The 40,520-nt window shown below is 35.6% G+C and carries 42 protein-coding genes and 1 riboswitch; of the genes, 5 read left to right on the top strand and 37 right to left on the bottom strand.

Going from position 1 to position 40,520, the window contains the following annotated elements; translation table 11 throughout:
* Positions 1–102: 102 nt before the first annotated feature.
* The 4 genes from IV57_RS10035 to parE form a co-directional block, all read right to left on the bottom strand.
* A complete protein-coding gene (locus IV57_RS10035) occupies positions 103–1,041 on the bottom strand; it encodes a manganese-dependent inorganic pyrophosphatase (protein ID WP_057881384.1) in 939 nt (312 codons plus the stop codon).
* Between the two features lie 31 nt (positions 1,042–1,072).
* The gene (locus IV57_RS10030; protein WP_057881383.1) at positions 1,073–2,032 is read right to left on the bottom strand and encodes a LysR family transcriptional regulator; all 960 of its coding nucleotides are present in this window, start codon (positions 2,030–2,032) and stop codon (positions 1,073–1,075) included.
* Between the two features lie 94 nt (positions 2,033–2,126).
* A complete protein-coding gene (gene parC / locus IV57_RS10025) occupies positions 2,127–4,568 on the bottom strand; it encodes a DNA topoisomerase IV subunit A (protein WP_157051947.1) in 2,442 nt (813 codons plus the stop codon).
* Between the two features lie 10 nt (positions 4,569–4,578).
* On the bottom strand, positions 4,579–6,576 hold the full coding sequence (gene parE, locus IV57_RS10020) for a DNA topoisomerase IV subunit B (protein ID WP_057881382.1): 1,998 nt from the start codon (positions 6,574–6,576) through the stop codon (positions 4,579–4,581).
* A 210-nt stretch (positions 6,577–6,786) separates the two neighbouring features.
* On the opposite strand from parE, the gene plsY reads away from it, so the two are divergent.
* Positions 6,787–7,410, top strand: coding sequence for a glycerol-3-phosphate 1-O-acyltransferase PlsY (gene plsY, locus IV57_RS10015; RefSeq protein ID WP_057881381.1), 624 nt, complete (start codon positions 6,787–6,789; stop codon positions 7,408–7,410).
* A 112-nt stretch (positions 7,411–7,522) separates the two neighbouring features.
* Positions 7,523–8,227 (top strand): DUF3862 domain-containing protein, encoded by a 705-nt coding sequence (locus IV57_RS10010; RefSeq protein ID WP_057881380.1) that lies wholly within the window; start codon positions 7,523–7,525, stop codon positions 8,225–8,227.
* A gap of 81 nt (positions 8,228–8,308) precedes the next feature.
* Here IV57_RS10010 and IV57_RS10005 read toward each other — a convergent pair whose 3' ends face one another.
* The 12 genes from IV57_RS10005 to IV57_RS09950 form a co-directional block, all read right to left on the bottom strand.
* On the bottom strand, positions 8,309–9,187 hold the full coding sequence (locus IV57_RS10005) for an aldose 1-epimerase family protein (protein ID WP_057881379.1): 879 nt from the start codon (positions 9,185–9,187) through the stop codon (positions 8,309–8,311).
* A 10-nt stretch (positions 9,188–9,197) separates the two neighbouring features.
* Positions 9,198–10,637, bottom strand: coding sequence for an ATP-dependent protease ATPase subunit HslU (hslU, locus tag IV57_RS10000; protein WP_057881378.1), 1,440 nt, complete (start codon positions 10,635–10,637; stop codon positions 9,198–9,200).
* An 18-nt stretch (positions 10,638–10,655) separates the two neighbouring features.
* Positions 10,656–11,180 carry an HslVU peptidase proteolytic subunit gene (gene hslV, locus IV57_RS09995; RefSeq protein ID WP_057881377.1) on the bottom strand — a complete coding sequence of 175 codons (525 nt, stop codon included), beginning with the start codon at positions 11,178–11,180 and terminating at the stop codon, positions 10,656–10,658.
* Positions 11,181–11,194: 14 nt separating this feature from the next.
* The gene (gene xerC, locus IV57_RS09990; protein ID WP_057881376.1) at positions 11,195–12,094 is read right to left on the bottom strand and encodes a tyrosine recombinase XerC; all 900 of its coding nucleotides are present in this window, start codon (positions 12,092–12,094) and stop codon (positions 11,195–11,197) included.
* Positions 12,095–14,209 (bottom strand): type I DNA topoisomerase, encoded by a 2,115-nt coding sequence (gene topA / locus IV57_RS09985; protein ID WP_057881375.1) that lies wholly within the window; start codon positions 14,207–14,209, stop codon positions 12,095–12,097. It abuts the gene before it with no gap.
* Between the two features lie 82 nt (positions 14,210–14,291).
* Positions 14,292–15,110 carry a DNA-processing protein DprA gene (gene dprA / locus IV57_RS09980; RefSeq protein ID WP_057881374.1) on the bottom strand — a complete coding sequence of 273 codons (819 nt, stop codon included), beginning with the start codon at positions 15,108–15,110 and terminating at the stop codon, positions 14,292–14,294.
* A 50-nt stretch (positions 15,111–15,160) separates the two neighbouring features.
* Positions 15,161–15,934, bottom strand: a complete 774-nt coding sequence (locus IV57_RS09975; RefSeq protein WP_057881373.1) for a ribonuclease HII — start codon at positions 15,932–15,934, stop codon at positions 15,161–15,163.
* Complete coding sequence (gene ylqF / locus IV57_RS09970) at positions 15,924–16,778, bottom strand: ribosome biogenesis GTPase YlqF (RefSeq protein ID WP_057881387.1); 855 nt, start codon at positions 16,776–16,778, stop codon at positions 15,924–15,926. Before ylqF ends, IV57_RS09975 begins: the two co-directional genes overlap by 11 nt.
* A 23-nt stretch (positions 16,779–16,801) precedes the next feature.
* Entirely contained in the window at positions 16,802–17,026 is a 225-nt protein-coding gene (locus tag IV57_RS09965; protein ID WP_057881372.1) for a YozE family protein, read from the bottom strand.
* A 12-nt stretch (positions 17,027–17,038) separates the two neighbouring features.
* Entirely contained in the window at positions 17,039–17,632 is a 594-nt protein-coding gene (locus tag IV57_RS09960) for a YpmS family protein (RefSeq protein ID WP_236704356.1), read from the bottom strand.
* A gap of 2 nt (positions 17,633–17,634) precedes the next feature.
* The gene (locus tag IV57_RS09955) at positions 17,635–18,486 is read right to left on the bottom strand and encodes a GDSL-type esterase/lipase family protein (RefSeq protein ID WP_057881370.1); all 852 of its coding nucleotides are present in this window, start codon (positions 18,484–18,486) and stop codon (positions 17,635–17,637) included.
* A 45-nt stretch (positions 18,487–18,531) separates the two neighbouring features.
* Positions 18,532–19,374 carry a DegV family protein gene (locus IV57_RS09950; RefSeq protein ID WP_057881369.1) on the bottom strand — a complete coding sequence of 281 codons (843 nt, stop codon included), beginning with the start codon at positions 19,372–19,374 and terminating at the stop codon, positions 18,532–18,534.
* Positions 19,375–19,555: 181 nt separating this feature from the next.
* Between IV57_RS09950 and trhA the strand changes: the two genes are divergently transcribed.
* Positions 19,556–20,206 carry a PAQR family membrane homeostasis protein TrhA gene (trhA, locus tag IV57_RS09945; RefSeq protein WP_057881368.1) on the top strand — a complete coding sequence of 217 codons (651 nt, stop codon included), beginning with the start codon at positions 19,556–19,558 and terminating at the stop codon, positions 20,204–20,206.
* On the opposite strand, the gene IV57_RS09940 is transcribed toward trhA, so the two are convergent.
* From IV57_RS09940 to IV57_RS13510, 9 genes are all read right to left on the bottom strand, one after another.
* Positions 20,199–20,690 (bottom strand): dihydrofolate reductase, encoded by a 492-nt coding sequence (locus tag IV57_RS09940; RefSeq protein ID WP_057881367.1) that lies wholly within the window; start codon positions 20,688–20,690, stop codon positions 20,199–20,201. The genes trhA and IV57_RS09940 overlap by 8 nt on opposite strands.
* A 10-nt stretch (positions 20,691–20,700) precedes the next feature.
* The gene (locus IV57_RS09935; protein ID WP_057881366.1) at positions 20,701–21,651 is read right to left on the bottom strand and encodes a thymidylate synthase; all 951 of its coding nucleotides are present in this window, start codon (positions 21,649–21,651) and stop codon (positions 20,701–20,703) included.
* A gap of 9 nt (positions 21,652–21,660) precedes the next feature.
* On the bottom strand, positions 21,661–23,562 hold the full coding sequence (locus IV57_RS09930; RefSeq protein ID WP_057881365.1) for an ABC-F family ATP-binding cassette domain-containing protein: 1,902 nt from the start codon (positions 23,560–23,562) through the stop codon (positions 21,661–21,663).
* A 110-nt stretch (positions 23,563–23,672) separates the two neighbouring features.
* The gene (locus IV57_RS13290) at positions 23,673–23,843 is read right to left on the bottom strand and encodes a hypothetical protein (RefSeq protein WP_169790825.1); all 171 of its coding nucleotides are present in this window, start codon (positions 23,841–23,843) and stop codon (positions 23,673–23,675) included.
* A 71-nt stretch (positions 23,844–23,914) separates the two neighbouring features.
* A complete protein-coding gene (locus IV57_RS09925) occupies positions 23,915–24,379 on the bottom strand; it encodes a hypothetical protein (RefSeq protein ID WP_057881364.1) in 465 nt (154 codons plus the stop codon).
* 53 nt (positions 24,380–24,432) lie between these two features.
* Positions 24,433–25,635 carry a CCA tRNA nucleotidyltransferase gene (locus IV57_RS09920; protein ID WP_057881363.1) on the bottom strand — a complete coding sequence of 401 codons (1,203 nt, stop codon included), beginning with the start codon at positions 25,633–25,635 and terminating at the stop codon, positions 24,433–24,435.
* A gap of 447 nt (positions 25,636–26,082) precedes the next feature.
* A complete protein-coding gene (locus tag IV57_RS09915) occupies positions 26,083–27,504 on the bottom strand; it encodes a Na+/H+ antiporter NhaC family protein (protein ID WP_057881362.1) in 1,422 nt (473 codons plus the stop codon).
* Positions 27,505–28,054: 550 nt separating this feature from the next.
* Positions 28,055–28,378: a DUF4260 family protein gene (locus tag IV57_RS09910; protein ID WP_057881361.1), complete on the bottom strand. Its 324-nt coding sequence runs from the start codon at positions 28,376–28,378 to the stop codon at positions 28,055–28,057.
* 5 nt (positions 28,379–28,383) lie between these two features.
* The gene (locus IV57_RS13510) at positions 28,384–28,596 is read right to left on the bottom strand and encodes a DUF2568 domain-containing protein (protein WP_420806328.1); all 213 of its coding nucleotides are present in this window, start codon (positions 28,594–28,596) and stop codon (positions 28,384–28,386) included.
* A 189-nt stretch (positions 28,597–28,785) separates the two neighbouring features.
* Between IV57_RS13510 and IV57_RS09905 the strand changes: the two genes are divergently transcribed.
* Complete coding sequence (locus IV57_RS09905) at positions 28,786–29,181, top strand: MerR family transcriptional regulator (protein ID WP_057881360.1); 396 nt, start codon at positions 28,786–28,788, stop codon at positions 29,179–29,181.
* Positions 29,182–29,282: 101 nt separating this feature from the next.
* Here IV57_RS09905 and IV57_RS09900 read toward each other — a convergent pair whose 3' ends face one another.
* From IV57_RS09900 to IV57_RS09875, 6 genes are all read right to left on the bottom strand, one after another.
* On the bottom strand, positions 29,283–30,527 hold the full coding sequence (locus tag IV57_RS09900; RefSeq protein WP_057881359.1) for a tetratricopeptide repeat protein: 1,245 nt from the start codon (positions 30,525–30,527) through the stop codon (positions 29,283–29,285).
* A gap of 68 nt (positions 30,528–30,595) precedes the next feature.
* Entirely contained in the window at positions 30,596–30,871 is a 276-nt protein-coding gene (locus IV57_RS09895) for an HU family DNA-binding protein (RefSeq protein WP_010019909.1), read from the bottom strand.
* Positions 30,872–31,058: 187 nt separating this feature from the next.
* The gene (gene der, locus IV57_RS09890; protein ID WP_057881358.1) at positions 31,059–32,372 is read right to left on the bottom strand and encodes a ribosome biogenesis GTPase Der; all 1,314 of its coding nucleotides are present in this window, start codon (positions 32,370–32,372) and stop codon (positions 31,059–31,061) included.
* Between the two features lie 11 nt (positions 32,373–32,383).
* A complete protein-coding gene (gene cmk / locus IV57_RS09885) occupies positions 32,384–33,043 on the bottom strand; it encodes a (d)CMP kinase (RefSeq protein ID WP_057881357.1) in 660 nt (219 codons plus the stop codon).
* Between the two features lie 60 nt (positions 33,044–33,103).
* Positions 33,104–34,246, bottom strand: a complete 1,143-nt coding sequence (locus IV57_RS09880) for a LysM peptidoglycan-binding domain-containing protein (RefSeq protein ID WP_057881356.1) — start codon at positions 34,244–34,246, stop codon at positions 33,104–33,106.
* Between the two features lie 91 nt (positions 34,247–34,337).
* Complete coding sequence (locus IV57_RS09875) at positions 34,338–34,889, bottom strand: ECF transporter S component (protein ID WP_057881355.1); 552 nt, start codon at positions 34,887–34,889, stop codon at positions 34,338–34,340.
* 69 nt (positions 34,890–34,958) lie between these two features.
* Positions 34,959–35,079, bottom strand: a riboswitch (FMN riboswitch).
* Between the two features lie 449 nt (positions 35,080–35,528).
* On the opposite strand from IV57_RS09875, the gene IV57_RS09870 reads away from it, so the two are divergent.
* A complete protein-coding gene (locus IV57_RS09870) occupies positions 35,529–35,930 on the top strand; it encodes a hypothetical protein (protein WP_057881354.1) in 402 nt (133 codons plus the stop codon).
* A gap of 93 nt (positions 35,931–36,023) precedes the next feature.
* Here the strand turns inward: IV57_RS09870 and IV57_RS09865 are convergent, their stop codons facing one another.
* The 6 genes from IV57_RS09865 to IV57_RS09840 are packed head-to-tail and all read right to left on the bottom strand — an operon-like array spanning position 36,024 to position 40,218.
* A complete protein-coding gene (locus IV57_RS09865) occupies positions 36,024–36,758 on the bottom strand; it encodes a pseudouridine synthase (protein WP_057881353.1) in 735 nt (244 codons plus the stop codon).
* Entirely contained in the window at positions 36,745–37,290 is a 546-nt protein-coding gene (scpB, locus tag IV57_RS09860; protein ID WP_201782906.1) for an SMC-Scp complex subunit ScpB, read from the bottom strand. The genes IV57_RS09865 and scpB overlap by 14 nt, the downstream gene beginning before the upstream one ends.
* A 2-nt stretch (positions 37,291–37,292) precedes the next feature.
* Complete coding sequence (locus IV57_RS09855; RefSeq protein WP_057881352.1) at positions 37,293–38,018, bottom strand: segregation and condensation protein A; 726 nt, start codon at positions 38,016–38,018, stop codon at positions 37,293–37,295.
* Positions 38,018–38,404, bottom strand: a complete 387-nt coding sequence (locus IV57_RS09850; RefSeq protein WP_057881351.1) for a TMEM53 family protein — start codon at positions 38,402–38,404, stop codon at positions 38,018–38,020. Before IV57_RS09850 ends, IV57_RS09855 begins: the two co-directional genes overlap by 1 nt.
* A gap of 11 nt (positions 38,405–38,415) precedes the next feature.
* On the bottom strand, positions 38,416–39,336 hold the full coding sequence (gene xerD / locus IV57_RS09845) for a site-specific tyrosine recombinase XerD (protein WP_201782905.1): 921 nt from the start codon (positions 39,334–39,336) through the stop codon (positions 38,416–38,418).
* A 12-nt stretch (positions 39,337–39,348) separates the two neighbouring features.
* Positions 39,349–40,218: a CvfB family protein gene (locus IV57_RS09840; RefSeq protein WP_057881350.1), complete on the bottom strand. Its 870-nt coding sequence runs from the start codon at positions 40,216–40,218 to the stop codon at positions 39,349–39,351.
* Positions 40,219–40,520: the final 302 nt, after the last annotated feature.

Below are 40,520 nucleotides of genomic sequence, written 5' to 3'. Positions count from 1 at the left end.
AGCTCAAGAAACTGTTTTGTCACAGCCTCTTATTTATGCGAATGATTATTCACATCTGAGAAATATAAGAATTCTTTTTAGGAAAACACTTACATAATTATCTTAGTTAAATTGTTCTGTCAATGGAGGAACAACTTGTTTCTTACGTGATACGACACCAGGTAAAGCAGCCTTGTTGTCAGTAACTTTAGTATTAAGAGCAGCTTCAACATTCTTAACTGCAGCATCATCACCAATAATAATACCAGTAGTATCACTTGTTAAGATGTTAGTGATCAAAAGGACAAACAAGTTGTAACCCTTATCAGCATTTTCGGCTTTAATATCTTTAACGAAGTCACTTTCACGTTTCAAAGTATCGTTAACGTCAACAGTATTAACTTGGGCAACACGTACACTGTTACCGTTCATATCAAAACTCTTGGCATCCATGTCGATCAATTCAGCAGTTGTTTTGCTGTCAAGATTTGTACCAGCCTTCAACATTTCAAGACCATATGATTCATAGTCGATACCAGCTGTTTGAGCGAGGCTCTTTAAGGCAGCTTTATCTTCTGAGGTAGTTGTAGGTGATTTCAATAACAATGTATCTGAGATGATTGATGAAGCCATAATAGCAGCAATTTGAGCTGGAACTTCAACATCTTCTTCGTTATACATCTTCCAAATGATCGTACTTACACAACCAACTGGTTCAGCACGGTAATATAAAGGTAAAGTTGTTTCAAAATTAGCAATTCTATGGTGATCAACAACATGAGTGATCTCAACATCAGCGATGTCAGAAACACTTTGTTGTCTTTCATTATGGTCAACTAGCATAACTTTCTTAACTTCACCGTTAATAGCAGAAATGATCCGTGGATATTTAACATTGAAATGATCATAAACAAACTTTGTTTCTAGGTTTGGTTCGCCTAAAGCAACTGCTTCAGTGTTAAAACCTAATTGATTTTGTAAATATGAATAAGCAATAGATGCTGAAACAGCATCTGTATCAGGATTCTTGTGTCCGAAAACTAATTCTTTTTCCTTTGGCATGTGTACTATACCCCTTTATAAAATTAATAAATTATCTGGAAGACTTTAATCGATCAATATAACTCATTTTACTTAAGAAATTATCCCACTCATTCAAGAATTCTTCAATACGTGGAATCTTTTCTTTATCTTCTCGATATACAAATGATAAATCACTTGATATAGCAGGTTCAAGTGGTGTTTGGTAAAGCTTAAACATTGATTGATGTGCAATACAAAAACTCAACGGTAGAACGGTATATATATCATCAGATTCTTGCGTAAACTTCAAAAGTTGATACGGCGAAGAGAATCTAGCTACGACTCTTGGCGAATCAATCAAAGCATCCCTGAAACGTTCAGTCAACAGTTCTGAGAAGTAATACGTCTTCAAGTAAGTTGCCCAAGGCCGACTGATAGCATCCTTATAACAGACTGACTTCTTTTTACCAAGTCGTTCATTATTGTGAATCAACATAATATTGTCACTGATGATTTTCTTGGATTTGTAGACTTTCCAACTCTTAATATTCTTATCTGGTAAATACATGATAGCCAAATCTATTCGGTTGTTTTGGATATTATCCCAAAGTTCTTTACGCGTCAAAAGATTTAAATCAATCACGACATTAGGGTTGATTCGATTGTACTCGACAATGAAATCCTCAATTACGACCGATTCAGCCGTGGAAAGTAAACCAATGCTGATCGTACCGCTTTTTTCGGATGATTCCTGTTGAATATGATCGGTCACACTATTGATCAAGTCAAACATTTGATGTGTGGCTTTTAAAAGTGATATTCCTGCATCGGTCAGATAGATTTTCTTACCAACACTGTAAAATAAGGGTGCCCCAACAACATGTTCTATTTTCTTGATCTGTTGAGTCAAAGCTGGTTGCGTAATGCCTAACAATTGAGCCGTTTTGGTATAGCTCATATTCTTAGTCAGCTCATCAAAATAATTTAAGGCTTTAGAACTAAAGACTCTTCTCGATTTTTCGTCTAACAATAAAAGAATCCTCCTAAGTATTTGTGAAAGTAAAAAATAATGTATTCAATTAGATAATAATACTATATAAAGTTAAACTATGCAGTTTATATCCTTACTTTTCTTCAATTATTTTCACAAATCTAGTTGGATTACCATCTGTCTCTGGATCCATAATAAATGACCCATTCGAATAACGATCCGTACTTTGATGATTGGAACGATCTAGTTCGATAACTTTATTGGTATCGGTCACAATCGAAATATCCATATCGTTAGTAACGTTAGTCACTAAGAGAATTCGGTGCGGTTGACGTTTCAACTCACGTAATGTCAAGACACCACGACGAGCTCGACTAGTTATCGGTATTTCAGAAAGTTTCATTTGCTTATATGAGCCACGTTGCGTTAAAACAGCAATTTTTTCATTATCATCAACTGCCATGAAGTAACCAGCTAAAGCATCATCATTCTTCAAACTAACAAACTTCACTCCAATAGCCTTGCCACTTACAACCGGCACTTCAGTGATTGGGAAAGCCGAAGCATACGAATGCTCAGTAAAGACATAGATCAGATTCTTAGCATCTTTTTCTACGTAATACACATCCATTACTCTGGCGGTATCAGCCTTTAATTTGCAATATTTTGAAGCTCTAGATTTATACGTCCGTCCTGGCAATAAATCACTAAAGGCCACTTGCTTGATATAATTCTCATCGGTTCCAATCAAGAAGTTACCCGTTTCTTTCAAATCTTTAAAGACAAAGGCTTTGAGAATTGATTCATCACTATCCAAGCCAATTACTTGCGATAGATGAGAACCAGTTTCTTTCCAACGACTATCTTCAATTTCAAAAATCTGACGATAAATCATATTACCTTTATCAGTAAAGATAAAGACATGATCCAATGTATTAACGTTTTGATCAATAATAGGATAATCTTCATCCTTTAATCCATTATCATCAGCAGTTGAAGCTTGATAAGAACGTAAACTACTGCGCTTAACGTATCCATCATGACTGACCAACAAACGAACATCCTCACTGGCAACCATAACTCGAGTATCGACCTCAATTTCAGCAACTTTAGCTTCAATCTTAGTTCGACGTTTATCGGCATAAGTATCTCGAACCTCATTGAGTTCTTTTTTGATCAACTTCATTAAAGTTTTAGGTTCTTCAATAATTTTGGTAAAAGTTGCAATTTGATCTTTTAGACCCTTATCTTCTTTTTCCAACTCTGTCACATCAGTATTAGTTAAGCGGTAAAGTTGTAGGGAAACAATGGCTTCAGCCTGTTCATCAGTAAACTTGTAAGAAGTTATTAAATTATTCTTAGCATCGGATTTATTCTTACTGCTACGAATAGTTTTAATAACTTTATCTAAAATTGACAAAGCCTTGATCAAACCTTCAACAATATGCAAGCGTTTTTTAGCTTTATTAAGATCAAATTGACTACGACGTAAGACGACGTCCTTTTGATGTTCAATATATTCCTTCAGGATCTGAACCAAACCGACCTGTTGAGGACGCATGTCAGCAATGGCAACCATGTTAAAGTTATATGAAATTTGTAAATCAGTGTTTTTGAACATGTAATTTAAGATTCCGTTAGCATCAACATCCCGTTTTAATTCAATTACGATCGATAATCCTTGACGATCACTCTCATCACGAACTTCAGCAATTCCGTCGACTTTTTTAAGCACACGGATCTCATCCATCTTCTTAACTAAAACAGCTTTATTCACTTCATAAGGAATCTCAGTAATGACAATTTGCTCTTTATGACCACGAATCTCTTGAATCGAAGTTTTTGAACGAAGGTAAACTTTCCCACGTCCAGTCGTATAGGCATCTTTGATTCCAGACTTACCTTGTAAAATACCACCAGTAGGAAAATCTGGTCCCTTAACGATCGTCATCAACTCGTCCAAAGTAATATCTGGTTTATCGATCATCTTGATAGTCGCATCAATTACTTCACCCAAATTATGAGGTGGAATCTCCGTCGCATAACCGGCTGAAATACCAGTGGCACCATTAACCAACAGATTAGGGAATCTAGCTGGTAAAACTTTAGGTTCTTTTTCAGTATCATCAAAGTTCCATTCTTCATCAACAGTATCCTTGTTGATATCACGAAGCATTTCACCCGATATTTTGCTCAAGCGAGCTTCTGTATAACGCATGGCAGCAGGTGGATCTCCATCCATAGAACCATTATTACCGTGCATTTCAATCAAAGGATTCCGTAATTTCCAATCCTGAGACAAACGCACCATGGCTTCATAAATTGAAGAATCACCATGGGGATGAAAATTACCCATGACGTTACCAACACCTTTGGCCGACTTTCTAAAACCCTTGTCAAAGGTATTACCATCCAAAAACATTGAATATAAAATTCTACGTTGAACTGGTTTTAAACCATCCCGAATGTCTGGTAAAGCTCTTTCTTGAATAATTGATTTTGAATATCTCGCAAATCGATCTCCCATGATTTTTTCAAGCGAGATATCCTGAATTTTAGGAGAATTTTCAGTCACTATATATCACCTATTCCTTATTCAATAAATCGTCAACGATTTTACTATCGATTGGATCAGTCTCATCGACCTTTTCTAAGATATTATCCCCTTCTTCGGTACCATTAAAGCGGACGTTCTCTTCGATCCAATCACGTCTTGGTTTAACTTTGTCACCCATTAGGGTTGTTACCCGACGTTCAGCCACGGCAGCATCATCAATATTGACCCTGATCAAGATCCGATTATCTGGATCCATTGTGGTTTTCCAAAGTTGATCGGCATTCATTTCACCAAGACCCTTGAAACGTTGTAACTCATAACCTTTACCCATGCGTTTGATACCAGCTTGCAATTCATCAGGAGTCCAAGCATATTCGATCTTTGTCTTAGCACCCTTCCCTTTTTGCAATTTGTACAAAGGTGATAAAGCAATGTAGACATGTCCTGCTTCAACAAGTGGTCTCATATAACGATAAAAGAAAGTTAACAATAAAATTTGAATATGTGAACCATCATCATCGGCATCGGTCATAATGATCACTTTATCGTAATTACGATCCTCTAGTTTGAAATCAGCTCCAACACCAGCACCAATCGTATAGATCATGGTATTGATTTCCTCATTCTTGTAAATATCTTCCAACTTAGCCTTTTGAGTATTTAATACTTTCCCACGTAATGGCAAGATAGCTTGGAATTTACGATCACGTCCTTGTTTGGCAGAGCCACCAGCGGAATCACCCTCGACTAGGAACAATTCGTTTCTAGCTGAATTCTTTGATTGTGCCGGAGTCAACTTACCAGACAATAAACCATCAGTTTTCTTCTTTTTACCACTTCTGGTACTTTCACGAGCTTTTCTGGCAGCATCTCGAGCTTCACGAGCCTTGAGAGCCTTTTTAACCAGCATCTGGGCCTGTTCACCATTTTCCATCAAGTAGAAACTCATTTGTTCATACACGAGTTGATCTACTGCTGAACGTGCTTGTGGCGTCCCAAGCTTACCTTTAGTTTGGCCTTCAAATTGAAGGATTTCTTCGGGGATACGGACAGAAATAATGGCAGAAAGTCCTTCACGGACATCGCTACCTTCTAGGTTCTTACTATTCCCCTTCAAAAGTCCGACTTTACGAGCATAGTCGTTGAATGCCTTAGTTAAACCAGATTTCATTCCGGCTTCATGTGTTCCACCATCAGTTGTTCGTACATTATTAACGAAAGAAATAATATTCTCAGAATAACCATCATTATATTGACCAGAAAATTCGATTTCAATATCAGAATTCTCGCCTTCAATATAAAAGATGCCACCAAGAGTATCTTTATCACCATTCAAATATTTAACGAATGATTGAATTCCATCTTCATAGTGGAAAATATCTTGTTTCTCTTCTTCACCACGTTTATCTGTAATAGTGAATTTAACACCCTTTAACAAAAAGGCTGATTCTCTTAATCTTTCAGCTAAAGTATCATAGTTATACTTAGTTGTTTGAAAAATTGTAGCGTCCGGCTTAAAACTAATTGTTGTTCCGTTGCCTTCTTTGGTCGAGCCAGTCTTTTTCAAAGTTCCGACAGGATGACCACCATTTTCAAAGCGCTCTTCATAAACCTTATGATCACGAACAACTCGAACCGTCATCCATTCTGACAGGGCATTAACAACTGATGAACCAACCCCATGCAATCCACCGGAGGTTTTGTAACTATTCTCTGAAAACTTACCACCAGCATGCAATACCGTTAAGATGACTTCAATGGTTGGTTTCCCAGAGGCGTGCATTCCAGTTGGCATCCCACGTCCATGATCAACGACGGTAATACTGCTATCTTTATTGATTGATACGTTGATTTCTTTACCGAATCCAGATAAAGCTTCATCAACCGCATTATCAACTATTTCATAAACCAAGTGATGTAATCCACGTGAATCAGTGGAACCAATGTACATACCTGGACGTTTTCGTACAGCTTCTAATCCTTCAAGGATTTGAATTGACGAATCATCATAAGATGATTTTGGCATTTATATCATTCCTTTTTCATTTACTACTAAATTTAATATTCTAGTATTATAACACTATTCACGATATACGAATATACGTTCGTATTCAAGAGAAATCTTTCAATTTCTAACAAAATAGTAGATAATGTCTAGGTTGGTATTTGTAATTCTTCCAAAACACCATAGAATTACAATATACCAAAAAAATAAAGCTAAGAGAGTGATTTTTTCATGAAACTTCTCATTTGTGCAATTTTAGCCTATCTAATTGGCTCATTTCCAAGTGCCTATATCGTCGGAAAAGTATTCTTTCACAAGAACATTTTTGATTACGGTAGTGGTAACGTTGGAACAACTAATGCCTACCGTGTCCTCGGTAAGGTCGCTGGAACAGCAGTTTTAATTATTGATATTTTAAAGGGTACTTTAGGAGCTTTGATGCCAGTCTTTTTTGGACTAGATCACCACTTGATCCTATTCGTCGGTATTTGTGCCGTTATCGGACACTGTTTTTCAATTTTCTTGAAATTCAGGGGTGGTAAAGCAGTTGCTACCAGTGCTGGTATTTTATTAGCCTACAACCCATTACTTTTTGTGATCTGTTTCATCGTATTGGCTTCAATAGTTTATATCACAAGTATGGTCAGTGTGGCTAGTTTAACCACTGTGTTATTCTTTACAATTGCAACCCTGTTTTTACACGATTGGATCTTAACCACTGTCGCTGCTATCGTAACAGTAATTGTTTATATCCGTCATATCCCTAATATCAAACGTCTTCTCAAGGGGCAGGAAAACTTAGTTCCTATCGGTTTACGATATAAGAAACAACAAGCTGCTAACAAAGAAAAATAATTTAAGAAATAAAACTAATTTTAGTTTTATTTTTTTTGTCATTAAAAGTACACTTAAGGTCTATTACTGATAAAATATTGGTAAAGCGTTATCACTTAAGGGGGATCCGACAATGGATAATAATAATCTACCTACTAGAGCTGAATTACACCGGTCGCAAAAGAAAACTAAAAAACATTTTTACAGACGCTGGTGGTTCTGGTCAATCATCTTCATTCTTCTGCTGATTGGTGGTGGTTTAGGTGGTATGAAAATGACTGCTATGGGTCCTTTTAGTCAGACCTCTTCAACTAAAGTAACTAAGAAAAAAACCGCTTCTAAAAAAACTACTAAAAAGGTAACTGGTATCACACTCAAACAGTACAACGGTATTTATTTAAGTGAATCCGCCGGTTTACCATCCGAAACCCTGAACAAAATTTTTGGTAAGCCTAATACAACTTCGAATAGTACCGTTCAAAACTTACAAACCGATGTTGCCACTTGGACTAAGATTGCAGATGGTCAATTAGGTGCCAATATGACCGTTAACTACGCTAATAACCACGCTGTAAGTAAGGCCATCACTGGTTTGAAAGTCACCCGTTCTCAAAAATTAGATTTAACTGAATTTAATAAAATTCAGAATGATCAATCTGAAGCTCAAGTAATCAATGATCTTGGCAAGCCCAATGGTTATTCTGAAATAACTGTTGGTAATACCACTCAAAAGGATCTAACCTACTCAACTGGCATCAATGGCGAAACTGGTGCTAACTTTATCATCAACTTAACCAATGGTGTAGTCAGTGGTAAGAGTCAAACTGGTTTAAAATAAATTTAAAATCATTACCAAGCAATAATAAAAGCCACAGTGCCCTTATATAGGCATTGTGGCTTATTTTATATTATCTATTATCTACTTAACGGAAATTGAGAAGTAGCCTTCAAATTGTTCCTTAGGAGCCAATTTGTTGATAGCATACTTGTTCTTAAGGTTATTATCAGTATCAGTCTTATCAGCAAGACCCCACCATGGTTCGATACACATGAATTTACCATTGTCATCAGGATATGTTGACCACATACCGAAAAACTTAGCATTACCTGTATCAAGTGTGATCTTATGATCCGACTTGTCACTCTTTATTTGAACCTCAGCTGGTTCATTCAAACGATAAACCACTGCATCATCAACAAAATAATCACGAGTTAGCGAGAAATTCTGGTTTTCAACTTTCTTTTCACCATTTAGATCAACTAAGTGATCAACGATTGGAATGTGAGTACGAGATTCAGCAGGCTCGATTTGAACTTTATAATCTTCATAGTTCAAGCCTTTGTCGAATGGAACTGTGAAACCAGGATGTGCACCAATTGAGAAGTACATATCTTCAGATTCTTCCATACTGTCAACCAAATAAGAAATTTGTAAAGTATCTTTGATAAGTTGGTAAACAATTCTCAACTTAAAATGATATGGATACTTTTCAAGGCTAGCTTCACTAGTAGTCAAGCTCAATACTAATTTAGTATCAGTTTGTGAATCAAGTGCAAAGTCTTGATCACGAGCAAAACCATGTTGGGTCATCTTATATTCCTTACCATCAACAAAGTAATGGTCATCTTGCAAACGACCAACGATTGGGAACAATACTGGCGCATGTCTTCCCCAAACCTTTGGATCAGCTTGCCAGATAAATTCTGAATCTTCAGTATTTTGGATGCTATTCATTTCAGCACCTAATGAATTAATTTTTACAGTTAAAAAGTCGTTCTTCAATTGATAAACTGTCATGTTTTTCCCCCTAAAGAATATAACGTGAAAGATCTTGATCAGCAGCGATATGACCAACTTGCTCGCGTACATATTCACGAGTAATGGTAATATCACCCATTTGCATATCTGGTCCTTCGTAAAGAATATCAGCCAAGATTTTTTCCAAGACAGTAGAAAGACGTCTTGCACCAATATTCTGATTACTATTATTCAATTCAAATGCAATTTTTGCAATCTCTTCAACAGATTCTTTAGTAAAAGTTAAATGTATTCCATCAGCTCTTGTAAGCGCTACATATTGCTTTGTTAAAGCATTATCTGGTTTTGTCAAAATTTGAATGAAATCGTCTTCAGTTAAGTCTTTTAGTTCAACTCTAATTGGGAAACGACCTTGAAGTTCAGCGATTAAATCACTAGGTTTACTTTCGGCAAAAGCACCAGAAGCGATAAAGAGGATGTGATCAGTATCGATTGGACCATACTTAGTATTAATTCGTGAACCTTCAACGATAGGTAAAATATCACGTTGAACACCTTCACGAGAAACTTCACCAGAGGTCTTCTTATCACCAGCAGCAATTTTATCAAACTCATCAATAAAGATAATTCCGTTATTCTGAGTTTTTTCGATTGCGTTTTGGTAAATTTCGTCATGATCAACTCGTTTTTGTGATTCTTGTTGAATCAACAATTCACGGGCCTCTTTAACTGGTAAAGTTCTAGTAATAGTCTTCTTAGGCATTAATGAGTCCATCATGCCACTCATATCAACACCCATTTGGCCCATTTGATCATCCATTGGTCCAACTTTTTTAGACTCTTCTACCTTGATGGTTACTTCTTCATCTTCAAGTAATCCTTTATCCAATTGTTCCTTAACGCTGAGACGTTGATCACGAACTTCATCAGTCACATCAGTATTATTGTCAGGATCATCGTCAACGGTATCAGCATTATTAAAAATGTTACCTAAGCCTTGACCACCGTTGTTTTGCATGTTATTTAACATACTCATAAAGTCGTTGTTATTATTTTGTTTTTGTTCTTTTTTAACACCAGGAGCGAGTAATTTGACCAATTTCTTGTCAACATCACGACGAACTTCTGGTCTAATATCATCAAATTTTTCTTTTTCGACCATTGAAACAGCAACACTAACCAAATCACGAACCATTGATTCGACATCACGACCGACATACCCAACTTCAGTAAACTTAGTTGCCTCAACCTTTACAAACGGTGCATTGACAACCTTGGCTAGTCTTCTGGCAATCTCAGTTTTACCAACACCAGTAGGTCCTATCATCATCAAGTTCTTAGGTGTGATCTCTTGTTGCAATTTCTTTGGTACTTGCATCCGGCGATAACGGTTATACAAAGCAATCGCTACAGCCTTTTTAGCATCTGTTTGGCCAATAATATAATTATCCAATTGAGCAACAATTTCTTTTGGTGTTAATGTGTCCATTGATTAATAATCTCCACTCTAAAATTTATCTGAAATAATATTTTCGTTAGTAAAAATATCAATACTTGATGCAATTTTAATTGCTTCGACAGCGATTTGTTGTGCATCCATATTCTCTGAATGTCTTTGCATAGCGATGGCAGCAGCTTGAGCAAAATTACCACCTGAACCAATTGCAACTACATCTTCATCAGGTTCAATGACTTCTCCACTACCAGAAATAAGTAATAGATTGTCCTTATCCATGGCAATCAACAAAGCTTCAAGTTTTTGAAGAGTGGGATCTTTTCTCCAATCTTGAGCTAGTTCGACAGCAGCACGTTTCAAATTACCTGAATAAGCCTTTAATTTCTTTTCAAGCCAATCTTGTAGGGTAATAGCATCAGCGACACCACCAGCAAAACCGATGATAACTTGATCATCATAAATACGTCTTACTTTGTGAGCAGTACCTTTCATGATGTATTTTTCACCCATTGTAACTTGTCCATCACCAGCGATTGCGGTGTGGTTATTATGCTTAACAGCAACTATTGTAGTCATTTATTTACCTTCCTCTATCTTGGAAAATACTTTTTATAATCTTTTTGTAAATGTTCCATTGTCACATGAGTGTAGATCTGAGTTGTTGAGAGACTAGCATGTCCCAGTAACTCTTGAACCGTCCTCAGATCAGCACCGTGTTCGAGCATATGTGTGGCAAATGTATGACGTATCATATGCGGATGAATGTCAGATGTCAAGCTGGTTTTCTTAATTATCTGATTTAATATGTATTCGATTCCTCGACTTGTTAAACCTTTACCACGATTATTTACAAAAACGAACTGATGATCTTGATGATTTTTGGTCATCAAGATTTTTCTGCTTTGATCAAAATAGGTCTCTAATGCAGTCTGTGCATAGCTTCCAAAGGGAACATAACGATCTTTATCCCCTTTACCATGAATTAAAACGATTCCATTAGAAAAATCCAACTGATCTAATAATAGATTAGCACACTCACTCACTCGCATGCCAGTGGCATAGAGCAATTCTAATAAAGCTGAATTTCTCAATGACAAGGGATCATCCCCCTTGACGGCGTCAAACAGTTGGGTCATTTCTTTTTCATAAAAGAAACGTGGTAACTTACGGCCCTTATGACGTAGTTGAACCAAATCAAATGGATTTGACTTGATAAATTTATTTTTCACTAAAAAATTATAAAAAGAGCGCAGTGCTGAGATTCTTCGAGCAATCGTCTCATCAGCGTAATCTTTTTCATCCAAATAGGTCAAATACGTCTCCACATCAACTCTTCTGATGGGTGTAAAACCATTAAAACCACCATTTTGATGCAAAAAAGAAACAAAATTATCTATATCTTCCAAATAAGATTTTTTTGTTTCTTTTGAGTAGTGATGATTAATCATTAAATTATCAACAAATTTATCGATTAAATCTTCTTCTATCATTTATTTTTGAATATCCTCTTCATAGTCTCCATTAGGACAAAGGATTTGACGACCACCCTTAACCTTCTTTTCAACTAGGTAGTGACCATCTTTAGGACAATCACGCCCAACTGGTTTATCCCATGACACAAAGTCGCAATCAGGATATCTGGAACAACCGTAGAAAATACGATTTTTCTTTGATTTTCTTTCAATAACTTGACCCTTTTTACATACTGGACAAACTACACCGATCTCTTTAACGATTGGTTTAGTATTGCGACAGTCTGGGAAACGAGAACAAGCATAAAACTTACCATAACGTCCCATCTTGATAACCATTGGAGCACCACAGATATCACAATCCATGCCAGCTGGTTCATCTTTGATCTGAACTTTTTCAATTTTATCTTCAGCGGATTCAAGTTCTTTAGCAAAAGGCTTGTAATAACGATCAACAACTTTGACCCAATCCTCTTTACCTTCTTCAATGTGATCCAATTCATCTTCCAAATTGGCAGTGAAGTCGATATTAACGATATCTGGGAAGTAAGCTTGGATCAAATGATCAACGATCTCACCTAATTCAGTTGGTTCAAAACTCTTACCATTCAATTTTACATAATAGCGACGTTGGATCGTATCAATAGTTGGTGCATAAGTTGAGGGACGACCAACACCATTTTCTTCCAAAGCCTTAACTAATGAAGCTTCAGTAAATCTTGCTGGTGGCTGTGTGAAATGTTGTGCCGGATCGTTAGTTTGAAGCTTGGCATTGTCACCTTCAGCTAATTCAGGCAAGATATTATCTTTTTTTGTTGTTTCAGAAGTACTTTGGTAAACCTTACGGTAACCTTCAAACTTCATCTTAGAACCATTAGCTCTGAACATAACACCATTTTGAGACAAATCAACTGTCATCGTATCAAATACTGCTGGTGTCATTTGACTGGCAACAAATCTTGACCAGATTAAGCTGTACAGACGGAACTGATCACGGCTAAGAATATCTTTCAAAGAAGCTGGTGTTCTCATAACTGATGACGGACGAATTGCTTCATGGGCATCTTGAGCACCTTCTTGGTTCTTATCTTGACGTTCTTTGATAGCTGCGAAGGGTTCACCATATTCTTCATGAATGAATTTAGAAGCTTCGGCCTCAGCAACCTTAGAAATACGTTTAGAATCGGTACGCATATAAGTAATTAATCCAACAGTACCTTCTTTACGGCCCAAATTGATTCCTTCATACAATTGTTGAGCAATCATCATGGTCTTTCTAGTCTTGAAGTTTAATTTTTTATTAGCTTCTTGTTGCAATGAACTGGTTGTAAATGGTGCAGCTGGTACTCGTCTACGTTCTTTTTTAGTGACCTTATCAATGGCAAAATCTTTTTTCTTGTCAACTTTACCTAAAACAGCTTGAACCTCATCGTTATTCTTTAGTTCGGCTTTTTTACCATCCAAACCATAAAAATTAGCTTTAAACTTATCTTTACCATGTTTAAAAGTTGATTCGATCGTCCAATATTCTTCGGGAACAAATTTCTTGATATCATTTTCTTTTTCAATAACTAGTTTCAAGGCAATTGATTGCACACGTCCGGCACTCAATCCCTTTTTAACTTTAGCCCAGAGAATTGGAGAAATTGAATATCCCACTAGTCGATCTAAAATACGTCTAGCCTGTTGAGCATCAACTAGATTCATATCAATTGTTCGAGGAGTTTTGAAAGCCTGTTTAACTTTATCTTTAGTAATTTCATTAAAGACGACACGATTTTTATCGTTGTCATCTAATCCAAGTAAATGTGAGACATGCCAAGCAATGGCTTCCCCTTCACGATCCGGATCGGCTGCTAGATAAACTCGTTTGGCCTTTTTAGCTTCCTTCTTTAAATCTTTAATGACCGGGCCTTTACCACGAATAGAGATGTAGCGAGGTTCATAATCGTGTTCAATATCTACACCCATTTGACTCTTTGGTAGATCTCGAACATGACCTAAACTTGCAACAACGTGATAATTACGTCCCAAGTATTTTTCAATTGTTTTTGCTTTTGAAGGTGATTCAACAATCACCAAATTCTTTTGCTTTGTTGATGGCACGTAAAGTGCTCCTTTCCAATGGATCATTTAAACTGTCAATATATTAATCACTGATTTTTATTTTGTCAATCCAAAAGCTATCGATCACTCTCAAATTAACGTCTTAAATTCATACATTATTAAAATTAATTAATGGCGTGGCACCCTCTTCAATCAGATTATTACAACCTGCTGAATGACTGTCATCAATCCGACCAGGAATCGCCAAAACTTCCCGGTTATTCTCTAAAGCCAAATCAGCAGTAATTAAAGCTCCACTGCGTTTCTTAGCTTCAGTCACAATCACCTTTTGACTTAAACCGGCAATAATACGATTACGCTGAGGAAAATGAAATCTTTGAACTCCCGTATGTGGCGGATATTCACTGATTACCAATCCATTATTCATAATTTCTCGCTGTAAAGCAAGATTTTCTTTTGGATAAGCTTCATCTAACCCACAACCGATCACAGCAATAGTCCGACCGTAATTTTTTAAAGTATGGATATGAGCCCATGAATCAACGCCTTTTGCTAAACCGCTCACAATAGTATAACGATTTACCAGACGTGGAACAAGACCACCAATGCAACGAAAACTATAATTTGTCGCTTGCCGTGAACCCACGATTGCCACGCAATCAGTTTTAAGTAAAGCAATATTTCCCACAAAAAACAAGAGTGCGGGTGGATTGTAAATCGTTCTTAATAACTGCGGATATTCTGAATCCAAATAATTTATCGCCTGAATATCAGTTTTTTGTTGGTTATCTAATAATAGAAGAAACTGACTATATTTTTCCAAACCCCATTCATCTTTCAACAAATGAAAAGTTTCACTCTCTAGACTATCACTATTTATCGACATTTTTATAATTTTTAACATTATTTGGTTGGAAACCATCCCGGTCATTCGGCATTTGATCAATAATTCTGTTAATTTTGTCATAATAAAAACACCACTCCCTTAACTAAAATTACGGTAGTGATGTTCATTATTTAATATATTTTATTAGTTTTTTTAACTGGTGAAAAACTTAATCGATGAATTTTGGTTCGACCAACACTATCTAAAGCCTGTAAATGTTCTTTGGTACCATAGCCGTCGTTTCTTTCAAATCCAAATTCAGGATAAAGTTTACTATACATAGTCATCAAACGGTCACGAGCTACTTTCGCAACAATACTGGCCGCTCCGATACTTAATGATTTGGAATCTCCCTTGATCAATTTAGTCTGTGAAATATCAACTGGTATAGTCATTGCATCGACCAAAATATGATCTGGACGAACATACAAATGCGTGATCGAATCACCCATGGTCAACTCAGTTGCATGATAAATATTCTCAGTATCGATCAACTGGGGACTACCCACAGCCACACTGATATCAATTGCCTGATCACAAATCAATTTATATAACTCCGCCCGTTTTGTCCGAGAAAGTTTTTTAGAATCATCAACCTCATAAAGAGTATTGTTAGACGGCAAAATAACCGCTGCTGTAACAACTGGTCCAGCTAGCGGTCCCCTGCCCACTTCATCAACTCCGGCAACAGTTAAACCCTGATCCCAGAATGGCTTTTCGAGAAATTCCTTCTGATGAAATCTTTCGATCAACTCTTGTTGTTTGATTTGTTTTTTATAATATTGCTCTAATAATTTTTTAACACCAGAGCGAGGGTCATTTGACAATTCTGCTAATAGATCTGTATCAAGATCATCGTCAGATAATATTTCCTTAACATTCTTGATAGTGTATCTATTCTTCATAAAATTCCCCAGGCACATCAAATGTTAGACGTCCTAGTTTCAATTTACGAACATCGTCAATAATTCTTCTTGAAGCACGATCATAATCATCTTTATAGCCGAACTTAGTAGTTAAATTCATTAACAATTCCGGTGTCGTATGATTAAAGATATCAGCATTAGTTAAGCCATAGCCTTCTTGTAATTGTTCCATATAATGAGTTTCAAGGAAGTTTAGCGCATAGATAGCAACATCGTCAGGGGCATAAATTTTTTCCTTGATAGCTCCTGATAGAGCTAATTTCATCCCTACCTTTGGATCATCAATTTTAGGCCAAAGGATACCTGGTGTATCCAAAAGGTCAATTCCAATATTAGTTTTCAACCAATTTTGATTTTTGGTTACACCTGGTCTATTACCAGTGACAGCGACATTTTTACCAACCATTCGGTTTAAGATCGTTGATTTACCGACATTAGGAATTCCTACACACATTGTTTTGATCTGATAATTTTTCACGCCATTATTTTCATAACGAGCAATTTTTTCAGAAAGTTCTGATCTAATCAAACTTTTGATCTTACCTAAACCTTTGTTGTGTTTAGCATCAAGTTCGATTGATTTAGTACCTTCTTGTTCAAAGTTGATCTTCCAGTCAGCAGTGACTTTGGGATCAGCTAAATCAGATTTATTCAAAATAATAATATGTTTTTTCTGATCGATTATTTGTTCTAGTACAGGATTTCTAGAGGAAAAAGGTAGTCTTGCATCGACAATTTCAAGTACGATATCAACCAACTTTAGTCGGTCTTGTACTTGGTTTTTTGCCTTGTTCATATGTCCGGGGTACCATTGTAAAACCATTACCATCACCTATTTCTCTTAATTTATTTTTTATCTATTTCTTGATACTTTTGAAATGCTTCATCAAAGATCGTCATACTAGGAAGATATCCAACATTCAATTCTAAATAATTAGATAATTTTTGATAATTTTCCTCTTGTTTTGGAAAAGATGTATCGTGAAAAGCATTGTTAGCAAACTCCGCCTCTGGTTCAACACTTTCCACATTACGAAGAGTCATTAGAAACTCATAAAAACTGCGTCTCATATTTGTTCCTTCCTATTGGTTATCAGTAATTTTACTATTCATTACTTCAAAGGACAATTTGTTATTAGTTAAATCGATATTCTTAGCTCGGATACCATATCCTTCTTTAGTTGTAAATTTAGTAAATCTCAAAAGAATAGTTTTATCCTTGCCATTGATGCTGACCCATTCCGGAGTCTTAAAACTGTTCTTAATATAATTCATAACGAAGGAGATTGGCAACGATAAGCTCCCAATTTTCATTTCTTTAGCTTTTAAAAGAACATCCCCATTAGTTTTTGCGTATGGTTGCATCAGGATCGTGAAGTGGATCTTAGCACCTAAAAAGGCGATTGAGCCTGATAATTCAGCATCCTTTTTCAAAACCAATTGATAATCAGTTTTTCCATCGTTCAACGTATGTTTTAAATAATATTGAGCCATTTTATTGGCCTCATGTTTATCCATATTAACGGTAAAAACTTTACTGTCAGCTCCAGTTATTTTTGATGAAACAGGATAATTATCAGTTGGTGAACTCAAAACTTTGGTACCAATAATTCCTAAACCAACTACAATGATGGTTACTAATGCGATAAATGCATATTTCCAATAATTTCTTTTCATGATTATTTATAAAGCCACTCCTTTGTCGTACCACTTACTTCAGTAAATACTTTGTCTGTCATCATATCATATCCAGTCCCATTAGGGTGAAAGTGATCCTTAGTATAGAGATAGGGATTGACACCAGTTTTTTTAATTTTACGATTGATTTTTTTAGTTTGATAAAGATTATTGATATCAATAAAATGCGTATCATTAAATCCTGCGGCAACCTTAGCTGAACCCTTGTTCCAATTAATGAAAGCTGTCTTAGCATTTTCAACATTAGCCAAATAAATGCTGAACGGATTGTAGATTCCAATCAAATAAATTGGTGCTTTAGCATTATAACTTCTGATATCAGTTAATAATTGTGTCAAGCGCTTATCAAATTGAACCTGTTCATCAGCAATTTGTCCTTCAGTTAAATCCAGACCCTTGCGTTGTAACAAGTGCATGAAATCATTTCCACCAACAGTGATCGTAATGATATCGGCTTTCGGTAAATCCTGATGCATCTTTTGATCCGATTTGATTCGAGCCATGATCTGAGTACTAGTATCACCGGAAACGCCATAGTTATGTGATTGAGTCGGTACATCGTAATGATTCTGAACTTTTTGTGTCAAACGAGTCACATACCCGCCACCAACAGATTTAGAATCACCAATCCCTTGGGTTAAAGAATCACCAACTGCAACAATACTGATACTCTTTTTCTTAGGAATAACTTTCTTCTTTGGTTTATTTTTCTTAGTCGTTTTAGTAACAACTGCTTGTTCTTGTTTATTATTATTAACAAAATAGTAAGCCCCACCACTGACAGCGAGTAAAATTACTATTATTATTATGATCCATATACTTTTTTTCTTCATTTAATAATCCATCTTTCAAAAAAAAGCTGATGCATTCATCAGCTTTTACTCTGTATAAAATTCGATTGCAAAGGCACCAGAACCGGCATGAGTTGCAATGACCGGACTTGTTACCCTAATCAGCAATGGTACATTTGGTACGATTTCAGCCAATTTTTCTTTTAGCTCATTAACATAGTCCATTTTATCAACGTATGAAATACCAATAGCTTTGATATTTTCCAAGCCCTTGATCTCTTCCATGACATTATTCATATACTTTTCAATTGTCTTGCGACCACGACCACGTTTGGCAATATCCAAACTATTATTCTTCACAGTCAAAACTAAATTAATATTCAAAAGCGTTGAAAGAGTCCCTGCAAATCGGCTCAAACGACCACCACGGAGAATATTTTCAATACTAGTTACACCCATATAAAGATAAGTGTGATCTCGTAAAACTGTAAGCTCTTCTTTGATCTCGGCAACTGATTTACCCGCTTGAGCCATCTTAGCTGCTTTGAGCACTTGGAACCCTTGTGCACGATCGGTGAATTCAGTATCGATAACTTCCATATGACGGTCAGTCATATCGGCAACTTGTCTAGCCGCATTGATAGTTCCACTGATAGCTGGAGTCATGATTAATGCTAGAATATCCGTGTAGTCAGTAGGAACCTCATCGATGATCTTCATAAAAGTACCAATCGATGGTTGGGATGTCTTGGGCAAGTCCTTTGAAGAATCCATTTCACGAACGAATTCCTCACGGGTAATATCGACACCATCAGTATACGTCTTTTCGTCAATACTGATAGTTAAAGGAACCACGCTAATATCATACTTCTCGATTTCTTCTGGGGTTAATTGTACCGATGAATCGGCAAGGATTTTTACTTTACTCATTTTATCCCTCTTTCATAGGGTCTTAGTTCTTTAATTGTTTCAATTATACCAAACAATTTGTTGGTAAATTACAAAAATCATTAACAATATCAATTAATTATACAATATAATCATTGTCTGAAAAGTATCAAGATGTTTATAATATCTATAAATAACTAGTCATAACATTGGAGCGTTAAAAATGTCAAAAAAACATACTTTTACACGGGCTTACTTGATCACCGATCAAATTTTCAGTGCCGTCACTCACGGAATTGGTATCATTTTAGCAATCATTGGTGCCGTCTTCCTTTTGATCAAGGGATTTCAGCAAGGTAACCCTTTAAATATCACTGCATACTTTATCTATGCCTTTACTTTGTTCTTCTTATATTTAAGTTCAACCTTATTCCATAGCCTCTATTTCACTAAAGCTAAGAGTGTCTTTCAAATCTTCGACCATAGCTCCATTTTTCTTATGATTGCTGGAACTTATACCCCTTACTGTTTAATTGCTCTACATTCAGCTTTTGGATACAGTATCTTAGCTTTCATTTGGTTGTTGGCTATTGGTGGCATTCTCTATAAGATCTTTAACGTCGGCCGATTTAAGTATTTTGAAACGCTACTATATGTCCTAATGGGGTGGGCTATCATTATTGCTATGAGGCCACTCTATTTGGCTATTGGTGCCAGGGGTATAGAACTTTTAGTGGCCGGTGGTATCGCTTTTACCGTTGGTGCTTGTCTATACCTGATGAAAAATCTCAAGTATATTCACGTAATTTGGCATATCTTTGTTATGATCGGAACAGCCTTAATGTATTTTTCAGTTTATTTCTACGTTATTTAATTCGTTGATAAGTCTCGAAGGTGTATGGATAGATATTCTTATCGTCCATCAGACCTTCTTTTTTTTCGATTAAATTAAATTTTTTATAGTCAATCTTAACCATTTTAGTATCACCAACAAATTCGTGATCAATTTTAGTCACATACAAACGGTCCACATCATCACTAAAAAGTTTAAAAATACCCTCTCCACCAATGACCATCACTTCTTCATCAGCTTGAACATATTGCTTGAGTTGACTCTTATCGGTCAGTAAAGCAACTGTTTCTGGTACCTGGTAATCTGAATTTTTAGAAATAACGATATTCAAACGATTTGGCAAAGGACCATTGGGAAAACTTTCATAAGTTTTTCGTCCCATAACTATTGGATGTCCTGTCGTTACGTCCTTAAAACGTTTCATATCATTAGGTAATTTCCATGGCAAATGTCCATCAACACCAATGATCTGATTCTTATCTTCAGCCCAAACAAAACTTATCATCATTATTCTCCTAAACGGCAATCGGTGCTTTGATAGCAGGTTGCGGATTATAGTTTTTAACGTGAATATCGGTAGTTTCAATTTCAAAAATACTCTTGTCACTAGTAATTTCCAACTGTGGTCCCATCGTCGGCGTCCGTGTTAATTGTTCTTTAACCTGATCCAGATGATTAGAATAGATGTGGGCATCACCTAAGGTATGAATGAATTCTCCCACCTCTAGACCGGTTTCACGGGCAATCAAATGCGTCAAAAGAGCATAACTAGCAATATTAAACGGCACTCCTAAAAAGAGGTCACCACTTCTTTGATAAAGCTGACAAGACAATTTGCCATCATTAACATAAAACTGGAATAGCGTATGACAAGGCGGCAAGGCCATCGTCGGTACATCTTCTGGATTCCAAGCACTTACGATCAAACGTCTGGAATCAGGTGTTTGTTTGATCTGTTCGATAACATTTTTAATTTGATCAATAATTCCACCGTCCCGTTTTTGCCAATGACGCCACTGTGCCCCATAAACATCCCCCAGATTTCCAAATTTTGCTGAAAAAGTTGGATCTTCTAAGATAGCCTGATCAAACTTACCCTTTTGAATTTTATAAGCTTGAGCAAATTCATCATCGATCAAGGAACGACGACCAAAGTCAGTCATATCTGGACCAGTATAGTCCGAACTCTCAACGTAATTTTTAAAAGCCCATTCATCCCAAATATGATTATTGTGTTCTAGTAAATACTTAATGTTGGTATCACCATGTAAGAACCACAATAATTCACTCTTAATTAGGCCAAAAGGAATTTTTTTAGTCGTTAGTAAAGGAAACGATTCCTGGAGATCAAAGCGCATTTGATAACCGAAAGTGCTAATAGTTCCCGTTCCTGTCCGATCACTTTTCTTGTGTCCTTGTTCCAAAACATATTTTAAAAGATCTAAATATTGTTGTTCATTATGCATGATTATCTCCTAAATAAATTGACCTAAGTATTCCCAACGTTCCATTAATTTATCTGATTCTTGTGTTTTCTCATCAAATTCTCTTTGGAAGTCCATTAATTTTTCATAATCATTTGAAGGATCATTTAATTCCTTCTTCAAAACAGCTAATTCATCATCAAATTTTTCAATTTGTGGTTCCAACTTATCAAATTCCATTTGTTCAGCATAAGTTAATTTTTTCTTTGCTTCCGGTTCTTGATTGGCTTCTTTTTGCTTAGTTTCCTCATGCTTTTGTTCTTTAGCTGCATGATGTTGTGCTTGTTTTAATTCAGTTGCTTTTTGCAGATAACCTGAATAAGAATCGTAACTTTCCTCGATCTTACCCTGACCCTCAAAAATCAACAATTTAGCAGCCACTTTATCCAAGAAATAACGATCATGAGAAACTGCTAAAACAGTTCCCTTAAAACTATCCAAATAACTTTCCAAAATAGTCAAGGTTTCAATATCCAAATTATTTGTTGGTTCATCCAACAATAAAACATTGGGTTGATCCATTAAAATGGCTAATAGATACAAACGTCTCTTCTCACCACCAGATAGTTCTCGAATGAAAGCACTCTGCATTTGATGATCAAATTTAAACGTATCCAACATTTGTGAAGCTGACATGTGTGAGCCATCGTTATTCTTAACCCCTTGACCAATACCTTCCAAATATCGAATAACTCGTTTATCAGGATCCATATCACGAGTGTGTTGTGTGTAATATCCTAAACGAACTGTTTGACCGGTCTTAATCTCACCGGAATCTAAGGGAATCTGTTGATCGATTGCATTAAGAAAAGTTGTCTTCCCTGATCCATTGGCACCAGTAATTCCAATTCGATCTCCACGTGAAACTAAATAACTAAAATCATTTAGAATAACATGTTGCTCAAAAGCCAAACTAGCCTCTTTGATATCAAAGACATCATTACCTAAACGTTGTTGAGCAATGTCGATTGACATTTCCTTTTGGGCGTCCGGTTTATTCTGAAGATCTTCTTTTAGACCAGTAAAACGGTCTTTTCTGGCTTGTTGTTTGGTTCCACGGGCCTTAACACCAGCTCGCATCCAATTTAATTCCTGTTTATAAAGTTGGGTCTTGTGATGTTGTTCAGATGCATAGATCTCTTCATTATCAGCTTTTTGTTGTAAATATTTTTCATAATTACCATCATATTCAGTTACATTGCGATTTTCGAGTTCAAAGATTCTCGTTGCAACTTCATTCAAGAAATAACGATCATGGGTCACGAATAGCACTGAACCCTTATATTTACTCAAATATGATTGTAACCAGTCAATTGCTTCATAATCCAAATGGTTAGTCGGTTCGTCCAATATCAGCAGATCAGCTTCGGAAATCAAAGCCTGTGCTAAAGCCACACGTCTCTGCTGACCACCTGATAATTCACCAATTTTTTTATCTAATTCAGTAATCCCCAATTTATTCAGAATTGATTTAACATCAGATTCCATTTGCCAAGCTTCAGCCGCATTCATTTTCTCTTGTAGTTTAAAGAACTCATTCTGAATTTTACTATCAGTTGAATTTTCATTAAAACGAGCCAATGAATTTTCATATTGACGAATCAATTGGAATTTTTCACCACTACCATTGAAGACTGAATCAATTACTGAGGAGTCCAATTCAAGATCTGGCTGTTGTTCCAAATAAGAGATTTTATAATCCTTAGGTTTTTCTACGTCGATCGTATTGAGATCACTGTTATTAATGATTCCATCCAGAAGTGTTGTCTTTCCGGTACCATTGAGGCCTAAAAGACCAATCCGGTCGCCTTCATTAATTGTAAAAGTTACGTCAGTAAAAAGAGTTTTTTCACCGAAAGTTTTTGATGCGTTTGAGATATTTAAGGTTTTCAATTATTTCACCACTATAAATAAAAAATTCCTCTACCCATGAAGATAGAGGTATGTTGCCACTTTTCTGTATTATTATCCCATGTAAATTCAGGATTGTAAAACATCGATGATCAATATTTTTGTAACTGGCTCGAGGTATAGTACATTTGTTGTTGACCGCCAAATCTAATCAGAACTTTATCGCGCTTTTTATCGAAAAAAACTACCACTCCCGCTTGCTTTTTCATGGCGTCTTTTTCATCGATCACTGTTACCGTCGTACCAATTTTCAAATCGTCCATTATTTTCCCTCATTTCAAGAAAATACGGGACTTAGCTAATTTAAATTAACTAATGCCCCGTAATTTTTTAATTAAAGATCATTCTTATATATGTCATAAACAGTATTCTCTGGATCAACTGAAATATAAAGATTTCCAGTTTTGGTTGAAATTGCTGAAGATTGATAAGCGTTGTCTAATCCTTCAACATCCTTTTGTTTGAATGGGAAGTAAATCTGCATTGGTTCCTTATCTTGATCATCTTCAAAGACGATATCACATTTTTCGATATCTTGATATTTAATGATACGATTGAACATTCCATCAGCCATCGCAGCGGTTGAAACATCAGTATCTTTAATATAGTCAGCTTCTGGTAAAATTTCAATTCTAAAACGTTTACATGGGTGAATCTCTTGCATACGTCCACCTTTAATACGACCGTAACTAGTTGTTACACGCGCAATCCAAACGTCACTCATCTCACTGTGGCTAACTGTCCAAGTATCATCATTTCTAAAGTAGAATTTAAGTTCTTTAAAAACATGTTTAGTCATAAAATCACCCTTTCAAATCCTAAAATACTTACTAATTTCATAATAACACAGCATTATTGATTACTTAACAAATAATGTCTTAAATCTTCGAAATTATTGGAAACGTTTCCTTCCACGACAGCACGCTCTATTTGGGACATTGACTTTCCAATAATTGGGCCTGGTTTCACTCCCAGGATTTCACAGATATCCTTTCCAGTTAATGCTAAATCATGACCATTTTTAATGGAAATTTGCGTAATTTTTTGTCGAAGCGTTTCATACGCAAATTCGATCCCAAACATCTGACAAAGTTGAATCGTTCTTTCCAGATTATCGACTCCCAATTTATAAATATTCCAAGGATCAAAATCTTCATTTTCAAATAAATGCAACATATTTAAAGTATTGACAGAAGCTTCACGTGTTTTGTTGGATACTTTCCAATTACGCAAAAGCTTATTAAATTCATTATGATTTAGATTTAAAACAAAGCCAATTGCTGTCCAAGCCTGATCCTCATCAAGAAAAACTTTATTTTGAGGTTCCAATAGTTCCGTTAGTTCAGCGGATTGTCCTTTAAACCCAGGGCAATATTCACTGAGTTTTAACTTCAAGAAGTCAGCAAAACCGATCTGCCACGAATTACTAAGCATCATTTTGACAAATTCCTCACGAATTCGTTCAACCGCAATTTTTTCTAACAATGGTGCATTGTCTGCAATTGCTTGAGCAGTTTTTCTTTCCACCGTAAAATCTAACTGTGCCTGAAATCTAACTGCCCGCATCATTCTTAAAGCATCTTCGTGGAATCTCTCTTCAGCCTTGCCAACTGCCCGTATGATTTTTTTATCTAAATCTTTTAAGCCATCAAATTTATCAATAACATTTCCTTTAACATCAACGGCTAGAGCATTAATCGTAAAATCACGTCGTTTTAAATCATCAGCAAGTGATCTGACAAAAGTTACTTTATCAGGACGTCGAAAGTCTTGGTAACCGGACTCAGTTCTAAAAGTAGTGATCTCGTAGGAGTCATCCCCCATTAAAACGGTCACGGTTCCATGTTGAATACCAGTATCAATTGTACGTTTGAAAATTCCTTTAATTTCCTCTGGATAAGCACTGGTGGCAATATCAACATCATGAATTGGTAAACCCAAGATATGGTCCCGTACACTTCCTCCAACAAAATAGGCCTCATATCCTGCTTGTTCGATGGCTTCTAAAACTGGCAATGCTTCTTGAAAATCGGCAGGAAGTTGTTTGATTTGCATAAAGTTACCTCAATTTCTTAAACAATTATTTATAGTACCTTTTAATTTAACAATCTACTACATTATTATATACCAAGAAAAAATTCTTAATTAAATTCTCTCAAAACACTTGATTAAATTTTATTTTGCGCCCAACTAGAAATAGTTTTCCAAAAATATATAATAGACTTAATAAGGATGTGAAAGAATACTAGCTGATAAAATTATCAAAAACAAATATGGGGTTCTAGTATTCGTAATTATGGTAAATATTATACTTTTAATTTCACTAATTGGTATTTGGATCGGTACCATCTGTAGTATCAATTGGTTAACATTTGCAGCACTTCTTCTCAATTCAATTGTCTTTCTTATCAGCATGGCTGCTGGAAAAGACAAGGATAAATAACAAAAGGCGTTTCATAACTATTAGTCTACTAATAATTATGAAGCGCCTTTTGTTATAACTTAATTAACTGATTCAGCGATTCTTTCAGCCGTTTTACTATTTGAAACTTTACCTTGACTGTAATTTTTACCAAAAACGAATCCAAAGATAACTGTTAATAATGGATTTAACCAAACATAGAAGGCACAAGAGATAAAGACAACTGGACTAACACCTAAAACACCAGAAATAAAAATTCCAGTGACCCCCCAAGGAACTAAGGCATTGATGTCGGCGCCACCACTGGCAAGAACCCTTGATAAGTATTCTGGTTGAATGCCCTGTTCTTTAAAATTATCCCTAAAAGTGGTACCTGGAAGAATGATTGAAATGTATTGTTCACCAACTAAGAAATTAACCCCAATAGCACTGATCATAGAAGTTAAAATTAGTTTGCCCGGCGTATTAACTTGACTACTTAATTTACCGATCAAATTGTCAACGACACCCATTTTTAGAAGCACTCCACCTAATGTTAAAGCGACTAAGATTAAGGAAATACTGCCCATCATGCTAGTGATACCACCACCGCTGACAATGGCATTGATTTTTTTATCAGGTGAATTCAGTTGAAAACCATTCATAATTTGATCACTAATAGTTTTTATTGTGGGATGATCGATCACAACATGCATTGCAATCGCGGTAACTGACCCGGCTAGTAACGTGGGAATAGCAGGAATCTGCATGATTGCACAAAAGATCAAGACGGCGATTGGAATCAACATTAATGGTGAGATGAAGAAATTAGCATATAAGGCTCTGACAATATGATGTACGGAACTCATATCTGGATTAGCCGTCGTATGCCCAGCAATCAAGAAAATAATAGCGGTAATAGTTGCCGCAGGTACAGCCGTATGAGCAATAGTTTTAATATGATCAAAAACATTGTCAACTCCGGCAATACCAGTAGAAAGATTAGTCGTTCCTGATAATGGTGACATATTATTTCCAAATAAAGCTCCTGAAACAATTGAACCCGCCGTTAAAGCGACGTTGATACCCATAACTTGTCCAATACCCATGAAGACAATTCCTAAAGTACTGATGGTAGTGAAAGAACTACCAACGATAACACCGACTAAACAGCAACTGACAAAGACAGTAAAAAGAAAGAAACGAACATTCAACAACTCTAAACCATAGACCATGATGGTGGGGATGACACCTGACATTGACCAAGCTGATACTAACACTCCGATCATAATAAAAATGATCATCGGGATGATACCAGGCCTGATACCATCAGCAATCCCTTCTTGTAATTCGTTCCAAGAGAAACCTCGGAATCTTCCGTAGAACAGTAACAATGTAAATGTTAACAAAATTGGAATTTGTGGCGTCATTTTCCAAGCAATCATCATTGTTCCTAACATCCCAAACATCACAAACATAATTATTAAACTTTCCCAAAACGTTAAACGACTTTCTTTTTTCATAATAATCACCCTTATTTATTCTTTCCCAAAGCTTTATTTACTTGTTTATTCTTGGCAACTCCAATAGGGACGGTAAAGGTAATTTCTTTTAGCTTCTTTAACTTCATTTTCATCAAGGATTTGACTGAATGTTGCTTGCATTCTCAATTTTTCTATAAATTTCATCTTTAGTTCCTCCTTTTTCGTATCCCAGGGTATAAAAAAAGCGCCTCTGCATAAGTTTNTGCAGGGACGCTATTTGCGCGGTACCACCCAATATTCAAACGGATAGACTAGTCCATTTGCTCTTTATTCCCGAAACGTGGGATACGTGATCTGGTTTTGTATTTCATAAAAATACCCTGCATGGCTCGCACCGACCGCCAATTCTCTGAACACCCAGATATTTTATTACTTGTGTTAAAACCAAAATCAATTTATGTATGTAATACTAGCAGAAATTTTTAAGAATACAAGTGGTTTATTATAAAAAGCCCAATTTTCTTGGGATTTTTTAATTTTTGAAGAGCTTTTCTAATAATAGAAATATTTAATTCTTTTTTTATTAATCTTAAATACGTGGGAAAAGTCCCCAATCTAAAGCTCGATCTACTAAAATATGAATTAACCAAATAAGTGTTAAGCTAATTAGAATTTGATTAAATTTGCTGGGAACAACTAATATAAAAACCAGCAATAAGGTCGGATCAATCAAAGTATGACTACAGTTATAACTGATTTCACCAATCCTTTTCGAAAACATAAATCCCAAGGCTGTAATATCTGGCAACAAATAAAATATCAAAAATACAATCCATGATCCAAGTCGTCCATAAAGCAACAAAAGTCCAATTATTAAAAACCAAAGTTCGATACGATAAATAATTCTTTTCATAATATCTATTCCTCCAAAATATGAACTAACAGCGTGTTTATAAAAACTACACATACATATATCAGTCCCCATTTACTTGAGCCACTCACAAATAAAAGTAACGAGCAAGTTCCAAAAACAATCAATTCGATTATTATTCGAAATATTATCCCAACCTTTCTGGCAGAATGTGGTGCAACCAGAAAGGACCAAATAATTGCGAAAATAATTGGGAACAAAATATTTAGTGAAACCAATAAAAGCTATTACAATTAAGGTACCTAGTTCTAAACAGAACCTAAGAATTGCATTAATATAAAAGAATTTCATTGCTACTCCAATAATAATTATTTAATAATTAAGCTGACAATAACATGGGGCTTAACCCCCAAGTCAATTAATAACACTATAATATTGAGGTCATACCTATGAATACAGCAGACTTTTGCCAATTAATGGCAACAACAAGAGATACTTTGAGATTTTATGATCAAAAAAATCTATTAAAATCTAAACGAAACGCTAATAATTATCGTCAATATAGCGAATCAGATCAAATCACTTTTAAAATAATTCATAATCTACAGCATGCCGGCTTAACAATTGCTGAAATCAAATCAGTGCTTTTTTTGCGAGAACAGCCAGTTACATCAGATTGTCACGACGAAACGGTTAAATTGATTCAATCTAAGCGAAATGAATTTCACCATGAGCAAGAGTTTTACAACTCATCCAAAAGGTTGACTGATGAAATGCTTAATTCCTTGTCTGGAGATACTGATCAAGATTTAAATCAATTAATTGAACAGCTCGGAAATTTATAAAATATTATTTTTCTGTCCAAACAAAAAGCATCCCATCAATTCTTAGCTGAATTGATGGGATGCTTTCGTATTTAAATAACTTATTATTAATTTTAAAATTATTACATCTGATCCAACAGGCCTTGCATAGCTTCATTATCAGGATCCTGTTTTAGATAAAGTTCCAAAGCAGGCTTCAAGATGTCATTATTACCAGTACTACGTAATATTTCGATCAAGTCTGATAAATAATCCAAATTATCTTTAAAATCATCTAAAACAACTAAAATATCGGCTTGAGCCTTTTCTATGTTGTCAGTTTCAAATTCAGACTTAGCCAGGTTCCAAGTAAGTTTTGGATTATTGCTGACATCGCGGTCACGTAACAAATCCAAATTAGCTTTGAATTGTCCTTTAGTGATGTAGTAGTCACTAAGCTTAATAATTAATGGCAAGGGACTCTCAACAGTCTTAATACCCTTTTCCAAAATTTTAATAGCACCTTTAGCATCTTCAGGTAGACCGGATTCAAAAGCAATTGCATACAAACGTTCATCCAGCTCATTCAAATTCAAACCTAATTGAGCATATTTAAAGGCGTCAGAGTTTTTCTTAATGTTCAAGTAATCTTCTGCCAAAATTGGATAAACCGTTGGATAATCACGATTAGTAGCCAATAATTTTTCCAAAGTGCTGATAGATTTGTTATAGTCCTTTACTTGGTTATACAAGAAACCTAATTGGAATTGAGCATCTTCGTTTAACTCTAAGGCATTTAATTTTTCATATTCACTGATAGCTTCCTCATATTGACCATCACCTGCCAAAGAACTGGCCTTTCGTAAGGTGATCGAGATACCAGAATAATTTTTGATATCCAGATCCAAAAGCATGTCATAGTACGTTAATGCCTTGCTGAATTTATTTTCATCGAAATAAACTTCGGCTAAGGCAAACTTGAAAACTTCTTCATCTGGAAACTCACGAATCCCAGTTAACAACTTTTGTTCACTGACTTCATAGAGTGCCTGTGATTGATAGATATCTGCCGAAACTAACAAATTTTCTGCGTAGGCAGGAGAATCTGGCGTAATCATAGAGATATAGTCCAGGGCTTGATCGCTATCACCATCGGAAACGGCAATTTCAGCTAGTCTAGAGAGGATTTGACCTTCAGTAGGGTAAATGGTCAATAGATGTTCGTAAACCGTCTTAGCTTGGACCGAAAGGCCTCGACTCATTAAAGTTTCAGCCAATGAAAATTGTGTTTGTTCGTCATCTTCTAAAAGTGATGCCTTAATCAAACTGTCAACTTTGGAAAAATCACCATCATCAATTGTTTCTATAACTTCATCTGCTTTGCTCAAATCAATACCTCCATATTTTTGCGTAAAAAAAGACGGTCAATTGACCGCCCCTTAATAGTTAAAATTAATTATTTAACTGAATCCTTCAAAGCCTTACCTGGTTTAAATGCAGGTACTTTGCTTGCTGGAATCTTAATTTCTTCGCCAGTTTGTGGGTTACGACCCTTACGAGCAGCACGTTGACGAACTTCGAAGTTACCAAAGCCAATTAATTGAACCTTGTTACCTTCTGATAAGTTTTCTTGGATTGTTTCAAAGACAGCGTCAACTGCAGAAGTTGCGTCTTTCTTTGTCAAACCAGTTTTACTTGCTACACTATCAATAAGTTCAGCTTTATTTGCCATATGTGAATACCTCCGGATATTTGTAAAAATTTTAGAACACATGAACATATATTAATGCGTTCATTGATTCTATGTACAAAATTACCATAGCAATGCCGATGTGGCAAGCATTTACGCCATTTTTTAAGATAAATCTTCTTAAATATAAATATATTTATAAAAACGGATAAAATACTGCCAATCTGGCCTATTTTCTCTTTCGAGGAAGAATTTTAATTGGGGTACCTTCAAAGTCAAAAGTATCACGCAATTGATTCTTTAGGAATCTTTCATAAGAAAAATGCAACAATTCAGTTTCATTAACGAAGACTACAAATGTTGGTGGTTGAATTGCCACCTGAGTCATATAGTAAATTCGTAATCTTTTACCATTAACTAATGGTGTTGGTGCAATTGAAGTAGCACGCAACAAGAGATCATTCAAGACAGCTGATTGAATACGACGATCACGGTTATCATAAACTCTTGAAACAAGTTCAGGAATCTTATCAAGTCGTTGACCCTTAGTAGCTGAAGTGAACAAAATTGGAGCATAAGCCAAGTATTGGAACTCAACTCTGATTTGGTTTTCAAAGTCCTTCATCGTATTGGTATCTTTTTTCAAAGTATCCCATTTATTGACAACGATGATAACACCTTTACCAGCATTATGAGCGTAACCAGCCACACGCTTGTCTTGTTCACGAATACCTTCTTCAGCATTCAAAACCACACAGACAACATCTGACTTATCAATCGCACTCAAAGCACGAAGAACTGAATATTTTTCAGTATTTTCGTAGACCTTACCACGTTTTCTGATACCGGCGGTATCAATCATTGTAAAGTCTTTATCAAGTTGTTCATCATGGTACTTGGTATCGATGGCATCGCGAGTTGTTCCTTGCATGTCAGAAACGATAACTCGTTCATCACCCAAAATAGCATTAACTAGTGATGATTTACCAACATTTGGACGACCGATAAAACTAAATTTAACTGTATCGTCTTCTTCAGCCTTGTCATCATTAGGAAAAGCCTTAACAACTTCATCCAACAAATCACCAAGACCAGTACCTTGGGCACCAGAAATGGGATTAGGTTCACCAAAACCTAAAGAATAGAAATCATAGATGTTTTGTCGTTGTTCTGGATTATCAGACTTATTGACTGCTAAAATAACCGGTTTCTTAGTCCGATAAAGAATTCTAGCAACATCTTCGTCTTCCTTGGTTGAGCCATTTTGACCATTAACGATAAAGACGATCACATCAGCTTCATCGATGGCAATTTCGGCCTGAGTCTTAATTTGAACGGATAATGTTTCACCACTCATTTCAATACCACCAGTATCAATCAAACGGAATTCTTTCCCTAACCAACTAGCACGAGAATAAATTCGATCACGAGTAACACCCGGTGTATCTTCAACGATTGATAATCGTTCATTAATAATTCGATTAAATATGGTAGATTTCCCAACATTGGGGCGTCCTACTAACGCAACTACTGGAACAGACATATTTTGCCTCCCTACTTATGTTCGTTAACTATCTCAGTTACTTTTTTGACAACTTCTGCGATGGTCATATCTGAAGTATCAACTTCGATCGCATCATCAGCCTTCTTTAATGGAGAAATCTCACGATGTGAATCCTTATAATCTCTTGCAGCAATCTCATCTTGCAATTCTTTTAAAGGTGTATTGATACCACGTTCAATATTTTCTTTAAAACGTCTTTGAGCGCGGACTTCCACACTCGCAATTAAAAAGATCTTGACCTGTGCATCGGGTAGAACCGTTGTCCCAATGTCACGACCATCCATAACAATATCGATATCGTTAGCCATATCTCTTTGCATCTTCACTAAATCTGTTCTAACTTCCTTGATTGCAGAAACTTGGGAGACATTATTAGTTATCTCCTCAGTTCTAATTGCATCAGAAACATCTTCATCATCTAACAAGACATGTTGTCCATCCGCTTGATTAAGAAAATGAATTTTATGTTCTGACATTAATTTTAAAATATTGAGAGTATCACCATAACCTACATTATGCTTTTTTGCAAGTAATGTCACTGCTCGATACATGGCTCCTGTATCACAATAGACAAACTTTAAATCTTTTGCAATTAATTTGGCAATCGTACTTTTACCAGCTGATGCTGGGCCATCTATAGCAATTTGCATCTAATTTCTCTCCTTAATAAAAGGGCCCAGACAAAATTGTCAGAGACCCTACACTTAAAATTATTTAACTCTTAGTGTTGTACCTGGTGTTAATGTACCAACATTACCATTCAAACTCTTTAATTGAGCGGTCGTTAAATTGTTGTTATAGGCAATTCTAAACCAGTTATCACCCGCTTTGACCGTATAAGTACTTGCGGCACTATTATCAGTCGAGTTACTAGTATTATTGTTGGTTGTATCAGTTGATGCTTGTTGATTAGTTTGTTCTTGTTGTGCATTAGCATTGCTGTTAGCAGTTGTACTTTGACTATTGTCAGTATTATTAGCTGCTGTACTGTCAGAAGCAGTATTGTTATTGCTATCAACATCATTATTACTTGAAGTATTACTGTTTGAATTATTGCTTGTAGCTTTCTTCGCCTTAGGCTCAGTAGTCTTTTTAGCTTTGGAAGCTGCAGCTTTCTTCTTGGCAGCGGCTTTTTTTTCCGCTGCTTTTTTAGCAGCATTTTTCTTCTTTGTAGCCTTATCTTTGTTCTCAACTGACTTTTGTGATTGGGAACTATCAAGATCACCACTACTGCTACCTCTAACAGCATTGATGATTACTGGTGTAAACATAATAATGATCAAGGCAATTACCAAAGTAACAACTAAGGTATGATTCCCACGTTGCTTTTCTTTCGACACTGCGCGGGAAACATGACCATCATCATCTGTATCAGAATCAAAACTATTTTCCCAAGGTTTATCACTCTTAGAATCAGTTTCGGGTTCTGTATCAGCTTCAGGTGCCTTCGTTGCTTCATCAGTTGTCGAATCTTCAGTTTTTGTTTCTGAATAAACTGACATTACTGGTGGTGTTGGTACAGAATCAGTCTTTTCAGCCTCAGGCTCAGGAGTACTATCCTGTTGTGCTTCACTTAAATGATTGCTGTTTTCTTCAGATTGAAGATGATCCGTTGAGTCGTTATCAGTAGTAGGAATGGGTTCATCATTATTTGAACTAGTATCCATACTTGACTCTACGGGAGCATCATTAGAAGTTTGATCGTCAGTATCATTCGTTGGTGTGTCCGCATCACCTGTATCTATCAGATGATATTTCTTTAAATCCTCAAGACTAACTGATCCCTCAAGTCCCTCAGTGGATTTAGGAACACGAGAATCGCCAGACATATTGTTTTTATCGTTATCGGCCATTAAAAACCAACCTCCTAATTTCTATCCTCTAAAGCATATCATAAAAGTTTAAAATTTTTCTTTAAAGATTTATAAAATTCCTTTAGTTTCTTCATTTAATTGCAAAATGACCCTTAATTCGAGGGTAGACAATCATTATACAGCCTGAAATGATCAATGATTTAATAATATTGAATGGTACGACCCCAGTTGCGACGTATTTTGCTAAACTCATATTCAGTTGCATTCCGATAACATTCATATACAAAGGCATTACTACAAAATAATTCAAAAATGACATGATCACTGTCATAGAAATTGTCGCTGATATAATTGCGAGTGCCTTTTTATTCTTTTTCCAAAAATAGTTAAATGGTAGCAGCATCGAAACTGCTCCTACAAAGGCCGAGCCATTGCCAATCAAACCTGCAACACCACTACCAGTGACAATAACGTGAACCATCGATTTGATCAATGCAATCAAGATCCCCCCAACTGGACCAAAAGCAAAGGTACCAATTAATGTAACGACATCACTTAAATCTACTTTTAAAAACGGTAACCAAATCAAGACCGGAAATTCAAAGAACATTAAAATTGTCCCCAATGCTGCAAAAACTGAAACTCCAATAACCGACTGAAATTTGTACGTACTCTTTCCCATAAAATCAACCTCTCCCATTGATTTTCGAAAGAAAAAAGGCCTGTTTTGGGCACACCAAAACAGACCTCAATCTGTTTTCTTCCATCTAGACTTTAACTATCGGTACTGGAGTTACACCAGTTCGGCCAGCTTACACTGGGTCGCGGACTTTACCGCCGGTCGGGAATCACACCCTGCCCTGAAAACCAATTATTTATTTTTATAAGTTCAATATAACAGATAATCCACTTTTTTCAACTATAACAGTTTTTCATATTTATTATAACCAAATTAATTTTATAAAAACAATTATTTCAAATAGCCATCATTCCTTTAGTAACAGAGATTAGCCTTAATATATCTATCGTGCCAAATGTTATTGAAAGATTCATTTAACTTTTAATTAACCTTTGACATCCACTAAACATCATCAAAAAAGATTATATTATGAGCCAAAGTTTACTCATTTTATCTAAATAGATTTTAATAAGTCTCTACTTTTAGATCAATTTGATATACTAAATACAACAATTTCATTGTCATTAATCAATAATTTAACTGAGAATAGTTTTTTGAATCCAGTTTGTTTCTAATCGCCATTGTATCCTGTATAATACATTATACAAAATAACCGTTTCTAAATAAAAAAGGCAGGCAAAAATGGAATTATTAGCTAAAGCACAAGCATTCCTCAACAATAAACATTTTAGTGATCAAGAAATTGCTAAGAAAATCGGTGTTGGTCGAATGATGATCAACAACTACCGTAATGATAAAACTAAACTGACTGCGGCCAAATATTCAATTGTCAAATTGTTGGCTGATGAATACGACAAAAACGCTAAGCAATTAAACTCGGCCGACTTTAAACATTTTGTTAATCGAATCGAAAATCTATTTAAAGAAGTCCAATGCGACCAAGAGGATTCTTATAATAGTGATGATGCCTATCTAGATGATTTAGCATTGATCCCTGTTTTGGAAAGGGTCAGTAAGGAAGTCATCAGTGATCCTGCACTCATGAATGAGCTTTATGAAATTTACTCTAAAAATTTAAATTAATTTACCGATCTTTTTAATAGCAAAACCCCCAATTTTGCAATGCAAATTGGGGGTTTTTGTTATTAATCTTCATAATCAGAATGTAACTTTGTTCTACTTTCTATCTGTTATTTCCTTTTTTAAATCAGCTACTTCTTGGCGACTTAAATCACGATATTGACCTGATACCAAACCTTCTAACGTTAAGAAGTCATAACGCTCACGAGACAACTTTATAACTTGGTGACCAACCGCATCAAACATATTCTTAACTTGATGATTATGACCTTCATGGATCACGATTCTAACAATAGAAGAATGCTTCTTCTTATCCTTAGACATAACGGTAACTTTCGAACGAGCTGAAGTATAACCTGTAAGTTTGATACCTTTTTCCAAACTTCTGATTTCATCAGTTGTTAAAGTACCTTCAACTTTAGCCACATAAGACTTATCAACATGGTAACGAGGATGCATCAAGTGATTAGCAAATTCCCCATCATTAGTTAACAGTAACAAACCAGAGGTATCATAATCCAAACGACCAATTGGATAAACACGTTCTCTAACATCATCTTTCAAAAGATCTGTCACTACTTTACGATCTTTATCATCTGTCACAGCTGAAATGACCCCACGAGGTTTATACATTAGGATGTAACGCTTTTTTTCAGTTTCTAGTGGCATACCATCAACTTCAATTTTATCGCTGTGGTCGACTTTAACGCCCATTTCTACTACAGTCTTACCATTGACACGAACATGACCGGTTGCAATCATTTCTTCAGATTTACGTCGTGAAGCTACACCGGCATCGGCCATAAATTTTTGTAATCTAACTTTCTCCATTTATATCTCCTATACTTGAAACATTCTCAAATTTTTCTATTTTTGGTAAATCTGTCAAACTTTTAATACCAAAATAATCAAAGAATTCATCTGTCACTACATAAATATTAGGATGACCAGGAACATTCTTTTTACCATTTTCCTTAATCAATTTACGCATCAGCAGTGTATTCAGGCTACCTGAACTCTGAACTCCACGAATCTCATCGATCTCAATTCTTGTAATTGGTTGACGATAGGCGATGATCGATAAAACTTCAAGTGCCGCCTGACTGAGCTTACTACCCAAACCAGCCTTAAAATACTTAGTTAATAACTCATTAAATTCATTTTTTGTTACTAATTTATAAACTGAATTGTAATCAACCAATTGGATTCCCGAATCAACATCAGTTAGCAACTTGATTTTTAATTCTTCAATATTCTGTCTTAGAGCCGCACTATCGATCTCCAAAAGTTCGGCTAGGTCTTTTTCTTTGATACCTTGATCACCAGCTACAAAGAGCAGTGCCATTATTTTTGCTTGATACACATTTAATTCCTCAATTCGATAAATAATTCACTCTTAAAATCAGCCTGTTGGACTGATACAATTTGCTGCCGTGCTAATTCCAAAATAGCCATAAAATCCGTCACGATTTCTTCAACGCTTGCATTAAGCTTTAACAGTGCCTTGAAGGTTAATCGTTTTGCTGTTTTTAATTCGCTCATAATATTAGCCGTTGCATCCTCGATTGATAAAGTTTCATTTTCAATCGTTTCTGTTTCAGGTTGACGATTCTTCTGTTCTCGCAACAATTCCGCATAAGTTGATGCTAAATCTGCTAAAGCAACTGATCCCGGTTCCAAAAATCGGTCTAATTGTTTATCGGGAATACTGACTTCCTTATCAAACTGTTGCTTTCTGACCTGTTCTTTTTCTTCGAAATAAGCTGCAACTCGTTTATAAGTTTGATAAGTTAACAACTGCGAAACCAGTTCATCACGAGGATCATCCGCCTCAAAATCATCAGCAATTTCATCTGGTGCTTGTGGTAACAGCATTTTACTCTTAATTGACATTAAGGTTGATGCCATAACTAAATAATCACCAGCCACGTCCAGTTGCATTACCTTCATACTCTGTAAGTAATCAATATATTGCTGAGTGATTTGAGCAATCGGAATATCATAAATATCGACTTTAGATTCCTTAATCAGATGCAGTAACAAATCAATTGGTCCTTCAAAATCAGTTAAGACTAAGTTTAATTTTTGCATTAATTCGTTTCTTTCATATCTTTCTCAATTTTTTCTTTGTTTTGGTGCCAGTGCATTAATTGACCATTCAAATTAAAGTTGCCTAACATCACCAGATGAGGAAACTTTTGATGAATATCGTCAAAAATCTTAAAGACGTTGCTTTGTGAACGATAAGACGGATTCAACGAAATATATTCAATAAAAACCGTATTTTCAGAGAAAGACAATGCTACGATTCCTGAATAGTCTTCAATATTACTTTTCCAAAGATATAACTGTCGATTTTGATCCTCGGAATAGAGCTTCAACTCCTGCTCCATATTGTCCAAATCTTTGAGATCACTAATATAAGACAAAAATCCCATGGCAATTTTCTTATTTTCATCGCTATATTTGTTAAGCATCTAGACTCTCCCTAAGCACGCGGAAATGATTCATTGTATACCTGTTTCATCCGCGTTTTATTTATATGAGTATAAATTTGGGTCGTAGAAATATCTGAGTGTCCCAAAAGTTCCTGAACCACCCGCAAATCAGCCCCATTTTCCAATAAATTGGTTGCAAAGGAATGACGTAACGTATGCGGCGTAACATCCTTTTTGATTCCTACTTGCGCAATATATTTCTTGATCATTCGCCAGATTGATTGGCGTGTTAACTTCTTACCGCGAAAGTTTAAGAAAACCTCTTTTTGCTGCCCATAACGTTCCACCAAATCAGTTCTAGTTTCAGCAAAATATTTTTTTAGCCAAGTAATTGCTGTATCACCAATTGGCAATAGACGTTCCTTGTTACCCTTACCCAAGGTTTTGATCAGCCCTAGATCCAAATGCAGATCATCTAAGCTCAAATTAACCAACTCACTGACCCGTAGACCAGTGGCATACATTACTTCGAAAATCGTTCGATCTCGAATCCCTAAAGGCGTTGAAATATCAGGTGATTCAATCAAAGAATTGACCTCATCCATTGATAAAACAACTGGCAAATGAGTTCCTTTTTTGGGAGCATCTAATTCATTCATCGGATTAGCATGGATTTTATCAACCAATTCCATCCATTGATAAAATTTTCTTAATGAAGAAAACATTCTCATTTGAGATGTTTTCGACTTCTCAGCTTTATCCTGACTAGCAAAAAACTGTGTTACGACAAAATGATCTTCTGGATAGAAGGTCATTTTTTTATTCTCTAGGAAACTACTGAATTCTAATAGGTCCTGTTGATAGGAAACAATCGTATTTTTTGACAATCCTCGGTCCAATCGTAAATAACGAGTGTAATCAGCCAACGTATCGATCATTTCCTGATTCTTGATTGATAATTTATCGCTCATAAATTATCACCTCTATTTTAGATAAGTGTAGCCATCTTTTTGTTCAATCTTACGTTGTTTCATTAAATTACCAAGCGCACGCTTAAAGCTTCCTTTACTAATACCAAAGTACTCTTGAATATCATCGGGATTACTCTTGTCAGTATAAGGCATTTTCTTATCAGCAGAATGTTCCAAAACAGCAACGATCATTTGAGCATCAGGTGTGATTTCCTCATAAGCACGTGGTTTCATAGAAAGATTTAGTCGACGGTGACTTGAACCGATTACACGAGCCTTAACATGTTGACCAATATGTAAAGGCTGACTTTGTTCGTTACGATGGATAAAGCCCATATAGTAACTTTCGGTCATAACAAATGAACCAGTCTCTCTAATAGCAATAATGGTTCCATCCTCATCATTGTTCATTAAGGCTTTCAATTCAGCATCAGGACTACGAGCGATTTGCGTATAAAGTTCAATATCAGCTAGTTTACCCCAAAGACGCCCCTTATGATCGACATCAAGTTTAACTAAAACTTGATCGCCCTTCTTAGGCCATTCGTTATGTTCCAAGGGAAGATCATCTAATGACACCACAAAATCTTTATCATCCAAACCAACATTAACAAAGGCACCTAAATCGGTTCTAACATCAGTGATTTCCGCAAAATCCCAAACTCCAGCTGTAACTTTAGGCATTACAGTCGTCATTTTATTTTTGTGTGCTTGGTTTTCGTAAAGAAAGCCTGAAATCTCATCCCCAAGTTCAGGTACTTCAGTTAATTCATTTAGATCCAAAGCAAACGTGTATCCTTCGATTTGAACAAATGCTTCATCTTTATTAAGGTCAGTTACTGTACCAGACAGAACTTGACCATACATTTCACTTATTTCCATTTTTCACCATACTCTTTTTAATTTAGACATTTTTATATTAGCTACTATATTTTAACCTATCTTTAACGTTACATAAAACCTTTTCGGTAATTTATTCTAAAAAATACTTTCGTAATGATAACATCTTTATTTCAATAAACATATTAATATTTAATTGGTTGAAAATTTGATAACATTTACTATTAAAAATCAAGATTGAATTTACTCTGGGAGAGTGAAATAATTTTCTTTGTAGAAAACGTTTACAAAAATATTGAGAGAAGGATTTATTATGAAAATTAAAGCTGCTGTAGTTGATAAAG

Origin of the sequence: Companilactobacillus kimchiensis, assembly GCF_001438805.1 — a bacterium.
Classification (GTDB): Bacteria; Bacillota; Bacilli; order Lactobacillales; family Lactobacillaceae; genus Companilactobacillus; species Companilactobacillus kimchiensis.
Note: the sequence above shows the minus strand (reverse complement) of the source record. Positions and strands in the feature narration are given on the sequence as shown.

Coding starts and splice junctions, on each gene's coding strand:
- IV57_RS10035 (WP_057881384.1), bottom strand. CDS start 1,041: ATGCCAAAGGAAAAAGAATTAGTTTTCGGACACAAGAATCCTGATACA.
- parE (WP_057881382.1), bottom strand. CDS start 6,576: ATGCCAAAATCATCTTATGATGATTCGTCAATTCAAATCCTTGAAGGA.
- plsY (WP_057881381.1), top strand. CDS start 6,787: ATGAAACTTCTCATTTGTGCAATTTTAGCCTATCTAATTGGCTCATTT.
- IV57_RS10010 (WP_057881380.1), top strand. CDS start 7,523: ATGGATAATAATAATCTACCTACTAGAGCTGAATTACACCGGTCGCAA.
- IV57_RS10005 (WP_057881379.1), bottom strand. CDS start 9,187: ATGACAGTTTATCAATTGAAGAACGACTTTTTAACTGTAAAAATTAAT.
- hslU (WP_057881378.1), bottom strand. CDS start 10,637: ATGGACACATTAACACCAAAAGAAATTGTTGCTCAATTGGATAATTAT.
- hslV (WP_057881377.1), bottom strand. CDS start 11,180: ATGACTACAATAGTTGCTGTTAAGCATAATAACCACACCGCAATCGCT.
- xerC (WP_057881376.1), bottom strand. CDS start 12,094: ATGATAGAAGAAGATTTAATCGATAAATTTGTTGATAATTTAATGATT.
- topA (WP_057881375.1), bottom strand. CDS start 14,209: ATGATCCATTGGAAAGGAGCACTTTACGTGCCATCAACAAAGCAAAAG.
- dprA (WP_057881374.1), bottom strand. CDS start 15,110: ATGACAAAATTAACAGAATTATTGATCAAATGCCGAATGACCGGGATG.
- IV57_RS09975 (WP_057881373.1), bottom strand. CDS start 15,934: ATGAAGAATAGATACACTATCAAGAATGTTAAGGAAATATTATCTGAC.
- ylqF (WP_057881387.1), bottom strand. CDS start 16,778: ATGGTTTTACAATGGTACCCCGGACATATGAACAAGGCAAAAAACCAA.
- IV57_RS09965 (WP_057881372.1), bottom strand. CDS start 17,026: ATGAGACGCAGTTTTTATGAGTTTCTAATGACTCTTCGTAATGTGGAA.
- IV57_RS09960 (WP_236704356.1), bottom strand. CDS start 17,632: ATGAAAAGAAATTATTGGAAATATGCATTTATCGCATTAGTAACCATC.
- IV57_RS09955 (WP_057881370.1), bottom strand. CDS start 18,486: ATGAAGAAAAAAAGTATATGGATCATAATAATAATAGTAATTTTACTC.
- IV57_RS09950 (WP_057881369.1), bottom strand. CDS start 19,374: ATGAGTAAAGTAAAAATCCTTGCCGATTCATCGGTACAATTAACCCCA.
- trhA (WP_057881368.1), top strand. CDS start 19,556: ATGTCAAAAAAACATACTTTTACACGGGCTTACTTGATCACCGATCAA.
- IV57_RS09940 (WP_057881367.1), bottom strand. CDS start 20,690: ATGATAAGTTTTGTTTGGGCTGAAGATAAGAATCAGATCATTGGTGTT.
- IV57_RS09935 (WP_057881366.1), bottom strand. CDS start 21,651: ATGCATAATGAACAACAATATTTAGATCTTTTAAAATATGTTTTGGAA.
- IV57_RS13290 (WP_169790825.1), bottom strand. CDS start 23,843: ATGGACGATTTGAAAATTGGTACGACGGTAACAGTGATCGATGAAAAA.
- IV57_RS09925 (WP_057881364.1), bottom strand. CDS start 24,379: ATGACTAAACATGTTTTTAAAGAACTTAAATTCTACTTTAGAAATGAT.
- IV57_RS09920 (WP_057881363.1), bottom strand. CDS start 25,635: ATGCAAATCAAACAACTTCCTGCCGATTTTCAAGAAGCATTGCCAGTT.
- IV57_RS09915 (WP_057881362.1), bottom strand. CDS start 27,504: ATGAAAAAAGAAAGTCGTTTAACGTTTTGGGAAAGTTTAATAATTATG.
- IV57_RS09910 (WP_057881361.1), bottom strand. CDS start 28,378: ATGAAAAGAATTATTTATCGTATCGAACTTTGGTTTTTAATAATTGGA.
- IV57_RS09905 (WP_057881360.1), top strand. CDS start 28,786: ATGAATACAGCAGACTTTTGCCAATTAATGGCAACAACAAGAGATACT.
- IV57_RS09895 (WP_010019909.1), bottom strand. CDS start 30,871: ATGGCAAATAAAGCTGAACTTATTGATAGTGTAGCAAGTAAAACTGGT.
- der (WP_057881358.1), bottom strand. CDS start 32,372: ATGTCTGTTCCAGTAGTTGCGTTAGTAGGACGCCCCAATGTTGGGAAA.
- cmk (WP_057881357.1), bottom strand. CDS start 33,043: ATGCAAATTGCTATAGATGGCCCAGCATCAGCTGGTAAAAGTACGATT.
- IV57_RS09880 (WP_057881356.1), bottom strand. CDS start 34,246: ATGGCCGATAACGATAAAAACAATATGTCTGGCGATTCTCGTGTTCCT.
- IV57_RS09875 (WP_057881355.1), bottom strand. CDS start 34,889: ATGGGAAAGAGTACGTACAAATTTCAGTCGGTTATTGGAGTTTCAGTT.
- IV57_RS09870 (WP_057881354.1), top strand. CDS start 35,529: ATGGAATTATTAGCTAAAGCACAAGCATTCCTCAACAATAAACATTTT.
- IV57_RS09865 (WP_057881353.1), bottom strand. CDS start 36,758: ATGGAGAAAGTTAGATTACAAAAATTTATGGCCGATGCCGGTGTAGCT.
- IV57_RS09855 (WP_057881352.1), bottom strand. CDS start 38,018: ATGCAAAAATTAAACTTAGTCTTAACTGATTTTGAAGGACCAATTGAT.
- IV57_RS09850 (WP_057881351.1), bottom strand. CDS start 38,404: ATGCTTAACAAATATAGCGATGAAAATAAGAAAATTGCCATGGGATTT.
- xerD (WP_201782905.1), bottom strand. CDS start 39,336: ATGAGCGATAAATTATCAATCAAGAATCAGGAAATGATCGATACGTTG.
- IV57_RS09840 (WP_057881350.1), bottom strand. CDS start 40,218: ATGGAAATAAGTGAAATGTATGGTCAAGTTCTGTCTGGTACAGTAACT.